Annotated in this window: 46 protein-coding genes, 1 tRNA gene and 2 pseudogenes (1 of these 49 running past the window's edge); 22 read left to right on the top strand and 27 right to left on the bottom strand. The window is 60.0% G+C overall.

Annotation, left to right across the window (positions count from 1 at the left end; all coding sequences use genetic code 11):
* The 3 genes from BLU85_RS25365 to BLU85_RS25355 all read right to left on the bottom strand — a co-directional run.
* Nucleotides 1-386: OprD family outer membrane porin (locus tag BLU85_RS25365; RefSeq protein WP_139212815.1), on the bottom strand; the 386-nt coding region annotated here is incomplete at its 3' end.
* Nucleotides 387-1,132: 746 nt separating this feature from the next.
* Nucleotides 1,133-1,384, bottom strand: coding sequence for a bacteriocin immunity protein (locus BLU85_RS25360; protein WP_092204373.1), 252 nt, complete (start codon nt 1,382-1,384; stop codon nt 1,133-1,135).
* Nucleotides 1,384-3,489 (bottom strand): S-type pyocin domain-containing protein, encoded by a 2,106-nt coding sequence (locus BLU85_RS25355; protein ID WP_170847646.1) that lies wholly within the window; start codon nt 3,487-3,489, stop codon nt 1,384-1,386. Before BLU85_RS25355 ends, BLU85_RS25360 begins: the two co-directional genes overlap by 1 nt.
* 375 nt (nt 3,490-3,864) lie before the next feature.
* On the opposite strand from BLU85_RS25355, the gene BLU85_RS25350 reads away from it, so the two are divergent.
* From BLU85_RS25350 to BLU85_RS25340, 3 genes are all read left to right on the top strand, one after another.
* Nucleotides 3,865-4,215 carry a DUF6124 family protein gene (locus BLU85_RS25350; protein WP_092204375.1) on the top strand — a complete coding sequence of 117 codons (351 nt, stop codon included), beginning with the start codon at nt 3,865-3,867 and terminating at the stop codon, nt 4,213-4,215.
* Nucleotides 4,216-4,425: 210 nt separating this feature from the next.
* Entirely contained in the window at nt 4,426-4,716 is a 291-nt protein-coding gene (locus BLU85_RS25345) for a Phd-YefM (RefSeq protein ID WP_092204376.1), read from the top strand.
* An 11-nt stretch (nt 4,717-4,727) separates the two neighbouring features.
* Nucleotides 4,728-5,015 (top strand): type II toxin-antitoxin system RelE family toxin, encoded by a 288-nt coding sequence (locus BLU85_RS25340; protein ID WP_063322588.1) that lies wholly within the window; start codon nt 4,728-4,730, stop codon nt 5,013-5,015.
* Between the two features lie 145 nt (nt 5,016-5,160).
* On the opposite strand, the gene adeC is transcribed toward BLU85_RS25340, so the two are convergent.
* From adeC to BLU85_RS25325, 3 genes are read right to left on the bottom strand one after another with little or no spacing between them, the layout of a single operon-like run.
* Nucleotides 5,161-6,618: an AdeC/AdeK/OprM family multidrug efflux complex outer membrane factor gene (gene adeC, locus BLU85_RS25335; RefSeq protein WP_092204377.1), complete on the bottom strand. Its 1,458-nt coding sequence runs from the start codon at nt 6,616-6,618 to the stop codon at nt 5,161-5,163.
* The gene (gene emhB / locus BLU85_RS25330; protein ID WP_092204378.1) at nt 6,615-9,779 is read right to left on the bottom strand and encodes an efflux RND transporter permease subunit EmhB; all 3,165 of its coding nucleotides are present in this window, start codon (nt 9,777-9,779) and stop codon (nt 6,615-6,617) included. The genes adeC and emhB overlap by 4 nt, the downstream gene beginning before the upstream one ends.
* Nucleotides 9,780-9,782: 3 nt before the next feature.
* Nucleotides 9,783-10,940 carry an efflux RND transporter periplasmic adaptor subunit gene (locus BLU85_RS25325; protein ID WP_092204379.1) on the bottom strand — a complete coding sequence of 386 codons (1,158 nt, stop codon included), beginning with the start codon at nt 10,938-10,940 and terminating at the stop codon, nt 9,783-9,785.
* A 265-nt stretch (nt 10,941-11,205) separates the two neighbouring features.
* Here BLU85_RS25325 and BLU85_RS25320 point away from each other — a divergent pair, with 265 nt between their 5' ends.
* Nucleotides 11,206-11,838: a TetR family transcriptional regulator gene (locus tag BLU85_RS25320; protein WP_060738814.1), complete on the top strand. Its 633-nt coding sequence runs from the start codon at nt 11,206-11,208 to the stop codon at nt 11,836-11,838.
* A gap of 214 nt (nt 11,839-12,052) precedes the next feature.
* On the opposite strand, the gene BLU85_RS25315 is transcribed toward BLU85_RS25320, so the two are convergent.
* The 4 genes from BLU85_RS25315 to BLU85_RS25300 all read right to left on the bottom strand — a co-directional run bounded on the left by BLU85_RS25315 (nt 12,053) and on the right by BLU85_RS25300 (nt 15,457).
* Nucleotides 12,053-12,568, bottom strand: coding sequence for a hypothetical protein (locus BLU85_RS25315; RefSeq protein ID WP_092204380.1), 516 nt, complete (start codon nt 12,566-12,568; stop codon nt 12,053-12,055).
* 321 nt (nt 12,569-12,889) lie between these two features.
* A complete protein-coding gene (locus tag BLU85_RS25310) occupies nt 12,890-13,939 on the bottom strand; it encodes an alkene reductase (protein ID WP_092204381.1) in 1,050 nt (349 codons plus the stop codon).
* Nucleotides 13,940-13,970: 31 nt separating this feature from the next.
* Nucleotides 13,971-15,137: an MFS transporter gene (locus BLU85_RS25305; RefSeq protein ID WP_092204382.1), complete on the bottom strand. Its 1,167-nt coding sequence runs from the start codon at nt 15,135-15,137 to the stop codon at nt 13,971-13,973.
* A gap of 17 nt (nt 15,138-15,154) precedes the next feature.
* Entirely contained in the window at nt 15,155-15,457 is a 303-nt protein-coding gene (locus BLU85_RS25300; RefSeq protein ID WP_092204383.1) for an ArsR/SmtB family transcription factor, read from the bottom strand.
* 156 nt (nt 15,458-15,613) lie between these two features.
* On the opposite strand from BLU85_RS25300, the gene BLU85_RS25295 reads away from it, so the two are divergent.
* Entirely contained in the window at nt 15,614-16,198 is a 585-nt protein-coding gene (locus tag BLU85_RS25295; protein WP_092204384.1) for an acyl carrier protein phosphodiesterase, read from the top strand.
* A 113-nt stretch (nt 16,199-16,311) separates the two neighbouring features.
* Here the strand turns inward: BLU85_RS25295 and BLU85_RS25290 are convergent, their stop codons facing one another.
* Both BLU85_RS25290 and olsB read right to left on the bottom strand, forming a co-directional pair.
* Nucleotides 16,312-17,103 (bottom strand): lysophospholipid acyltransferase family protein, encoded by a 792-nt coding sequence (locus BLU85_RS25290; RefSeq protein WP_092204385.1) that lies wholly within the window; start codon nt 17,101-17,103, stop codon nt 16,312-16,314.
* Nucleotides 17,103-17,858: an L-ornithine N(alpha)-acyltransferase gene (olsB, locus tag BLU85_RS25285; protein WP_092204386.1), complete on the bottom strand. Its 756-nt coding sequence runs from the start codon at nt 17,856-17,858 to the stop codon at nt 17,103-17,105. The genes BLU85_RS25290 and olsB overlap by 1 nt, the downstream gene beginning before the upstream one ends.
* Nucleotides 17,859-18,004: 146 nt before the next feature.
* On the opposite strand from olsB, the gene BLU85_RS25280 reads away from it, so the two are divergent.
* The 5 genes from BLU85_RS25280 to BLU85_RS25260 all read left to right on the top strand — a co-directional run bounded on the left by BLU85_RS25280 (nt 18,005) and on the right by BLU85_RS25260 (nt 22,328).
* Nucleotides 18,005-18,877, top strand: a complete 873-nt coding sequence (locus BLU85_RS25280) for an acyl-CoA dehydrogenase middle domain-containing protein (protein WP_092204387.1) — start codon at nt 18,005-18,007, stop codon at nt 18,875-18,877.
* Nucleotides 18,878-19,057: 180 nt separating this feature from the next.
* On the top strand, nt 19,058-20,152 hold the full coding sequence (locus tag BLU85_RS25275; RefSeq protein ID WP_092204388.1) for a serine hydrolase domain-containing protein: 1,095 nt from the start codon (nt 19,058-19,060) through the stop codon (nt 20,150-20,152).
* Nucleotides 20,149-20,460, top strand: coding sequence for an amidase (locus tag BLU85_RS25270; RefSeq protein WP_092204389.1), 312 nt, complete (start codon nt 20,149-20,151; stop codon nt 20,458-20,460). Before BLU85_RS25275 ends, BLU85_RS25270 begins: the two co-directional genes overlap by 4 nt.
* 118 nt (nt 20,461-20,578) lie before the next feature.
* Nucleotides 20,579-21,169, top strand: coding sequence for a YceI family protein (locus BLU85_RS25265; protein ID WP_092204390.1), 591 nt, complete (start codon nt 20,579-20,581; stop codon nt 21,167-21,169).
* Nucleotide 21,170: 1 nt separating this feature from the next.
* Nucleotides 21,171-22,328, top strand: coding sequence for a phospholipase D-like domain-containing protein (locus BLU85_RS25260; RefSeq protein ID WP_092204391.1), 1,158 nt, complete (start codon nt 21,171-21,173; stop codon nt 22,326-22,328).
* 132 nt (nt 22,329-22,460) lie between these two features.
* Here BLU85_RS25260 and bglX read toward each other — a convergent pair whose 3' ends face one another.
* Nucleotides 22,461-24,752, bottom strand: a complete 2,292-nt coding sequence (gene bglX / locus BLU85_RS25255) for a beta-glucosidase BglX (protein WP_092204392.1) — start codon at nt 24,750-24,752, stop codon at nt 22,461-22,463.
* A gap of 251 nt (nt 24,753-25,003) precedes the next feature.
* Here bglX and BLU85_RS25250 point away from each other — a divergent pair, with 251 nt between their 5' ends.
* The 5 genes from BLU85_RS25250 to BLU85_RS25230 all read left to right on the top strand — a co-directional run bounded on the left by BLU85_RS25250 (nt 25,004) and on the right by BLU85_RS25230 (nt 29,430).
* Nucleotides 25,004-25,612, top strand: a complete 609-nt coding sequence (locus BLU85_RS25250) for a LemA family protein (RefSeq protein WP_092204393.1) — start codon at nt 25,004-25,006, stop codon at nt 25,610-25,612.
* 123 nt (nt 25,613-25,735) lie between these two features.
* Nucleotides 25,736-26,491: a TPM domain-containing protein gene (locus BLU85_RS25245; protein WP_092204394.1), complete on the top strand. Its 756-nt coding sequence runs from the start codon at nt 25,736-25,738 to the stop codon at nt 26,489-26,491.
* Between the two features lie 28 nt (nt 26,492-26,519).
* Nucleotides 26,520-27,137, top strand: a complete 618-nt coding sequence (locus BLU85_RS25240; protein WP_092204395.1) for a TPM domain-containing protein — start codon at nt 26,520-26,522, stop codon at nt 27,135-27,137.
* A 253-nt stretch (nt 27,138-27,390) separates the two neighbouring features.
* Nucleotides 27,391-28,608: a class I SAM-dependent methyltransferase gene (locus BLU85_RS25235; protein WP_092204396.1), complete on the top strand. Its 1,218-nt coding sequence runs from the start codon at nt 27,391-27,393 to the stop codon at nt 28,606-28,608.
* A gap of 240 nt (nt 28,609-28,848) precedes the next feature.
* A complete protein-coding gene (locus BLU85_RS25230) occupies nt 28,849-29,430 on the top strand; it encodes a DJ-1/PfpI family protein (RefSeq protein WP_092204397.1) in 582 nt (193 codons plus the stop codon).
* Nucleotides 29,431-29,690: 260 nt separating this feature from the next.
* Here BLU85_RS25230 and BLU85_RS25225 read toward each other — a convergent pair whose 3' ends face one another.
* A complete protein-coding gene (locus BLU85_RS25225; protein ID WP_092204398.1) occupies nt 29,691-30,710 on the bottom strand; it encodes a DUF4917 family protein in 1,020 nt (339 codons plus the stop codon).
* Between the two features lie 140 nt (nt 30,711-30,850).
* Between BLU85_RS25225 and yiaY the strand changes: the two genes are divergently transcribed.
* The gene (gene yiaY / locus BLU85_RS25220; RefSeq protein WP_092204399.1) at nt 30,851-31,999 is read left to right on the top strand and encodes an L-threonine dehydrogenase; all 1,149 of its coding nucleotides are present in this window, start codon (nt 30,851-30,853) and stop codon (nt 31,997-31,999) included.
* Here the strand turns inward: yiaY and BLU85_RS25215 are convergent.
* Together BLU85_RS25215 and BLU85_RS25210 are read right to left on the bottom strand one after the other, a co-directional pair.
* Entirely contained in the window at nt 31,996-33,159 is a 1,164-nt protein-coding gene (locus BLU85_RS25215) for an MFS transporter (protein WP_092204400.1), read from the bottom strand. The genes yiaY and BLU85_RS25215 overlap by 4 nt on opposite strands.
* Before the next feature lie 13 nt (nt 33,160-33,172).
* Nucleotides 33,173-34,408 carry an aminotransferase class I/II-fold pyridoxal phosphate-dependent enzyme gene (locus BLU85_RS25210; RefSeq protein WP_092204401.1) on the bottom strand — a complete coding sequence of 412 codons (1,236 nt, stop codon included), beginning with the start codon at nt 34,406-34,408 and terminating at the stop codon, nt 33,173-33,175.
* A gap of 257 nt (nt 34,409-34,665) precedes the next feature.
* On the opposite strand from BLU85_RS25210, the pseudogene BLU85_RS31885 reads away from it, so the two are divergent.
* From BLU85_RS31885 to BLU85_RS25195, 4 genes and pseudogenes are all read left to right on the top strand, one after another.
* Nucleotides 34,666-34,758 (top strand): annotated as a pseudogene (locus BLU85_RS31885) (glutathione transferase); the annotation flags it as partial.
* Between the two features lie 199 nt (nt 34,759-34,957).
* Nucleotides 34,958-36,307, top strand: a complete 1,350-nt coding sequence (locus BLU85_RS25205) for a sensor domain-containing protein (RefSeq protein ID WP_092204402.1) — start codon at nt 34,958-34,960, stop codon at nt 36,305-36,307.
* Between the two features lie 296 nt (nt 36,308-36,603).
* Nucleotides 36,604-37,107, top strand: coding sequence for a DUF4142 domain-containing protein (locus tag BLU85_RS25200; protein WP_092204403.1), 504 nt, complete (start codon nt 36,604-36,606; stop codon nt 37,105-37,107).
* A 79-nt stretch (nt 37,108-37,186) separates the two neighbouring features.
* Nucleotides 37,187-38,095: an SDR family oxidoreductase gene (locus tag BLU85_RS25195; RefSeq protein WP_092204404.1), complete on the top strand. Its 909-nt coding sequence runs from the start codon at nt 37,187-37,189 to the stop codon at nt 38,093-38,095.
* A gap of 46 nt (nt 38,096-38,141) precedes the next feature.
* Here the strand turns inward: BLU85_RS25195 and BLU85_RS25190 are convergent, their stop codons facing one another.
* Nucleotides 38,142-38,546 carry a low affinity iron permease family protein gene (locus BLU85_RS25190; protein WP_092204405.1) on the bottom strand — a complete coding sequence of 135 codons (405 nt, stop codon included), beginning with the start codon at nt 38,544-38,546 and terminating at the stop codon, nt 38,142-38,144.
* 176 nt (nt 38,547-38,722) lie between these two features.
* Between BLU85_RS25190 and BLU85_RS31195 the strand changes: the two genes are divergently transcribed.
* Nucleotides 38,723-38,869: a hypothetical protein gene (locus BLU85_RS31195; protein ID WP_170847647.1), complete on the top strand. Its 147-nt coding sequence runs from the start codon at nt 38,723-38,725 to the stop codon at nt 38,867-38,869.
* 142 nt (nt 38,870-39,011) lie between these two features.
* Here the strand turns inward: BLU85_RS31195 and BLU85_RS25185 are convergent, their stop codons facing one another.
* The 5 genes and pseudogenes from BLU85_RS25185 to BLU85_RS25165 form a co-directional block, all read right to left on the bottom strand.
* Complete coding sequence (locus BLU85_RS25185; RefSeq protein ID WP_092204406.1) at nt 39,012-39,422, bottom strand: type II toxin-antitoxin system HicB family antitoxin; 411 nt, start codon at nt 39,420-39,422, stop codon at nt 39,012-39,014.
* Between the two features lie 40 nt (nt 39,423-39,462).
* Nucleotides 39,463-39,639 (bottom strand): annotated as a pseudogene (locus BLU85_RS25180) (type II toxin-antitoxin system HicA family toxin); the annotation flags it as partial.
* Nucleotides 39,640-39,906: 267 nt separating this feature from the next.
* Nucleotides 39,907-40,266, bottom strand: a complete 360-nt coding sequence (locus BLU85_RS25175) for a helix-turn-helix domain-containing protein (protein WP_092204408.1) — start codon at nt 40,264-40,266, stop codon at nt 39,907-39,909.
* A complete protein-coding gene (locus BLU85_RS25170) occupies nt 40,266-40,568 on the bottom strand; it encodes a type II toxin-antitoxin system HigB family toxin (protein WP_092204409.1) in 303 nt (100 codons plus the stop codon). The genes BLU85_RS25175 and BLU85_RS25170 overlap by 1 nt, the downstream gene beginning before the upstream one ends.
* Nucleotides 40,569-40,867: 299 nt before the next feature.
* Nucleotides 40,868-41,497, bottom strand: a complete 630-nt coding sequence (locus tag BLU85_RS25165) for a LysE family translocator (RefSeq protein WP_092204410.1) — start codon at nt 41,495-41,497, stop codon at nt 40,868-40,870.
* Between the two features lie 144 nt (nt 41,498-41,641).
* Here BLU85_RS25165 and BLU85_RS25160 point away from each other — a divergent pair, with 144 nt between their 5' ends.
* Nucleotides 41,642-42,118 carry an Lrp/AsnC family transcriptional regulator gene (locus tag BLU85_RS25160; protein WP_092148668.1) on the top strand — a complete coding sequence of 159 codons (477 nt, stop codon included), beginning with the start codon at nt 41,642-41,644 and terminating at the stop codon, nt 42,116-42,118.
* Nucleotides 42,119-42,232: 114 nt separating this feature from the next.
* On the opposite strand, the gene BLU85_RS25155 is transcribed toward BLU85_RS25160, so the two are convergent.
* From BLU85_RS25155 to BLU85_RS25135, 5 genes are all read right to left on the bottom strand, one after another.
* Nucleotides 42,233-42,532 (bottom strand): DUF3077 domain-containing protein, encoded by a 300-nt coding sequence (locus tag BLU85_RS25155; RefSeq protein ID WP_092204411.1) that lies wholly within the window; start codon nt 42,530-42,532, stop codon nt 42,233-42,235.
* A 553-nt stretch (nt 42,533-43,085) separates the two neighbouring features.
* Nucleotides 43,086-43,159: transfer RNA gene (locus BLU85_RS25150), tRNA-Gly, on the bottom strand.
* 162 nt (nt 43,160-43,321) lie between these two features.
* Nucleotides 43,322-44,206 (bottom strand): alpha/beta fold hydrolase, encoded by an 885-nt coding sequence (locus BLU85_RS25145; RefSeq protein ID WP_092204412.1) that lies wholly within the window; start codon nt 44,204-44,206, stop codon nt 43,322-43,324.
* Nucleotides 44,207-44,516: 310 nt separating this feature from the next.
* Nucleotides 44,517-45,209, bottom strand: coding sequence for a pseudouridine synthase (locus BLU85_RS25140; RefSeq protein ID WP_092204413.1), 693 nt, complete (start codon nt 45,207-45,209; stop codon nt 44,517-44,519).
* 35 nt (nt 45,210-45,244) lie between these two features.
* On the bottom strand, nt 45,245-45,277 hold the 3' end of the coding sequence (locus BLU85_RS25135) for a cysteine-rich CWC family protein (RefSeq protein WP_092204414.1). The gene runs 186 nt beyond the window's last position; 33 of the gene's 219 nt are visible here — the last part of the coding sequence; its start codon lies beyond the right edge, outside the window — the gene reads right to left on this strand; it ends in the stop codon at nt 45,245-45,247.

Below are 45,277 nucleotides of genomic sequence, written 5' to 3'. Positions count from 1 at the left end.
GACACCTTGGCCTTCAGGGCCACGCCCAGACGACCGAAATCATCGGCAGGACGACCGTCGTCATGCACCGGCAGCAACTGCGTACCCGCGGTGCCACGGCCGCCGTCGAGTTTCACCGAGTACATCCCCAATATGTCCACGCCGAAACCGACCACGCCCTGGGTGAAGCCGGATTTGGCGTCGAGGATGAAGCTCTGGGTCCATTCCTCGGCCTTGCCCTGGGCGTTGTTCGGGTTGGTGAAGTTGCGGTTGAAATAGAAGTTACGCAGGTTCAGCGTGGCCTTGGCGTCTTCGACAAAACCCGATTCCGCCGCCAGGACGGGCAGGGCGGTACTGGTCAGGGCGACGGCAATGAGGCTGGGGAACAAGTGCTGTGAGGGCTTCATGGGCGTGGTCTCTATTTTTTGTGGACGAAGCGGGTCGTTGCCGCACGTTTTGAAGTGCGGGCGGTAAGGGTGGAGCCAGGGGTGTCCAGGGCGATCGGGGATCAGCCGGGCGAGGCGGGGCGTAGGGGCATGGCGTCGAACCTGTTGTTATTGGTTTTGTGCGAGGGATGTTGAAGGGGCGCCCGGCCTCGGTTCAATTGCCGTTTGCGGGTTTTGGGCGATTATCGAACAGCAAAATAATCGATTGGATGGACGCAATTTCCTGTGGGAGCGAGCTTGCTCGCGATGGCGACCTTACGCCTGGCCTCTCTCTTGCGGATCGAGTACATATCCATTTCTGCGGTAACGGCTACTTAGGGTTCCGCCCTGACGGCGGCTCACTTTTGAGAAACCTGCGCGGCCCGGCGAAAAGTAAGCAAAACGCTTTTTGCCCCACCACTCGGTGCCTCGCTTAGGCTCGGCATGCGCCGCGAATGGCCATTCATGGCCCAGCGCGGCTATCCCGGCATCCATGCCGGGATGCCCACTGCGCAATACCTGCGTTCGGCCATTGTGGTTAACGGGGCGCCGAGATCAACGTCCACCGCGAGGCGGCCTTATAGCCGACCTGGCTCTGCCGGTCGTACTCCGATCCCATTGTGGGAGCGAGTCTGGTCGCGGAGGCGTCGATGCGTTCAGCGAGGGCACGTCAGAGAGCCCCTTCTACGGCTGACTTCAGCGGTAGAAGGAGTGATATGTTCCAAGGATCAAGGTTGCTTGAATCCTGGCTTTCCGTTGGCGGCACGCCAGGTTTTTACCTTGCTCACTATTTCTTCTGGGCTGTCTTTGCCATCTTCCGGGTAATAAATTAGATCTATGCCAGAAGGATGTTCTGTAATTCGCTCAAACTCTAGCGCAGCAGCTGTATGCGCTTCATCTGACGGGTAATCCACATTGCAGATTTTTACAACGAATGCTAAGAACTCTGACTCAGTCATTTCAGCTATTGATATGCTCATTATTTTTGCTCCTTATGAGTTTCAATGTGACGCTTAGGTGTCATTACGTAAATGTTGTCAATATGATAAACCTCACCTCCATGGGAGATGTACTGTTTGTGGTGCAGTTCATACCTAATACGACCTCCTACTCGTTCAGGTTTGTTAGGGAAGGCTGCTAACCCTCTTTTCATTCGCTTCAGGTTGTGTCGATTAAATTGTCGTGAAAGCGACGGATCATCAGCTACGGCTTTCCAGAAGCTTTCTCTAAACTTTTTGAAGCTTCTAAACTCTTTGCCTCTTAGCTTTCGCGCAATCTGTAATGGAATAGGTGCTCCTTCCCCTTGTGATGCCGCATCCAACCAAATCCCGAAAACGGGGGCTCCTATACCCCACGAAACCCCGGGGTCCTCTCTCCGATCTCTGAACATAACGTACAGAGGCGGCAAACCTGAGTCGATTGGAAAAACAAAAACATAGTCATCAAAACTGCTTTCGGCTATCTCTGGAAATGAGTCGATTCTTCCCTCAACGGGCGTTACGGAAGCTCCTGTATGAATAAGCGGCGAAGGTGGTTCAGTGGGAAGTGTCGTGGAGCCGTTTCCTGGTACTACAACAGGGGTCCAGGTCAAGGTTGTTGAGGGTGAGTTTCCAACCGTGGCGGTGTAAATATTTTGCTGAGCATCATAGGTAGCCGCCACTACCCTGACTTTGGGAAGATTGGGTATACCTTCGGCTTTGATCACGAGAAGTTCTGACTGACCATCTACTGTATCTCTGGAGCTGAGGCGTACAGGTAAGTCAATTGTTTGGTCAGTAGTAGGTATGATCTGCAGATCGCTGTCTTGCAATGGGGCCAGGTCTGAAAGTGGCGTACTAAAGTAAAACCGTTGCGGTAATTCGCCGTTCGCCAACTTAGGCGAATAGATCAGTGCTGCAACTCCTACAAAAAATCCAGACGCTGTGCCTGCTAAAACATCGGCCAGCGATGCAAGTGCAAGTTGAATGGCTCTGCCCAAATCTAAAGCTGCGCCTTCAACCGCCGCAATCGTTCCGGCTGATGTAACGATCATCGGTCGGGCAGTAGCCACAGCTCCAGCTATATGGAATTGATTGGCTTTGGCAAGATCAGATTCGCGATTGAGTCGCCCCGCATGCAACCAAGGCACACGAGCTTGATGGTTATTGATCTCCCTCGTCAAAACGTCGATATGCTGTCTGGTAGGCGATTCAGGGAGGTGAGTGCTGTGGGGGCTGGAGGGAAGATGGTCGAACCTAATTCGTTCTTCTATGTTGCTTTTATAAGGTTGAGGCGGATGTGCGTTGAATATCTCTTCAAGATCGTTCCGTGTTTCCATAGACAGAACTACGTCGTTATGTCGATTCGTAGTGATAGATGGATTGAGACTTTGCTGGCCTGAAGCGAAAGAATGCGTGAATCCCTGTTGGTTAGATAACGTATCGATGCGCTCCTGAAAATTTTTCTGTTTTGCGGCATCAATCGTTGCACGAGCAGAGGTCATTGCTTGTAACTTTTCATTCAGAATTCTGATTTCTTCGGTCAGGACCTTCGCCGTGTAAGCTGCGGTGATGGACCGTAACCATCTGTTGTAAATGTCCGTCGATGGCTCTCTGCTGCCTTGAAGTATGTTTACGAAATCAACTGCATTTTTCTTGATGCTTTTGTGGAGTGGGTCTCTTGCAAAGAAAGTGGCGGCGGCAGCCAAATTGCTCTGCAGCTCGCTTCGTTTATGTGCGATGAGTTGATCAATAGCCTCTTTTTCGAGAACGTGTATTCCCTTGCCTACTCCAATAGCCATGCCTATTTCATGGTCAAGTTTTGCTTTTAGAAGTCCTATATAGGAATTGTAGGATTTTTCTAAATTATCTTGTTGGGTAGCGATGGTGACGACCACCGCCATAGTCAAGGATTCAGATTTAATATTTTTTTTCTTGAAGAAATTCTGAATTTCAGAAATGTCGACGACTGTTCCGCTCCACGGTAAGGGTCTCGAAATATATCCGGGTGATTGCGTGGATAGTGGCGGATGCGGTGATGGCTGCTCGGGTTTTATGATCGTTGGAGGCAGTTCAATTTGTAGAGGTGGCCTTTTAGGGTTCTGCATAAGCCTTCCTGGCATTGAAGTAGAAGTAGGTAGGCCTTAATAAACTAGTTCTGCATGTTCCGAGGGACAACCTTAAAAGCTCGTCGGAAAATTCTTGATGGTTGTCAGAACGTCTTACGCCTCAGTCGTTTTTTCTTGTAACTCTTTTCGTCATCCCTATCTGAGCACTTATTTAAAGTGTGGGGAAAGTTTGCGGTGGTCTGACAGACGCGGCGAATTTTCCGACGAGGTTTTAAGGTTGCTGCTCGGAAGCGGTATCTCTAGCTTGTACGTGTCGCTGCCAATCCAGCGACCGGGACTGCAAGCCCGCCGAATTCGTTAGGCGCCAGCGCCCGGACCCACGTCTGGGGCTTCAATTGATGCAGGAGCGCCGTTATGAAAAAACATCATCCTTATTCGCCATCAGAGAGCACCTTCCCCTACAACGACCCCGATCCAGAAAAGCTCCAAGAGGCCGCAGACCGAGCACTCGATTACCATCTGGGCACCCACCCTGATCCCAAACCCAAAACCTCAACACAAGTCTTCACCGTCATCGATACCATCGACACCGAGTGTCTCCTGGCCAATCTCAGCGAAACCCTGGCCTCGGCCAATGCCATGGTCAGTGACCTGGCGTTCGAGTTGGAGGGCTCGCGGCGGCATGTCGCGCTCGGCGTGGCGCAGATGATCGAGCTGAGTGAGTTGTTGGCCAATCGAGCGCTGGATATCGTCGACCCGCGTTAGCAGGTTGAGTCTTATTGTGGCGAGGGGATTGTGCCTAGTCGAAAAACGGTGCCTGGCGGCAGCGGGTGCTTTTGTGTGGGGGAAGATCTGTAGAGTGCGCAACCGGTCGGGAGCTGTTTTTTTAACTTGATTTGTGCTTGTTTAAGCGCAACACTTTACGCATAAAGGTATGTATAAATATGTGTAATTTAATGTGCTGGGAGGTTGGTTATGGCCGCGCTATTGGAACGGGCTGATCAGGCGGTATCCGTTACCGCAATGGTCAGGAGCTTCAGCGCGAAGCTCAAGGAGGTCTCGAGTCGCGCAACCGAAAGACTGGTTATTTTCAAGGACAATGAGCCGGCAGCCGTGATTATTAATGTCGATGCCTATCAGGAAATGCTTGATGAACTGGAAAACCTTCGCGTCGAAGCGACAGCTCGCGAGCGGCTGATCAATTTTGATCAGGCCAAGGCCATCAGTCATGAGGCTATGCGAGCGCGGTACGCCAAAAACGACTGAAGGAGGGGTGAATGGTTTGGGGGGTTATCTACCATCCGGAGGTTCAGGACGATCTGGATCAGTTGGGGGCGGCAGCGGCGAACCGTATCCTTGATGTCATTGAAGAGCGGATTGTCAGGGGAGAGCCGGACAAAACCGGTCAGCCGCTCAGGGCCAGCCTGGCTGGATGTCGAAGAATTCGAACAGGTGATACGCGTATCGTTTATAGAGTCGATGGGAAGGCAATTCAGGTGTTGATCGTGGCCGTCGGTGCTCGGCGAGACAAGGAAGTTTACGACGCAGCGCAGCGTCGTCTCTAAGCAACCCTCTGGATTTTCCTGGGGGCACAAGCTATGCGAGTGCTTTGCACTTGAGCGGGGATGAATCCCTTTGCCACGGGTGGGGTCCTTAAAACAAAAAAGCCCACCTTTCGGTGGGCTTCGTGTTTCTGCAGTCAAGCGTCAATCAGAACAACTTCATCTTCGGCGCTTCTTCTTTCACCGGTTCGTTCTTGCCCGTCTCGGCGTTCCAACCACCACCCAGTGCCTTGTACAAATTGACCTCGCTGGTCAGTTGCGCAAGGCGGTCAGTGATCAGCGACTGTTGGGCGCTGAACAACTGGCGCTGGGCATCGAGGAAGGTCAGGTTGCTGTCGACGCCGATGCGGTAGCGACGCTCGGCCAGGCGGTAGTAGTCCTGGTTGGCGGCGACGAAGTCGGTCTGGGCCTGCAACTGTTCGTTGTAGGTCTGGCGCGCGGCCAGGCCGTCGGAGACTTCCTGGAACGCTGTCTGAATCGACTTCTCGTACTGCGCGACGTTGATGTCTTTCTGGATCTTGGCGTAGTCCAGGCTTGCCCGCAGGCTGCCGGCGTTGAAGATCGGCAGGTTGATTTGCGGTGCGAAGGACCAGGTGCCCGAACCACCCTTGAACAGGCCGGACAGGTCCGGGCTCAAGGTGCCGGCGTTGGCCGTCAGGCTGATGCTCGGGAAGAACGCGGCCCGCGCGGCGCCGATGCTGGCGTTGGCGGCCAGCAGGTTGCGTTCGGCCTGTAGGATGTCCGGACGACGTTGCAGCAGGTCCGACGGCAGCCCGGCCGGCACTTCGCTGAGCAGGTCATCGCTCAACGGTTGCGAGTTCAGGTTGGCCGGCAGGCCGGTGCCCAGCAGCAGGGTCAGGCTGTTTTCGTCCTGGGCGACCTGGCGGGTGTAGCGGGCCAGTTGCACACGGGCGTTTTCCACAGCGGTACGCGCCTGGCTCAGGTCCAGGGCCGAGGCCACGCCGACTTCGGCGCTGCGCGAGGTCAGCTTGAAGCTTTGCTCATAGGCCCCGAGGGTGTCCTGGGTCAGCTTGAGCAGTTCCTTGTCGGCCTGCCAGGTCAGGTAGGCATTGGCGACGTTGGCCACCAGGCTGATCTGGGTGCTGCGACGGGCTTCTTCGGTGGCGAAGTAGCTTTGCAACGCTTGCTCGCTCAGGCTACGGACCCGACCGAACAGGTCCAGTTCATAGGCGCTGATGCCCAGGGTGGCCGAGTAGGAACTGCTGATGGACGCTTCACCGGTTTGCGAAGCCCGTGCCGGTACCCGCTGGCGGCTGCCGGCACCGGTGGCCGAGACCGCCGGAAACAGGTCAGCGCGCTGGATGCGGTACTGCGCGGCGTAGGCATCGATGTTCAGCGCCGCGACGCGCAGGTCGCGGTTGTTTTCCAGGGCGACCTGGATCAGCTGTTGCAACGCCGGGTCATGGAAAAACTGCTTCCAGCCTTGCTCGGCGGCGGCCTGGCCGGGCGCCTTGGCTGCCTCGTAGGCCGGCCCTTGCGGGTACTGCGCCGCCACCGGTGCTTCGGGCCGCTGATAGTCGGGGATCAGCGAGCAACCGCTGAGCACGACGGCGGCGATGGTCAGGGAGAGGAGCGACTTGCTCATTGGCCAGCCTCTTTAGAAGTTTCAGGAGTATCGTCCTGGTCCGCATTTTTGCGGCGACCTATCGACGACACGGTCACGAAGAACAAGGGCACCCAGAAAATCGCCAGGATGGTAGCCGTCAACATGCCGCCGATCACACCGGTACCAATGGCGTGCTGGCTGCCCGAGCCGGCGCCGGTGGAAATCGCCAGCGGGACCACGCCGAGGACGAACGCCAGCGAGGTCATGATAATCGGCCGCAGACGCATCCTACAGGCTTCGACGGCGGCTTCCACCAGCGTTCGCCCTTGTTCGTGGAGTTCCTTGGCGAATTCCACGATCAGAATGGCGTTTTTCGCCGCCAGGCCGATGGTTGTCAACAGGCCCACCTGGAAGTACACATCGTTGGACAGGCCGCGCAAGCTGGTGGCCATCAAGGCACCGATGATCCCCAGTGGCACCACGAGCATGACCGCGATCGGAATCGACCAGCTTTCATACAGCGCCGCCAGGCACAGGAACACCATCAGCAGCGACAAGGCATACAACGCCGGCGCCTGGGAACCCGACAGGCGTTCCTCATAGGACAGGCCCGTCCAGGAAATACCCACGCCGGCCGGCAGCTTCTTGGCGATGGCTTCGACTTCGGCCATGGCTTCACCGGTGGAATAACCCGGTGCCGGGGTCCCGAGGATCTCCATCGCTTCCACGCCGTTGTAACGCGCCAGTTTCGGCGAGCCGTAGACCCACTCGCCCTTGGCGAACGCAGAGAACGGCACCATGGTCCCGGCGCTGTTGCGTACGTACCACTTCTTCAGGTCCTCGGGGCTCATGCGCGAGTTCGGCTGGCCCTGGACATACACCCGCTTCACCCGACCACGGTCGATGAAGTCGTTCACGTAGTTACTGCCCAGTGCAATCGACAGGGTGTTGTTGATCTCCGAGAGCGTGATGCCCAGCGCGCTGGCCTTCTCGTCATCGATTTCCAACTGGTATTGCGGTTCGTCGTTCAGACCGTTCGGACGTACCTGGGCCAGCACCTTGCTCTGGGACGCCATGCCGAGGAACTGGTTACGGGCTTCCATCAGCTTGTCGTGGCCGATGCCGGCACGGTCCTGCAGGAACACGTCGAAACCGGTGGCGTTACCCAGTTCCATCACCGCTGGCGGGGCGAAGGCGAACACCATGGCGTCGCGGAAGGTGAAGAAGTGTTGCTGGGCGCGGCCAGCGATCTTGAACACGGTGTTGTCAGCGTTACGCTCTTCCCACGGCTTGAGCATGATGAATGCCAGGCCCGAGCTTTGGCCACGACCGGCGAAGTTGAAGCCGGTCACGGTGAACACCGAGGCCACACCGTCGCCTTCGCCACCGTCCTTGCTGGGGCGCAGCAGGAATTCGCGCATGTTGTCCACCACCACTTGGGTGCGCTCGGCACTGGAGCCGGCCGGTGTCTGTACCTGGGCAAACAACACGCCCTGGTCTTCTTCCGGCAGGAACGCCGTCGGGATGCGGGTGAACAGCCAGACCATGCCGACCACGATGATCACGTAGGCCAACAGGTACGGGGCCTTGTGCTTGAGCATGTTGCCCACGCCACGTTCGTAGCTCCTGACGCCACGGTCGAAGCTGCGGTTGAACCAGCCGAAGAAGCCACGTTTTGGCGTGCCGTGCTCGCCTTTCGGAATGGCCTTGAGCATGGTGGCGCACAGGGCAGGGGTGAAGATCAGTGCCACCAGTACCGACAGGGCCATGGCCGAGACGATGGTGATGGAGAACTGCTTGTAGATCACACCGGTGGAACCGCCGAAGAACGCCATCGGCAGCAGTACCGCCGAGAGCACCAGGGCGATACCCACCAGGGCCCCCTGGATCTGCCCCATGGATTTCTTGGTGGCTTCCTTGGGCGACAGGCCTTCTTCGCTCATCACCCGTTCGACGTTTTCCACCACGACGATGGCGTCGTCCACCAGCAAGCCGATGGCCAGTACCATGCCGAACATGGTCAGGGTGTTGATGCTGAAGCCGAATGCCGCGAGGATCCCGAAGGTGCCCAGCAGTACCACCGGCACGGTCATCGTGGTGATGATGGTGGCGCGGAAGTTCTGCAGGAACAGGAACATCACCAGGAACACCAGCACGACCGCTTCGACCAGGGTCTCGACCACGCCCTTGATCGACTCGCTCACCACCGGGGTGGTGTCGTACGGGAACACCACTTCCAGGCCTTGCGGGAAGAATGGCTTGAGGTCGTCAACGGTCTTGCGCAGGGCCTTGGCCGTGTCGAGGGCGTTGGCGCCGGTGGCGAGCCTCACCGCCAGGCCGGAAGCCGGGGCACCGTTGAACTGGGCGTTGATGCTGTAGTTTTCACCGCCGAGGGCGACATCCGCCACATCGCCGACACGCACTTGCGAGCCGTCCGGATTGACCTTGAGCAAGATGGCCTTGAACTGCTCGGCGGTCTGCAGGCGGGTCTTGCCGATGATGGTGGCGTTCAGTTGCTGGCCGGGCATGGCAGGCAGGCCGCCGAGCTGGCCGGACGCGATCTGGACGTTCTGCGCGGAAATGGCCGTGCTCACATCCACCGGGGTCAGGTTGAAGTTGTTCAGCTTGGCCGGGTCGAGCCAGATCCGCATCGCGTACTGGGCGCCGAAGACCTGGAAGTCACCGACACCGGCAGTGCGCGAGATCGGGTCCTGCATGTTGGACACGATGTAGTTGGACAGGTCTTCCCGGGTCATGCTGCCGTCACGCGACACCACGCCGATCACCATCAGGAAGTTTCGCACTGACTTGGTGACGCGGATGCCCTGTTGCTGCACTTCTTGCGGCAGCAATGGGGTGGCCAGGTTCAGCTTGTTCTGGACCTGGACCTGGGCGGTATCGGAGTTGGTGCCCTGCTCGAAGGTCGCGGTGATGGTCATGCTGCCGTCGGAGTTACTTTCCGAGGACACATAACGCAGGTTGTCGATACCGTTGAGCTGCTGTTCGATCACCTGCACCACGGTGTCCTGCACGGTTTGCGCGGACGCACCCGGGTAGGTCACTTGAATCGCAATGGCCGGCGGCGCGATGCTCGGGTACTGGTTGATCGGCAACTTGAGGATCGAAAGGGCCCCGACCAGCATGATCACCAGGGCGATCACCCAGGCGAAAATCGGACGGTCGATAAAAAATTTCGACATGGTTTACTCCCCTTTGCCGCCGGCGGCTTTATCAGCTGCCTTTGCGGGGGCCGGGTTCTTGGTGCCAACGTTGGTGGCTTCGGTGGCGTTGACCACCACGCCAGGGCGGACGAACTGCAACCCTTCGGTGATCAGGCGATCGCCGGCCTTGAGCCCGTCTTCGATCAGCCACTGGCTGCCGACGGTGCGGCTGGCCTTGAGCTGGCGCAGCTCGACCTTGTTGTCCGCGCCCACCACCAGGGCGGTTGGAGTGCCCTTGAGGTCGCGGGTCACGCCTTGCTGCGGTGCCAGGATCGCCGCGCTGTTCACGCCGGCCTGCAATTGCGCGTGGACGAACATGCCCGGCAGCAGGGTGTGATCAGGATTGGGGAAAACGGCGCGCAAAGTCACGGAGCCGGTGGTCTGGTCAACCGACACTTCAGAGAATTCCAACTTGCCTTCGTGCGGATACTGGCTGCCGTCTTCCAGGGTCAGCTTGACCATGGCCGCGTTCTCGCCGGCCTTTTGCAAACGGCCGCTTTCCAGTTCGCGGCGCAGTTGCAGCAGCTCGACCGAGCTCTGCGTCACGTCGACATAGATCGGGTCCAGTTGCTGAATGGTTGCCAGGGCATCAGTCTGGCCGTTGCTCACCAGCGCACCCTCGGTGACCGAGGAGCGGCCGATGCGACCGGAAATCGGTGCGTAGACCTTGGTGTAGCGCACATTGATCTGGGCAGTCTGCAGGTTGGCTTCCGATTCCAGGCGATTGGCCACGGCGGTATCGTATTCCTGACGGCTCACCGCCTGTTCATCCACCAGCTGCTTATAGCGGTCGGCAATCGACTTGGTGGAGCGCAGGTTGGCCTCGGCGCTCTTGAGGGTCGCTTCGTAGACCGCAGGGTCGATCTGGTACAGCTGCTGGCCGGCCTTGACGTCGGCGCCTTCCTTGAACAGGCGCTTGAGAATGATGCCGTTGACCTGTGGCCGTACTTCGGCGACGCGGAACGCGCTGGTGCGGCCCGGCAGTTCCGAGGTCAAGGTGAAGGGCTGGGTCTTGAGGGTTACGACGCCGACCTGAGGAGGGGGCGCTGCAGGGGCAGCCTCTTCCTTTTTGCATCCGCTGAGCAGCGATGCCAGGGCGATGGCAGTAACCAGAGCAGTAACAGCTGGCTTGAATTGCATGGAAATCCTCGGGTCCAGGCGCGCAAGGGGCGCACTCGAAGGTGGAAGGTAAAAAGCAGCAGTAATTCAATTAGTAGGATGCTAAGAAATATACTTACGTACACGGTTGTTTGTAAACAGCCAAATTGCGTAATATCCGGATTTACAAAAGCCTGACAAAGGGCACGGGTAGATCGGGGGCGCGCTTCAAGCGACGTCGCCCCATATTCTGTTCTGCTGATTCTTACGCATTGCTGACGCAATCCTGATTGAGGTGTTTACTGCCATGGTCCGTCGTACCAAAGAGGAAGCCCAGGAGACTCGCAGCCAGATAGTCGAAGCGGCCGAAAAGGCGTTCTTCGAGCGAGGCGTGGCCCGCACCACTCTGGCGGATATCGCGACGCTGGCCGGCGTGACGCGCGGTGCCATCTATTGGCATTTCAGCAACAAGGCGGACCTGCTCCAGGCCATGCTCGATACCTTGCATGAGCCGCTCGATGACCTGGCCCGGGCCAGTGAGAATGAAGAGGAGCTTGACCCGCTGGGCTGTACGCGCAAGCTGCTGGTGCAATTGTTTCAACAAGTTGCCCTGGACCCGAAGACCCGACGCATTAATGAGATTCTGTTCCATAAGTGTGAATTCACCGATGAAATGTGCGATCTGCGCCAGCAGCGGCGCCAAGTCAGTCTCGACTGTAATGTGCGTATTGCCTTGTCGTTGCGCAATGCGATGAATCGCGGCCAGCTACCGGCGGACCTGGAACCGGAAAGGGCGGCGATTGCCCTGCATGCCTATGTCGACGGTATCCTTTATCAGTGGCTGCTGGCCCCCGATAGCTTCCCCCTGGCCGGTGAGGCTGAGCGCTGGGTGGATATCGGGCTGGATATGCTGCGCCTGAGCCCTAGCCTGCGCAAATGAAACAAAATGCGTAATTGCTTCGGCTTGTTTCATGACAAGTGTTCGAAATAGCTTTTATAAACTGAATGCTGTCGTGGTTGAAAGGCAATCATGAACAAATTTTGTAGGGGATTTGTTTCGTGACCGGCAGCGACTCCGTCGGCTCCCGATCCCCACGGAGTCAGCTTGCAGGAGAACCGTCGGCTCATGTCAACGTCTTGGCGTGGCCGCAGGCTCACCGCCCTGGTTCGATAATGAGGCGAACGGTGTAGTTGAAGGGTGGCTCAAGCATCTTCCGGGAAATTTCCGACCGGCATGTGTATTCGCCATTGCCAGTGTAAGTCGTGTTGCTCTTCCAGGTCGGCTTGTAGCTGGGTTCCAAAGCGCCAGGCACGATGGAGATTTGCAAGCGGGTGTGCATTTGACATTCAAAGTTGAAATGGCTCATTTCATAATTAAGGACCAGTTCGACAGGTTTGACTTTTTTTAATGTCGGGCGCCAGCCAGGTCCGGGGTAGGTGTAATCCCTGAAGTGCTCGATATGGAATCTGTAAGTTGATTTCGGATCGATGTCATGGGCGCTCAAGGAAAAATCCTCGGCCTGGGGTGGGTCGGTTAGCAGGTTGTTCATTTTCAGTGTGCCGCGGGTGTTGTTGGCGATCTCCACGGTCACTTCGGTATTGGCCTGGCTCTGGGCAACCATGGCGGGGCCCAGCAGGAGGGCGATAATGAAGTTTTTCAGGGTGTTCATGGTGAGGTATCTCTCATAAATACACGGCTCGCTGGCGTTCGCCTGCAAACTGATGGTGTCTGGTTAGTGGGTGTTGCTGGAGTGTCTAAGTTCTTAGTGTGGGGTTGGATGAGCTGTAAGTTTCAATCCTTGTATTCAGTGGATGGTGCGTTCGAGCGTTATTATTAGCGCCGTTGCATGATTGAATCCATGTCGGATGAAAGTTGCCTTGTTATTTAATGTTGCTGTTCGCGGTTGTTGCGCGCGGCTGAAGTTTTGCAAGTATAAAAAAGCCCCGGCTCTTTCGAGTCGGGGCTTTTTTATACAGCGGCTGGTGCGGGCTTACATCACGGGGTAATCAATGTACCCCACTGGGCCTTTCCCATAGAAAGTTTCAGGATGCGGCTCGTTCAACGGTGCATTGGCCTTCAGGCGTGCCGGCAAGTCCGGGTTGGCAATGAACGGAACCCCGAACGCGACCGCGTCAGCCTTGCCTGCCGCCAGCCAGGCGTTGGCGCTGTCTTTGGTGAAACGTTCGTTGATGATGTACGGGCCGCCGAAGGCTTGCTTGAGTTGCGGACCGATGCTGTCATCGCCTTCTTTCTCACGGGAGCAGATGAAGGCGATGCCGCGCTTGCCCAGTTCACGGGCCACGTAGCTGAACGTCTCCAGACGGTTTTCGTCGCCCATGTCATGGGAGTCCGCCCGAGGCGCCAGGTGCACGCCCACTCGGCCGGCACCCCAGACCTCAATGGCTGCGTCGGTCACTTCCAGCAGCAGGCGGGCACGGTTTTCCAGGGAGCCGCCGTACTGGTCGGTGCGCTGGTTGGTGCTGCTTTGCAGGAACTGGTCGAGCAGGTAGCCGTTGGCGCCATGGATTTCCACGCCGTCGAAACCCGCGGCCTTGGCATTCTCGGCACCGACGCGGTAGGCGTCGACAATGTCGGCGATTTCAGCGGTTTCCAGGGCGCGCGGCGTCGGGTAGTCGGCCAGCGGACGGACCAGGCTCACGTGGCCTTTGGGCTGGATCGCGCTAGGCGCCACCGGGGTTTCGCCATTGAGGTACGACGGATGGGAGATCCGGCCCACGTGCCACAGTTGCAGGAAGATCTTGCCGCCGGCGCCGTGGATCGCCTTGGTGATATTGGCCCAGCCGCGCACCTGGTCGTTGGACCAGATGCCCGGGGTGTCCGGGTAGCCTACGCCCATCGGCGTGACGGAAGTGGCTTCGCTGAGGATCAGGCCGGCGGAGGCGCGTTGCACGTAGTACTCGGCCATCAACGCATTGGGGACGCGGCCTGCGTCGGCGCGGCAGCGGGTGAGTGGAGCCATGATGATGCGGTTCTTCAGCTCGATGTCGCCGAGTTTGATAGGGTCGAAAATAGTCGCCATGAAAATACAACCTCGAAAGTGGAAGGGTTAATCAATGAGTGGCCGGGGCCAGGTCGGCATTCCCGCCCTGGCGGAAAGTGATCAGGGTGACCAGCAGCGCCAGCACGGCCAGCGCGCCGGCGGCCAGGGGCACGGAGGTCAGGCCCAGGCCATGGTCGATGACGCTGCCGCCGACCCAGGCGCCCAGGGCGTTGCCGATGTTGAAGGCGCCGATGTTCAGGGTGGACACCAGGTTGGGTGCATCTTTGCCAAAGGTCACCACGTTGACTTGCAGGGCCGGCACGGCAGCGAAGCAGGCGGTGGCCCAGAGGAACAGGGTGATTTCACTGGGGATCAGCGCCACGCTGGTCCAGCTCAGTACGGTGGACACCACGGCCATGGTGAGGAAGACGCCCATCAGGGTGTTCGCCAGGCTCTTGTCCGCCAGCTTGCCGCCGATGATGTTGCCCAGGGTCAGGCCCAGGCCGATCAGCACCAGGGTCCAGGTCACGCCACGGGGCGACACGCCGGTCACTTCGCCCAGCAACGGGGCGACGTAGGTGAACAGGGTGAACACCGACGCGGAGAACAGCGCGGTCATGCTCAGGGACAGCCACAGGCCGGCGCCTTTGAGCGCTACCAGTTCCGAGCGCATGTCGAGTCTTTCTTCATCGCGCTTGGCCGGCAGGAAGCGGATCAGGCCGATCAGTGCCACCACGCCGATGACAGTCACGGCCCAGAAGGTCGAGCGCCAGCCGGCTTCCTGGCCCAGTGCGGTGCCCAGCGGTACGCCGAGCACGTTGGCCAGGGTCAGGCCGGTGAACATCAGGGCCACGGCCGAGGCGCGCTTGTTGGGCGCCACCAGGCCGGCGGCCACCACCGAACCGATACCGAAGAACGCGCCGTGGCACAGGGCCGTGACCACCCGGGCGAACATCAGCACGTTGTAGTCGCTGGCGATGGCGCAGAGCAGGTTGCCGACGATGAAAATCCCCATCAACGCCACCAGGGCGGCCTTGCGGGGCAGCCGGGCGGTGGCCAGGGCCATGAACGGTGCACCGATGGCCACGCCCAGGGCGTAGCCGGTCACCAGCCAGCCGGCGCCGGGAATCGACACGCCCAGGTCGGCCGCCACGTCTGGCAACAGGCCCATGATGACGAACTCGGTGGTGCCGATGGCGAAGGCGCTCAGGGCCAGGATCAGGAGTGAGAGGGGCATGATGGGTCCTTGTCGGGTCAGAGCTCTTGGCTCATTTGCTTGAGGAACTGCTGGATCGTTTCCTCGTTGCGTTTGAAGAAGTGCCATTGACCGACCTTCTGGCTGGTGATCAGCCCCGCCCGTTGCAACACCGCCAAGTGCGCAGACACCGTGGATTGCGACAGGCCGCAACGCTGGTCGATCTGCCCGGCGCAAATGCCGAACTCGTGGTTGTGCAACTGCTCGGGGAACTGGACCTTGGGGTCTTTGAGCCAGTTGAGGATGTCTCGCCGTACTGGGTGCGCCAGGGCTTTTATTATTTCGTCGAGGTCGAGGGTCATGGGTGGCAAGCTCAAGTGAGTAAAACGCTATATCGCGATAGAGCGAACCTTAAATCGTTATTTCGCGATACACCAATATGGATTTGATCTGAATGCCGAACAAATCGCTATATCGGGTTATAACGATATGGGCGCGGGAGTGCTAAGCTGCGGGCCATGAATTATCTCGCGCACCTGCACCTCGGCGGCCCTGGCCGGGAACAACTGCTCGGCAGCCTCTACGGCGACTTCGTCAAAGGGCCGTTGCAAGGGCAGTACGATCCGCAGATCGAAGCGGCGATTGCCCTGCATCGGCGCATCGACATGTACACCGACCGCCATCCCTTGGTGGACATTGCCCTGTCGCGTTTTTCCACGGTGCGACGGCGCTATGCCGGGATCGTGCTCGACGTGTTTTTCGACCACTGCCTGGCCCGGGACTGGGCGTTGTACGGCGAAGGACCGCTGGTGGATTTCACGTCCCGTGTCTACCAGATACTGCGCACCGAACCGCAGTTGCCAGGGCGCCTGGCACAGATCGCGCCGTATATGGCGGCGGATGACTGGCTGGGGTCTTATCGGGAATTCGACGTGCTGGGGCAGGTACTGCGCGGCATTTCCCGCCGCCTGTCCCGGCCCGAGGAACTGGCCGGGGCGATGGCGGAGTTGATCGAGCTTTATGAGCCGCTGAGCGAAGACTTCGGCTTGTTCTACCCTCAGCTTCAGGATTTTGCCCAAAACCAAGTCACGCCGCAGATCTAGTTGTGGGAGCGAGCTTGCTCGCGATAGCGGTCTATCAGCCAGCTCATCTGCTGAATGTTAAGCCGCTATCGCGAGCAAGCTCGCTCCCACAAGGGATCTCCACAAGATCCGGTTCAAGCCGCGATGGCAGGCCGCATTGGCGCTTGCTGTTTCTCGGGTATCGTTCCGAACAACGCCTTGTGCACCGCCTGTTGCGCCTGGAACGCCAGGGCCGCGCGTTCCTGGCCGTGGCAGGCAATCGGTTCCAGCAGGTGAATGTGCACGTCGCCCCGATCATGGGCGAACAGGCGCATCAGGTGCGACAGCAAATCATCATCGCCAATGAACGGTGCCAGCGAATCCGGCTCACCGTCGCGCAGGTAACGGATCGCCACCGGCTGCAACGCCACATCGGCATCAATGGCGGCAGACAACAAGCGCCCATGGAACGTGCGCAGGGATCGGCCATCGGTGGTGGTGCCTTCCGGGAACATCAGCAGCGGATGGGCCTGTTCCAGGTGGCGGCTCATTTGTTTGCGGATCAGTTGGCTGTCACCCGACCCGCGCCGGATAAACAGGCTGCCGGCCTTGGCGGCCAGCCATCCGGCCACCGGCCAGGTGCGCACTTCGGCCTTGGACAGGAATGACATCGGTGTGAGCATGCCCAGCAACGGGATGTCGGTCCAGGACACATGGTTACTGACCCACAGCATCGGCCGTTGCGGCAGTTGACCGTGGACAGTGACTGAAAAGGGCAGGGCATGGCTCAGCCGCGCCATGAAGAACCGCGACCAGCGCTGGCGACGGACCATCGAGTTGGCGACCCCAAGGCGTTCGAACAGGCCGAACACGCTGGCCATGCTCAGGCCCAGGGTCACCACCAGCAAGACTCGCGCGATACGCGCGTACACCCGCAGCCGGCTCATCACACGGCTGCCTTGAAGTGGCGGGCGTAGCGCGGGCAGAGTTCGTCGCGCTTGAGCAGGATGAACACGTCGGCCACCTGGAAGTCCTCGTCCCAGCACGGCTCACCGCAAATTTTCGCGCCCAGGCGCATGTAGGCCTTGAGCAGCGGTGGCATTTCGGCGATCACGTTGGACGGCACGTCCAAGGTCGGCAACGGTTTTTTCGGCACGGCTTGCAGGTGTTCGGTGCACAGGTAGCGTTCGCGCAGGCGCTGCATGATTGCCTGGGCCTGAATGCCGCCATCCTGCATCGGAATGCTTGCGCAGCCCATCAGGTAGCTGTAGCCGCCTTCGTTCAGGACTTCGGCCAGTTCGCCCCAGAGCACCGCGATGGTGCCGCCGTTGCGGTAGGCCGGGTCGACGCAGGTACGGCCGATTTCCAGGATCGGGCCCTTGAGATGGACCAAGCCGTGGAGGCTGAATTCTTCTTCGCTGTAGAACCGGCCCAGGCTGCTGGCGGCCTGGTGGTCGAGCAGACGCGTGGTCGCCACGAGGCGGCCGGTGTTCAGGTCGCGTACGCCGATGTGGGCGCAGTGAACATCATAGTCATCCATGTCCAGACCCACTTCCGCGCCTTTGAGCTTGGCGTTGAATTCGCCGCTGAAGACGTTGAAGCGCAGGGCCTGGGCTTCTTGCAAGGCGTGGGCGCCGATCAGGCGTTCGGCTTGCAGGCGGCGTTCATTGCCGGTGTCGCTGATGCGGGCGATCTGGGTCATAGCGAATCTCCGTGCGGGCTGTTCAGTTGCAGCCTGTCGACTTTCTTTATGCAGCCATGTTGTGCAAAGTCAGGCTATGTAGCCCCGGTGTCATCGCCATGAAGCTTTGGTGATGCTTATATGACAGCCTTCAAGGAGCCCCTCTCATGCCCTGGCACACCCTGATCGAACGTGGCGAGCGCCTGCCCACTTATCCGGATCTGGCTGAAGGTTATGCCGCGTTGTTGCAACGCCTGGGGCCGGTGACGCCGTTCGAGTTGGCCGTGGTCGGGGCTCGCTCGATGGCCACGCCGGGGCTGGCGTTCCTGGTGGGGTACCAGGCGGCGCTGCGGGTGCTTTGGCCGAGCGCGCCCCAGAGCCTTGGCGCCCTGTGTGCCACCGAACAACGCAGCCTGCGCCCGGCGGACATGCAAACCCGCCTCGACGACTTGCGCCTGAGCGGACGCAAGGATTTCGTCACCGCTGGCGACGCCGCCGAGTGGCTGCTGATTGCCGCTCGCAGCGAAGCGCCCGGCGAAACGCCACGGCTGAACCTGGCAGTGGCCTATGCGGGCGAGCCCGGCGTGACCCTGGAAAAACTCCCCGCCATGGGCCTGATGCCGGACATCAGCCATGGCCGCGTGCGGCTCGAAGGCGCGCTGTGCGAGTTGCTGGCCGGTGATGGCTGGGACGCCTACGTCAAGCCGTTCCGCACCCTGGAAGACCTTTATGTACTCAGTGCGATGGCGGCCTGGTTGTATGGCGTCGGGCAGGAATGTGCCTGGCCCCAGGTGTTGCAACTGCGCCTGCTGGCGTTGCTTGCCGGCTGCGCGGAGGTGAGTCGCCACAACCCTTCCAGCCCTGTCGGGCATGTGCTGCTGGGCGGGTTGTTCGCCCAGTTCCAAGGGCTCGACGGCGAACTCGACGCTGCCCTGGCCGCCGGGCCTGCGGCCTGGCGCGAGATGTGGACGCGGGATAAAGGGGTGATGGACCTTGCGGCGGGGGCCCGGGCCAAGCGGTTGGCCAAGGCGTTGGGATAACCCTCCAAACGACCATCCCTTGTGGGAGCGAGCTTGCTCGCGATAGCGCTGGATCAGCGACAATGATGTTGGCTGACACTCCGCTATCGCGAGCAAGCTCGCTCCCACAGGGGGCACACAAACTCAAATTGTCATCAAGTCTGCATAGGCTCTGAAGGTTAAACCCTGTGAGCCCCAAGCATGTCCAAAGGCTGGTTCCTGATCCCGCTGCTGATACTCAACCTGAGCGTCCAGGCCGAAGACTGGCCCGGCGAGCAATGGCCAAGCGGCCCGACCCCGAGCGGGCCGGCCATCGAAGCCCTGGAACAATACGCCTTCCCACTCCGGGACGATGCCAGCCGTGAGGGCATCCGCACCGATGCGCTGCTGGTGATCCAGGACGGTCGACTGGTCTATGAACGCTACGCCGGGCCGACCACCGTCCAGACGCCGCACCTGACCTGGTCCATCAGCAAAAGCCTGCTGGCGACGGTGTTCGGCGTGGCCTACGGTGAACAGCGCTTTGCCCTGGACGATCCGGCAGTCAAGTACTACCCACCCCTGAACCGGCATCCTGGCCTGACCCTGGCCGATCTTTTCCACTGGGCGTCCGGCCTGGACTGGCAGGAGGACTACGAATACGCGCCGCTCAAGTCCTCGGTGGTGGCGATGCTCTATACCCGCGGGCGTCATGACATGGCGGCGTTTACCGCACGGCATGAAAGCTTCAGCCCCCCGGGGCAGGCGTTTCGTTATTCCAGCGGTGACAGCAACCTGTTGGCGGCGGCCCTGAAAAACATCGTCGGTGCGGCACGTTATCCCGATTATCCCTGGACGGCCCTGTTCGAGCCCCTGGGCATCCGCCACGCTACTTGGGAAACCGACGCCAGCGGCACGTTCGTGGGATCGTCCTATGCCTACCTCACGGCGCGGGATCTGGCGCGTGTCGGGTTGTTGATGCAACGGGACGGCCGCTGGGGCGAACGGCAACTGATCCCCGAGAATTGGGTCGCGTTCAGCCGCGAACCGTTCGTGCACTTCCAGGCCGACCAGGACGAAGCCGTGCCGGGCGGGCACTGGTGGCTCAACCGCGGCGCCGATCCGGGGCTCCACCCCTGGCCCGATGCGCCGCCGGATACCTTCGCCGCGCTGGGCCATTGGGGCCAGGCGCTGTACGTCATCCCCAGCGCCAGACTGGTGATCGTGCGCTACGGCGACGACCGCGACGGGAGCTATCGCCATAACGAACTGCTCAAGCGCGCCATGGCGGCGTTCGCCGGGAAGGTGCAGCCATGAGGCGCAAAATCTTGCTTACCTTGCTGTCGGTGCTGCTTATTGCCCTGTTCAGTTGGGTCTGGCTGGAGCGGGTGGCATTGCGGGCCTTCCCCGACATCATCAGCGCCTACACCGCCAAGGAATACTGCTCATGCCGCTATGTGATGCAGCAACCGGCCGAGTATTGTCGGGGTTATGTGAAGCAGTCAGTGCCCACCCGCGCTTTTCTCGAAACCCCTGAAGCCAAGCGCGTCACCGTCAGTGGATTGGGGCGCAGCAACAGTGCGCAATGGCTGGGGGAGCGGCAGGGGTGTCGGTTGGAGCCTTGAGATTGTCCTGCAACGACCGCTGTTGTGGCGAGCAGGTACAGTTGTTGAAACAGACTGTTTGCAAGCGCCCTCGGCCCGGTTAAGGTTCGCCACAGGTTTATCTGCCCCCCGAGTGTGTATGTTCAAGCGGTTTTCCCCTCGCGCCGTCGCCAGCTTGCTGCTGGCCTGCGCAGCGTTGCCGGCCCAGGCCGACTGGTACCTGGACGGCGAATCGTCGCGGCTGTCGTTTATCAGCAGCAAAAACGGCAACGTTTCCGAGGTCCAGCGGTTCCTGGTGCTGCACGGCCAAGTCCAGCCCGACGGCTTGGCGCGCCTGGAAGTGGAGCTGGAATCCATCAACAGCGGCATCCCCCTGCGGGACGAGCGCATGCGCGCCGAGTTGTTCCAGATCAAGCAATTCGCCGAAGCCACCGTTACCGCCAGGATCGACCTGGCGCCGATCCAGGACCTGGCCAATGGCGCACAGTTGGAGTTGCGCCTGCCGCTGACGGTGAACCTGCACGGCAAGCAGCATGAGTACCCCGTCGAACTGCTGGCGACTCGCCTGGATGAACGTCGCTTCCAAGTGGTGACTTTGGAGCCGGTGGTGCTCAACGCGGCGGATTTCGATCTGGCGCCGGGTCTGGAAAAGCTGCGCCACCTGGCCGGGTTGTCGGCCATCAGCCTGTCGGTGCCGGTGAGTGCGGTGCTGATCTTCACGGCGCGCTGACATGAGCGGCCCGGTCTTTCCCTGGCGTGAAGGCAATCGCTTCGAGCTGTTGATCGACGGCCCACAGTTCTTCCCACGCATGCTGGTGGAAATCGCCCGTGCCCAGGAGCAGGTCGAGCTGGAGCTGTACCTGGTGGAGGCGGGGGCCTGCGCCGAGGCGATGGTCCAGGCACTGGTGCAGGCCGCCGAGCGGGGCGTTCGCGTGCGCTGCCTGTTCGATGACTATGGCAGCCTGGCGTTTACCCTGGCCCTGCGCAAGCGCCTGACCGAGGCCGGGGTGGAGTTGCGCTTCTACAATCGCCTTAGCTGGCGCCGCTGGGTGCGCAACCTTTATCGGGATCACCGCAAGCTGCTCTTGGTGGACCAACGCCTGGCCGTGGTCGGTGGCACCGGGGTGACCGATGAATTCTGGAATCCTCTCGACGACCACAGCGACTGGCATGAGGTGATGGTGGAAATCGTCGGCCCGCTGGTGCTCGACTGGCAATTGCTGTTCGACCGCCAGTGGCTCGCCAACCGCCATCGTCGAGCCTGGAAACCGGCGTCCAACTTCGGCCTGCCGCGCCTGCCCCGCGTCCCGCCGGCGGGGGAGGGCATGGGCCGGGTGGCGTATGCCGACGCCCGCCAGCACCGCGACATCCTGCAATCGCTGTCCCGGGCGTTGAACAGCGGCCAGAAGCGCATCTGGATGGCGACGCCGTATTTCCTGCCGACCTGGAACGTGCGCCGCTCCTTGCGCAAGGCCGCCGCCCGGGGCATCGACGTACGCCTGCTGCTGACCGGTCCGCGCACCGACCACCCGTCCGTGCGCTACGCCGGGCACCGTTACTACCCGCGATTGCTCAGGGCCGGCGTGCAGATTTTCGAATACCAGCCGTGTTTCCTGCACCTGAAAATGGTGTTGGTGGATGATTGGGTCAGCATCGGCTCCTGCAATTTCGATCACTGGAACCTGCGCTTCAACCTGGAGGCCAATCTGGAAGCCCTGGATTCCAGGCTCAGCAGCGCCGTGGCGGCCAGTTTCGAACGGGATTTCGCCCAGAGCCTGCAAGTCAACCTCGACGCCTGGCAGCGCCGACCGCTGTGGAAGCGGTTCAAGCAGCGGGTGTGGGGGTTGGTGGATCGGGTGGTGGTGAATCTGTTGGATCGACGCGGTTAGCTCAAGCACCCAGATACAACTGTGGGAGCGAGCTTGCTCGCGATGGCGGTCCGACAGTCAACATCTCAGTTGAATGTTAAGCCGATATCGCGAGCAAGCTCGCTCCCACATGGGTTTTGCGTGGCCTGAAGGTCAGAGCAACTCAAAACTCTGCTGCTTCACGTCCTGGGAATCCAGGCCGATCTGCACGTTGAACTTGCCCGGTTCTGCCCCGTACTTGAGTTGGGCGTTGTAGAACTTCAGGTCGTCTTCGGTGATGGTGAAGTGGATGACTTTCTTCTCGCCGGCCTTGAGCATTACCTTGCGGAAGTTCTTCAGCTCTTTCACCGGGCGAATGATCGAGCCGGTCACGTCCTGGATGTACAACTGCACCACGGTTTCGCCGTCACGCTTGCCGGTGTTTTCCAGGGTCACGCTGGCATCGAGCTTACCGGTCTTATTCAGCGTGGTCGATGACAAGGCCATGTCCGACAAGCTGAACTCGGTGTAGCTCAGGCCGTAGCCGAACGGGTAGAGGGGACCGGTGGTGTCATCGAAGTATTGCGAGGTGTAGTTGCCCGGCTTGCCCGGCGTGAACGGCCGGCCAATGCTCAGGTGGTTGTAGTAGGTCGGAATCTGCCCCACCGAGCGTGGGAAGGTGATCGGCAGCTTGCCCGACGGGTTGTAGTCGCCGAACAGCACGTCCGCGATGGCGTTGCCACCTTCGGTGCCGCTGAACCAGGTTTCCAGGATCGCATCGGCCTGCTGCTTTTCTTCCAGCAACGACAGCGGACGGCCATTCATCAGCACCAGCACCAGCGGCTTGCCGGTGGCCTTCATGGCCTTGATCAGCTCGCGTTGGCTGGCCGGGATGTTCAGTTCGGTACGGCTCGACGACTCATGGGACATGCCACGGGACTCACCCACGGCGGCCACCACCACATCGGCATCCTTGGCGGCTTGCACCGCTTCGTCGATCAGCACCTGGGCCGGACGTGGGTCATCCACCACTTCCGGGGCATCGAAGTTGAGGAAATTCAGGTAGTCGAGCACCTTCTTGTCGGCGGTGATGTTGGCCCCTCGGGCGTAGATCAGCTTCGACTCAGCCCCCAGGGCGCGGGTCATGCCATCGAACAGGGTGACCGATTGCGCAGGGCGCCCGGCCGCGGCCCAACTGCCCATCATGTCGATCGGTGCCTTGGCCAGCGGGCCGACCAGGGCGATCCTGGCGGTCTTCTTCAGGGGCAGGGTCTGGTTGCGGTTTTCCAGCAGGACCAGGCTGCGGCGTGCCACGTCACGGGCATCGGCGCGGTGCAGGCGGCTTTCGGCGTAGGTGTCGGCCGGGTCGTCCTCGGCCTTGCCGATGCGCAGGTACGGATCCTTGAACAGGCCCATGTCGTATTTGGCCGCGAGCACTTCGCGCACGGCGTTGTCGATGTCGCTCTGTTCGATCTCGCCGGCCTTGAGCAGCCCGGGCAGTTCCTTGCCGTAGAGCGAGTCGTTCATGCTCATGTCGATGCCGGCCTTGATCGCCAGTTTCGCCGCTTCGCGACCGTCCTTGGCGACGCCGTGCTTGATCAGTTCGAAGATGGCGCCGTGGTCGCTGACCGCCAGGCCCTTGAAGCCCCATTCCTTGCGCAGCAGGTCGTTCATCAGCCAGGTGTTGGCGGTGGCCGGCACGCCGTTGATGGAGTTCAGCGCGACCATCACCCCGCCGGCTCCGGCGTCGATGGCGGCGCGGTAGGGCGGCAGGTAGTCCTGGTACATTTTCAGCGGACTCATGTCCACGGTGTTGTAGTCCCGGCCGCCTTCCACTGCGCCGTAGAGGGCGAAGTGCTTGACGCTGGCCATGATGCTGTCGGCCGCGTTGGCGCCGTTGCCCTGGAAGGCCTTGACCATCACCCCGGCGATGCGCGACACCAGGTAGGTGTCCTCGCCGAAACCTTCGGAGGTCCGGCCCCAACGTGGGTCGCGGGAAATGTCGACCATGGGCGCGAAGGTAATGTCCAGGCTGTCGGCCGCGGCTTCCTGGGCGGCGATGCGCCCGGAGTGGTAGATGGCGTCCATGTCCCAGCTCGAGGCCAGGGCCAGGGGGATCGGGAAAATCGTGCGGTGGCCGTGGATCACGTCATAGGCGAAGAACATCGGGATCTTCAACCGACTGCGCATGGCCGCGTCCTGCATCGGACGGTTCTCATCGCGAGTGATGGAGTTGAACGTGCCGCCGATGTTGCCGGCGGCGATTTCCTTGCGAATCATCTCCCGGGGCATTTCCGGGCCGATACTGATCAGGCGCAATTGGCCGATCTTCTCTTCGAGAGTCATTTGCTTCATCAGGTTGCTGATGAACGCGTCCTTGTTCTCTATGGGGGCGGGCAGGTTGTCGGCTAATACGGATTGACTGGCCAGACTGACAAACAGGCCCAGCAAACACAGCTTCTTCATGAATAGTTTTCTCGCAAGCCTAAAGGGCGGTGATCAGGACACGCCGGTCAGCCAAAATGTGAGGAGCGGCTATTGTTGTTCGGCTAAATACAGCACACTTTCGAACCCATTGGGCTGAACTTAGTTTCGCACTGCGCATCTTTTAGCCCATCGACCCGATTCAATCCAGTGCGGCGGCAGATTATGCCCCAGACGCCGGTGAGATAGGTGGCAGTGTTTTACCCAATGCATGCAACGGAGAGCGTCACCCGATGAATCTACGACTGAACCACCGCACCGGCCTGCGAATGCTGGCCCTGATGCTGTTCGCTACGCTGCTGGCCGGTTGTGGCATCAACAACATTCCGACCCTGGACGAACAGGCCAAGGCCGCCTGGGGCCAGGTGCAGAACCAGTACCAGCGCCGTGCCGACCTGATTCCCAACCTGGTGGAAACCGTCAAGGGCTACGCCCAGCACGAGCAGGAAACCCTCACCGCGGTGATCGAGGCGCGGGCCAAGGCCACGTCGATCCAGGTGGACGCCAGTACCTTGGACAACCCGGAAAAACTCAAGCAGTTCCAACAGGCCCAGGACCAGTTGACCGGCGCCTTGAGCCGGCTGATGGTGGTGTCCGAGCGTTATCCGGACCTCAAGGCCAACCAGAATTTCCTGGCGCTGCAATCGCAGCTCGAAGGCACCGAGAACCGCATCGCCGTGGCACGCCGCGACTTCATCCTGGCGGTGCAGAAGTACAACACCGAGATCCGTACGTTCCCGGGCCGCCTGTGGCACAGCGTGATGTACAGCGACCTGCCGCTGCGCGAAACGTTCGAGGCCACCAGCCCCGATGCCGAAAAAGCCCCTGAAGTGAAGTTTTGATCAATCCGGCAGTTTGAAGCGTTGTGGGAGCGAGCTTGCTCGCGATGGCGGCGGCACATTCAGCATTGCTGCAAGCTGACCCACCGCTATCGCGAGCAAGCTCGCTCCCACACAGGAGTTCCAATGCGCGTGTTGAAAATTGGCCTGGTGCTGTTGCTCTGGGTGTTTGCAGTCACGGCACAGGCCGAATTGAAGTTTCCAGCGTTGACCGGGCGTGTGGTGGACACCGCCCAGATGCTCGACCCTTCGGTGCGCGCACAACTGGAGACGCAGCTCAAGGCCCATGAACAGGCGACCGGCGAACAGGTGGTGGTCGTGACCCTGACGGACCTGCAGGGCAGCAGCATCGAAGATTTCGGCTATCAGCTGGGGCGCCACTGGGGCATCGGGCAGAAGGATAAAAACAACGGCGCGCTGCTGATCGTCGCCCGGGATGACCGTAAACTGCGCATCGAGGTGGGCTACGGCCTGGAGGATCGCCTGACCGATGCCCAGAGTTCGGTGATCATCAACCAGGTGATCACGCCGGCCTTCAAGACTGGCAACTTCAACAAAGGCATCAGCGACGGCGTCGCGGCGATGCTGGTGGTGCTGGGCGGCAGCCCGCTGGACGAGCCGGCGCCGGCCTACAGTACGGACGGACAGCAGGAGCAGGGCGATTTTGTCGAGCGCCATGCCGGGCTGTTCATCTTCCTGGTGATCCTGTTTATTTTGACGATATCGGTCTGCCAGATGCTCGGTATCCTGCCGGCCGGGCGCGGTGGCTCCAGCGGTTCGGGCAGCGCCGGTGGGGGCGGCTTCAGCGGTGGAGGCGGCGGTGGCGGCTTCAGCGGTGGCGGTGGCAGTTTCGGGGGCGGCGGTTCGTCGGGCGGCTGGTGACAATAATAATGAGCAGGCACTTTTAACCATGGCATTACTGACTGAACACGAACAACGCAAGGTCGCCGAGGCCATCGCCCGGGTCGAGCAGCATACCGACGCCGAACTGGTCACAGTGCTGGCCGCCCGCGCCGACGACTACGCTTACATCCCACTGCTATGGGCGAGCCTGCTGGCGCTGGTGGTGCCCGGCGCGGTCCATTACCTCACCGGTTGGTTGGCCCTGCACAGCCTGTTGCTGGTGCAGTGGGTCAGTTTCATCGTGTTGTGCCTGGTGTTTCGCATCCCAAGGATCACCACCCACCTGATTCCCCGTTCCGTGCGTCACTGGCGGGCCTCCAACCTGGCACGCCGGCAATTTCTCGAGCAAAACCTGCACCACACCGTGGGCAGCACGGGCGTGCTGATCTTTGTCTGCGAGGCCGAGCGGTATGTGGAAATCCTCGTCGATGAGGGTATTTCCAAACACCTGGACAACACATGCTGGGACGCCATCGTCGCGACGTTCACCCAGCAGGTTCGCCAGGGGCAGACGCTGGAAGGCTTCGTGACTTGCATCGCGGCCTGTGGCGAATTGCTCAAGGCACATGTGCCGGTGACTCATGAGCGTAATGAGCTGCCGAATCGGTTGGTGGTGCTGGGCTGAGATAAATTTCTGCCGGACACCGTTGTAGCGAGGGAAATTTATCTGTGGCGAGGGGATTTATCCCCGTTGGGCCGTAGGCCCCCTAAAAAGCCGACAATCGGTTATGCAGGGATACCTTATTGCCTGGTTGGGTCTGCTGCGCAGACCAGCGGGGATAAATCCCCTCGCCACATGAAATTCCCCGTGCCGTCATCCCCCATCCCCCCTAAAATACCCGCCATTCCCGATCCGCCCGCCCCGAGGCCGCTTGTCCATGTCCGCCACCGCAACTCCAGCCCGTCCCGCGCCGGATCACCACGCCCAGTTCATCGAACTGCTGCACACCAGCCTTGAACAAAACGCTTTCATCAAACTGGTGCTGGCCAAGTACGTCGGGGATGAGGCGGACCTCCAGCGACTGATCATCAAGCAGCTGACGGTCAAGGATCAGCCGTGCCTGTCCTTCGTCTACCGCTACAAGACTCGCGACATCACCAAGAATTTCCCGCTGGCCGAAGGCGTGGACACCATCGCCGCATTGTTGCCAGCGTCGTTCAAGAACGCGCATTTGCTGGCGGTCACTGACGAGGCGCAACTGGAGTACAGCAAAAAGGGCAAAAGCTCGTTGTTCAAGAGCAAGCCCCAGCAACTGCGGGAAGTGCCGTCTGCCGAGCACAACCGCGAGAAGAACCGCTTCCTCGACCTGAGCCGGCCATTTTTGGCCGACCTGGGCGTGACCAACCACAAGCACGAGCTGATTCCGGCGATGTCGCGCAAGTGGAAGCAGATCAACAAGTTCATCGAGGTCTTCAGCCACGCGCTGACGTCTTCGCCACTGGCCCTGGACAAGCCGGTGCGGGTCTCGGATTTCGGTTCGGGCAAGGGCTACCTGACCTTCGCTATCCACGATTACCTGCGCAACACCTTGCAGGCTGAAGGCGTGGTGACCGGTGTCGAGCTGCGCGAGGACATGGTCAAGCTGTGCAACGAAGCCGCCGCGCGGCTGGAGCACCCGGGCCTGAGCTTCCAGCACGGCGACGTGCGCAGCGTAGCGCCGAGCGCGGTGGATGTGATGATTGCCTTGCATGCCTGCGACATCGCCACCGACTACGCGATCCACATGGGCATTCGCTCGGGTGCCTCGATCATCATGTGCTCGCCGTGCTGCCACAAGCAGATCCGCCTGCAGATCCAGAGCCCGGCCTTGCTCAAGCCGATGCTGCAATACGGCCTGCACCTGGGCCAGCAGGCGGAAATGGTCACCGACAGTTTGCGGGCGCTGTTCCTGGAAGCCTGCGGCTACGAGACCAAGGTCTTCGAGTTCATCTCCCTGGACCACACCAACAAGAACAAAATGATCCTGGCCGTCAAGCGCGCCGAACCTGTGGATCCCTGCGAGCTGCTGGCAAAAATCGAAGCACTCAAGGCCTTCTACCACATCACCGAGCACTGCCTGGAAACGCTACTGCGGGCGGATGGTTATCTCGCCTGAGTTCTACTGTTAGCACCCAACCCCCCTGTGGGAGCGAGCTTGCTCGCGATGGAACGATGACGCGGTGTGCCTGAAAGAACCCCATCGCCTGAATCGCGAGCAAGCTCGCTCCCACAGACTGTCCTGTCACTTCATTTTTGTGCAGCCCGTCAGGTAATGACGGGTTATCGCTCATCCGCCGACTTACCGGACTACCTTTAATGCGTTCACCCCTCACGCATTTCCAAAGGAGCCCAACCCATGGCCGCCAAGAAAATCCTGATGCTGGTCGGCGATTACGTCGAAGATTATGAAGTCATGGTGCCATTCCAGGCCTTGCAGATGATCGGTCACACCGTACATGCCGTGTGCCCGGGCAAAAAGGCCGGGCAGACGGTGCGTACGGCGATCCACGATTTCGAAGGCGACCAGACCTACAGCGAAAAGCCGGGGCACTTGTTTGCCCTCAATCATGATTTTGCCAGTGTCCAGGCCGTTGACTATGACGCCCTGCTGGTGCCGGGTGGGCGTGCGCCGGAATACCTGCGCCTGGACGAAGCGGTCCTGCAACTGGTGCGTGATTTCGACTTGGTGGGCAAGCCGATTGCCGCGGTGTGCCACGGTGCGCAATTGCTGGCCGCTGCAGGCATTCTTGAAGGACGCGAATGCAGCGCCTACCCGGCGTGTGCTCCGGAAGTACGCCTGGCGGGCGGGACCTATATAGACATTCCGGTGACCGAGGGCCATGTCCAGGGCAACCTGGCGACCGCACCGGCCTGGCCTGCGCACCCGAACTGGCTGGCGGGGTTCCTGACCTTGCTGGGCACGGCCATCACCCTGTAGCGCTGCGACATCGTTGGTGCCAGGGATAAGGCCTTGGCGCGCTTTGACGGCAAACCAACCGACGCAATGCTGCGATCCTGTGGCGAGGGGATTTATCCCCGCTGGGCGCGCAGCTCCCTAAAAAGCGAAAAACTCGGTCTGTCCGGCACACCGAGTAGTCATGTTCGAGGGCTGCTGCGCACCCCAGCGGGGATAAATCCCCTCGCCACAAGTCCAGCCTGTCTCTAATCCATAGGGTCGTGACCCATACAGGCTTTACGCTAAATCTCCACCGGCACCGACAGCTTCGGATCGCCCAGCGGATGGCTCTTGGCATCGAAGAAGCGCAATTGCACCTCCAGCCCATGGAAGACCTTGGCGTAATGCCGTTTCTGGTGCTGGATGAACGCCTGGCTGCGCGGGTAGATCGAAATCGCCAAGGTTTTCGGTGCGGCCAGGCGCAGGGCATGGACAATGTGCCGGTCCTGCTCGCCCAGGGCATGGCCGAACAGGCACAGGTTGTCGCCATGGCGCAGCAACTGGTCGTAGCAGAACGACAGGTAATCGCTGCTGCGGATGGTCTTGAGCTTGTCGGCGCTGGGGCCTTCATTGACGAACAGCGGCACGTCGTCGAGGGTCTTGATCGTGTTGTTGATGGCGAAACTGCCCAGCAAAGTGCCCTCGGTGGACGTGAGCTTGCGCGCCGTGCCGTCCTGGTTGCGCACCAGGTGCAGGCCACCGTGCAGGTACAGCAAGCGCGGTTTGTCCGTGGTCACCTGGCTCAGGTCGAAACTGTGATCGTCGCCGAAGAACAGGTCGCTGATGGTCTCGGCCCCATGCTGGATCGCCCAGTAGTTGAGCAGGTCGTAGTTGGTGGTGAACACAGTGCGGTAGCGGCTCAGCTCCTGGTTGAGCGTCGCCAGGGTCGACGGTTGCACCAGCCGCCATGGGATGTGCACCGCGTGCACGGTGTTGATCAGCGCTTCCTTGATCGCGTAATAGCGGTTACGCGGGGCGGCGGAGCTGACGGCCAGGGCCTTGTTGACCCGACTGGTGGTTTTCAGTGCCCCGAGCACCTGTTCGAAACTGCGGGTCTGCATCGCGTCGAACACGCTCAGTTCCGACGGGCTCAAGGGTTTCTCCTCGACGGTGCGGGCGTTTTCGAACAGCGAGTCATAGCCGAAATCGTCCCACACCGCGCGGCTGGCCCCATTGCCCACCAGCAGGCCGCTGAAGGCGGTATCGGCGCGCACGGCCTCCCAGTCTTCGAGCCGGGTGTCGTATTCCTGGAAATCGGTCATCGCAAGGATCATCTCAAAACGTGGCAAAGGCAGGTCGCGACTTTATCACGCCCCAGTCTTGAGCCAGATCAAGATGCGTCGTGACTACTGGGTCATGCTGTAGGTCCTGCCGATCCGGCCTCTACCAGGAGTGTGACCCCATGAGCAGTACTTTTTTCATTCCCGCCGTGAACATCATGGGGCTGGGTTGCCTGGATGAAGCGATGACCGCCATCCGCAACTACGGCTTTCGCAAGGCGCTGATTGTCACCGACGTGGGGCTGGCCAAGGCCGGTGTCGCCAGCAAGGTGGCCGAACTGCTGGCGCTGCAGGACATCGATTCGGTGATTTTCGACGGTGCCAAGCCCAACCCGAGCATTGCCAATGTCGAGCTCGGCCTGGGTTTGTTGATGGAAAGCCGGTGCGATTTCGTGGTGTCCCTGGGCGGCGGCTCCCCTCACGATTGCGCCAAGGGCATCGCCCTGTGCGCCACCAACGGCGGGCAGATCAGTGACTATGAAGGCGTCGACCGTTCGAGCAAGCCGCAATTGCCGCTGATCGCCATCAACACCACGGCCGGCACCGCCAGCGAAATGACCCGCTTTTGCATCATCACCGACGAGACACGCCACGTGAAAATGGCGATTGTCGATCGCAATGTGACCCCGCTGATGTCGGTGAACGACCCGGCGCTGATGGTGGCGATGCCCAAGGGCCTGACGGCTGCCACCGGCATGGATGCGCTGACCCATGCGATCGAGGCTTATGTGTCCACTGCCGCCAATCCGATTACCGATGCCTGCGCCCTGAAGGCCATGACCCTGATCAGCGACAACCTGCGCCTGGCCGTGCACGACGGCAACGATCTGGTGGCGCGGGAAAACATGGCCTACGCGCAGTTTCTCGCGGGGATGGCGTTCAACAATGCGTCGTTGGGTTTCGTGCACGCCATGGCCCATCAACTGGGTGGTTTTTACGACTTGCCTCACGGCGTGTGCAACGCGGTGTTGTTGCCCCATGTACAAAGCTTCAACGCCTCGGTGTGCGCCGCTCGTCTGAGCGACGTGGCCCATGCCATGGGCGTCGATACACGTGGTTTCAGCCCGGAAGAGGGGGCACGGAGCGCTATTGCGAGGATCCGCGGCCTGGCCCATGACGTGGATATTCCGGCCGGTTTGCGTGACTTGGGCGTGCGCCTCAACGACGTACCGTTGCTGGCCGCCAACGCCTTGAAAGACGCGTGCGGCCTGACCAACCCACGGGCGGCGGACCAGCGGCAGATCGAAGAGATTTTCCGCAGCGCGTTCTAAGGGGCCCGGGGCGGCACGAACCTCACACAGAGCATCGCCGCCCCCCCCAGCAGCGCGCACAACGCCGCCAACGGCCAGGCCTGTTGGCTCAACAACAGGCTGGCCGTGGCGCCGATCACCGAGGCCATCAGTTGATGCAGGAACCCGCTCAACGCCATGGCATAAGCGCCGGCCACCGGTGAGCCTTCGTTGGCCAGGGACAGGCTGATGGGATAGATCAACGATTGGCCAAACACCGCGAAGCAATACGGCAGCCAGAAGAGCAGCGCGATGCCGCTCGGGGTGAGGCTGCCTGCCAGCATGGTCATGCTGCCGCCCAGCACCAGCGCGATGCCCCAGCCCATCATTCGCCGTTGACCGGTGCGCAGCACAAACGCGTTCACCGCCAGCGCCCCGAGCAGGTACGCCGCACTGATCGGCCAGCCCAGCAGGCCGTACTCGATGGCCGACCAGTGGAAGCTTTCCTGCAGGATCAGCGGCGCGGCGGTATTGAAGGCGACGATCACGCCGTAGCCCAGCCCACCGGCCATGGCCGGCAGCAGGAACGCGCGTTGTCGGAATATCTGCCCATAGATCCCCCATGCCGATTGTCCATTGCTGGCGTGCACCAACATCGGGAACCTGGCCCGGGACACCGCCGCTGCCATGGCCAGGCTGACGGCGCCCAAACCATGGAAAATCGCCTCCCAGCCGAAAGCGGCCTGGATCAGCGAGCCCAGGTACTGGCCGATACCGAGGGCAATCACAAAGGCGATCGATATCCAGGACAAGGCCTTGGCCAGCAGGTCGCCGCTGAAACTGTCGCGAATCAAGACCCGCGCCATCACCGAAATACCGCTGGCACCGATGCCCTGAATCAACCTGAACGTCAGGAACGCCTCCACGCTTGTACCCAGCGGCAGGGCCAGGTTGCCCAGGCCATACAACCCCAGTGCCGCCAGCAAGACCGGTTTGCGCCCCAAGCGCTGGCTCAGGCTGCCCCACAGCAACATGGGCAGCGCCATGCCGATCAGGTACACCGACAGGCCCCAGGAAACCGGGGACGCATCGGTACCCAGATCCCGGGCGATAGCGGGCAGGGCCGGCAAGTAGATGCTCATGCCCAGTTGTGCCAGGAAAACGGTGGTGCAGGTGAGGATCAGGGTTGTACGGTTCTTCATCGAGCGTCCTGTCTCAAGGGCGGAGGTCACGCCCGTGGGTCAGCAGCAGTTCGGTGATCGTTTCACAAAACGAGCGAATCACGTCCGGCTCCATGTCGGCGCGCAGGGTAATGCGAATGGCAGCCTTGCCTTGCGGCACCACGGGAAAAAATACCGCCGAGGTGAAATACCCCCGTTCGGCCAGTTCGACCGCCAGGCTGTTGGCCAGGGCCGCTTCACCGCAAGGCACCATACGGATCGCCATGGGGGTGTCGCGCTGTCCGGTCCGCACGAGGCTGTCGAAGAGGCGGATATTAGCCTGCAAACGCTCCTGCAAGGCACTGAATTCGCGGCTGCGGTGCAGGCGGATCGACGCCATGCCGGCACCGATGGCCGCCGCGTTCAGGCTCTGGGACCAATTGCTCGGCCCACCGTAGCGCTGCACCAGCGCCTTGTACCGTTCACAGCCAAACATGACCAGCCCGCCGCTGGCACCGAAAGACTTGGCCAGCGAGGCAACGATCAGGGTGCGCTCGTCCACCGCGGGGATGCGCGAACGGACCAGGCCGGCGCCGGATTCCCCGACGGCAGACAGGGCGTGAGAGTCGTCCAGGTAAAGAAACAAGCCATAGCGCTGCTTGAGATACATCAGGCTGTCCAGGTCCGCCATCCCGCCCATGCTGTAGGCGCCGTCGGCCACATACGCCACGTCGCGCTGGCGTTTGCACACGTCTTCGATGAAATCCATGTCGTTGTGCGGGCAGGTGATGACCTGGGTTTCGTCGGCGCAGGCGGCCTTGCTGTGGTTCATCGAGTAATGGGCCTGTTTGTCGAATACCATGACGGGCGCGCGATGATCGGTGAATGCGCCGCTGGCCAGCAACGGCAGGATCCCGGCGCTTGCCGCACTGCAGGACAGGGCACTGAGGCAACTGGCGCCGAACAGCTCCGACAGTTGGCTTTCGTACTGGTCCAGGATCGCCAGCTTGCAGCGATTCCTTGAGTTGGCGACCCGCAGGGTCCCGGCTTCCCACAGGGCGGTCATGGCGCCGTCCAGCAGCGCGGGGTGATAGTCCAGGCCCAGGTAGGACGTGGTACAGAAGTGATGAAAGGTCCGACCGTATTGGTCGACCAGCACATTGGGTGTCTTGACCTCGACATTCAGCCCTGAGATTTTTCCGGCCTCGGTGCCCTGCCAATCCTGGTCAGCGAGGGAAATGAGCTTGCGGTAGTTGGTGAAGTAATGAGGTGGTTGAGCGGTCTGGTCCATGGCGCGATTACATTCCTTGGTTGATGGTACTGTCCGTGGGGTGTTGCGAGCGTGGTGTGTTTCCAGACTTTACAGATTGTTGTGCAGGGCTTTGAATCGGCTGTTTCCGGCATGTTTGAGTGTCACTGGGGATTTCCACGTAGGACTTTGCCTAGGACCCTGGCCGGGGAATCCATCGGCACTGTCGGAGCTTGGGAACACCACGGATTTGCCCCAAGCCCGCTGGGTTATCACGCTTTTCTGAAGGTTGCTTGCCGATGCTCTCAGGCCTCAATCATCTGACCCTTTCGGTCACCGATCTGGATCGCAGTGTGGTTTTTTATGGCGACTTGGCGTCACGGCTGAAGGCCTGTCGATAGGCACCGTATGCGGGCATGCTGTTCTTTACGCGAGTGGCAGCGCTTGCCAAGCGTTTCATCCCCTTGAGTCTGATTGCCTGCGCTATCCTCATCGGTATTGGGCGCGTCGGTCTCGCTCGTTGTACAACGTCACGAACTGACCATTGCCCGCTTCGCTCACCGTTGCATTATCCGGATGACCTCCAGCCCCATGGACACTTCAAGTTCCGCGCCGCTGGCCAGCTACATCGACCTTCTGCTGGATGCCGTGTGCGCCGTCGACGGTCAAGGGCGTTTCGTGTTTGTCAGTGCCGCCTGCGAGCGCATTTTCGGCTACACCCCCCAAGAGCTGATCGGCCAGGCGATGATCGATCTGGTGCACCCTGCCGACCGCCAGCGGACCCTCGAGGCGGCGCGGGAGATCATGGAGGGCGAGCCCAAGCTCAATTTCGAGAATCGCTACCTGCGCAAGGACGGGCGGGTGGTACATATCCTGTGGTCGGCGCGCTGGTCGCCGGTGGACCAACTGCGCATCGCCGTGGCCCGGGACATCACTGAACGCAAGCAGGCCGAGTCCCGGCAGGCGGCGTTGTATGCGATTTCCGAGGCGGCCCATGCCGCGGCTGACTTGCTGGCGCTGTTCAAGCGCGTCCACCTGATTATTGGCGAGTGGCTGCCGGCGCTGAATTTCTCGGTGGCGCTGTATGACGAACAATGTTCGCAGCTGAACTTCCCCTATCACGTCGATGATCGGGAAGGGCAGCCTGAGTTGCCGGGCACGGTCACCGGCCGTTTGTGCGCCGAGGTGATTCGCAGCGGTCAGCCGATCCTGCTGACACCCGGCGGCACCTCGCTGCCAGCGGGGTTCAACGACCTTGTGGCGCAGCCGGACGCGCCGTGTTGGTTGGGCGTGCCGCTGAATTCGCAGAGTGGCACGATTGGCGCATTGATCGTCAAGAGTGCGCCGGACAACGAGCGCTACACCGAACAGGACAAGGAACTGCTGCAATACGTCTGCGCACAGATCACCATTGCCATCGAACGCAAGCAGTTGCATGCCCGATTGCAGCATATGGCTCAGTACGATCAGTTGACCCAGGTGCCCAACCGCGAATTGCTTCGTGAACGTTTCAAGTGCGCACTGGCGACCGCCCGCGCCGCATCCGGGCGCATGGCTTTGCTGTATATCGACCTGGACCGTTTCAAACAGGTCAACGACACCTATGGCCACGGAGTGGGTGACATGCTGTTACAGGCGGTGGCCAATCGTATCAAGGGCTGTATCCGCGACACCGACACCGTGGCGCGCATCGGCGGAGACGAGTTCGTGGTGCTGCTGCACAGCATCCAGGCCTTGGAGGATGCCCACAGCGTGCTGGAAAAAATCCACCATGCACTGGCCCAGCCGCTGCGTCTGGACGGGCACTGCCTGAGCATCGAGCCGAGCATCGGCGTGGCCTGTTTCCCCGACCATGGCACTGAAGATGTCGCGCTGTTCCGCCACGCCGACGAGGCGATGTACGCCGCCAAACGTCAAAATCACCGGACGTCCGGCATTTGATAGCGCGTCACCGTTCGTCGTGGCGCCAGCACCTTTCTCAAACCTTCAGCTCGTATCCCATTCGAATACAAGGAGGGCTGAACCATGCCTGGTTCAAGCAATGTTTATCCGACAAACATTGCTCATGATCGAACGAAGGTGTCCGAAGCAGGTCGCAAAGGTGGGAGAACCACCATCACGACCGTCGATAGAAGCCCGTCGAAAGCCGGGTCGGACGTCTCGCTGAATATTCATGGCTGGTTCTGATTCAACGGTGGATAACCCACCAGAACTTTATATCAGAGGAGGGCGCGACCATGAGCCGTATGGCCAGCTTTTTTCGCACCACCAGTCTCATCGTGCTGATGGGCCTGGGTGCCAACAGTGCCTGGGCCCAATCGCCTGCCGAATTCATCGACGATGCTTCCGCCAAGGGCATGGCCGACATCGAGACAAGTCGCATGGCCCACGCAAAAGCCGAATCCAGGGAGGTCAAGGACTACACCATTATGGTGATCAACGACCGCACCACCGCCAATCAGCATCTGGCGAAGATCGCCAAGAAGCTCGACTTGCCCGTCGCTCCCCGGGAGGAAGTGGCCGACAAGGCCAAGGCCTTGATGCCGCAGGTCACGGAAGGCGAGTCGTTCGAAGCGGCGTATGCCGCCAGCCAGGTCAAGGCTACCGAGGAGGCCATCGCGCAGATTCAGCAGCAGGCCCAGACCACCGAAGTGCCAGAGATCAAGGCCTTCGCTGACGAAACCCTGCCCAAGTTGCAGACCCATCTCGAAATGGCCAAGGCACTGCAGGCCAGCCGTTGATCTGCTGTATCTGCTTTGACATTCAGGACCGGGGCGTCAGCGTCCCGGCTGATTTTGCCCGCCGAAAAGGAGAACCTCGATGTCCACACGCCGAGAACCCAACCAATACGCGATGCAGAACCCACTGACCCAATATCCGCGCCCGCAATTTCCCGACCAGCCACAATCACCACCGGGCATCGACCAGGACATGCTGCCGCAACCCGATCATGGCGAAAAAAGTTACCGAGGTTTCGGGCGCCTGGAGGGACGCAAGGCCCTGGTCACCGGTGGTGATTCGGGGATTGGCCGAGCCGCGGCCATCGCCTACGCCCGGGAAGGCGCTGATGTCGCGATCAACTATTTACCCAGCGAAGAACGCGACGCCCGGCAAGTCATCGAGCTGATCGAAGCCGAGGGCCGCAAGGCCATTGCGATTCCTGGCGACCTCAAGGACGAGGCGTTCTGTGTACAAATGGTCAAGATGGCGCAACAGCAACTCGACGGGCTGGATATCCTGGTGAACGTTGCCGGCAAGCAGGAGGCGCAAAAAGACATCGCCGACATCACCACCGCGCAGTTTGACGACACCATGAAGACCAACATCTATGCGATGTTCTGGATCTGCAAGACCGCGGTGCCGCTGATGCCGGCGGGGGCGACCATCATCAATACCGCATCGATCCAATCCTACGACCCGTCCGCGACGCTGTTGGATTACGCCACTACCAAGGCGGCCATCGTCGCGTTCACCAAGGCGCTGGCCGGGCAGGTCATCGGCAAAGGTATCCGGGTCAATGCCGTGGCGCCGGGGCCGATCTGGACCGTGCTGCAACCGAGCGGCGGTCAGCCTCGGGAAAAGATTCCTACCTTTGGCTCCCAGGTACCCATGAAGCGCCCAGGCCAACCGGCTGAGTGCGCGCCACTGTATGTTCTATTGGCATCGCAGGAGTCGAGTTACATCACTGGGGAAGTATTTGGCGTGACGGGAGGCAACCCGTTGCCTTGATGCCGGCAACGTGCGCGAGTGGCGCAACACCACTCGCGCCTTTGCATCAGCACTGGTTCAGGTCGATCTTGTTTTTCTGTTCCAGGCCGTCAAGGCTCTTGGCTTCGTCTTTGCCCATGGCCTGGTAGTGCTTTCTCAGCGCTTCCAGTTGCTTGAGGTCCAGCGACTCGAGGCCGAGCATTGCGTTCTGTGCATCCTTGGTCGCCCGCAATAACTCGTCGATCTTGAGATGCAGGATGTCCGTATCGCGGTTCTGCGTATTCTGGATCAGGAACACCATGAGGAAGGTGATGATGGTGGTCGAGGTGTTGATGATCAATTGCCAAGTGTCGTTGAAGCCGAAGAAAGGTCCGCTGACTGCCCACAATGCCAACAACACGATGGCCCCCAGGAATGTCTTGGGGCTCCCCGCCCAGAGGGCCAGTTTTTGAGCGATTTTTGCGAACGTCATTGCCGTGTTTCCTTATTGGATGCACCTGTCTGGTGTGACAGCAACGAGGCGGTGAAAATTCTACTTACATTTCAGTCGCCAACATCCGTCGACGTTCATCGTCCGGCACGATGACAGTCGCAACCATTGCCGCTCTCGCAGGTCACTGCTCAAAGCCCTCGGCATTGGAGTACATCATGAATATCGCCCGCACTTTTTGCCTCGCCTGCTGCTTGTTCGTCCTGCAAGGCTGTTTCGACAACTCGGATAACGAGACCAAGGACAACACCGACGGCACCAAGTCTTCGGTGCAAATGCAAGAGTCCGGGGCGGAGAAAAAATAGACGGCTCGCCGCCATCGGTGGAGCGATTGCAAACCCCCTGTGGGAGCGAGCTTGCTCGCGATAGTGTCAGATCAGCAGCATCCCTGTTGGCTGACACGGCGCTATCGCGAGCAAGCTCGCTCCCACAGGGGGTGGCGGCTTCTCACCGGCCTTGTTGCAACACCTTCAGCGCTGCCGACGCCAGGAAGCCGGAGCGGCTCTTCTCTTCAGGATGGTGCAGCACGTATTCATCGATACGATTGAGCAGATAACCGGGCAACGTGATGTTGAGCTTCTGCGCCTTGCCCAGGTACTTGGTGACATCAATGTCCACCAGTGCCCAGGTGCAGCCGGCATATTTCGGATTGGCGGCGTGCAAGGTGACGGTGTTGGCCGGCGGAATCGGCGAGCCGTCTTCAGCCAGAATTTCAAAATGTCCCTCAATGGCCTCACGTGCCATCGCCATGGCCTCGTCCAGGTCGTCGCCTGCGGAAAAACACCCTGGGATATCCGGCACTTCAACACCCCAGGCGTGTTTGTCATCGCCGATGGAAATCGCAATCGGGTAAAGCATATTCATCGTCCTCCGGGAACGCAGGGCAACGGGCCGGCTGGAGCAGCGCCTGTTGCAAGATACTGATGGCCGTTTTCTTGAGCAGGTCCTTCTTCGGATGAGGAACCGTGACCAACCCCGGTTTGGTCGGGTGCTTGAAGTGATGATGACTGCCCCGAACCCGCACCCGATACCAACCGTCTGCAATGATCTGGCTTATCAAGAATCGGCTATTCACAACACCTCCGTGTGGTGTGCTTGGTGGGTACTATACCTACTGAAATTTAATGATCAACACTATAACCACCAGGGGCGACACTGGCGGGTGGGTGAGTGGGTTGTTCCGAAGTGTAGAAGCCGCGCCTGGTAAGGACTGCGGGAGGCGTAGTGAGTTATTTCAGGATGTGATGAGGGTGGTGATGACTAAAACGAGGACATGAAAAACCGGTCACGATGGACCGGCTCTATTTGAGATGTTGATAGGATTGGTCGATGCCGTCACGTATTAGGCAACGTCCGCCAAAAGGCTCTCGTAAGGGATTCGCAATCCATCGTGAAGGCGTTTAATCATCGCCAGACTCAGTTTGCGTTTGCGGTTCAGCACTTCAGATACACGCCCGCTCGAACCGAGGAACGGTTCCAAGTCGCGCGCGGTCAAGCCTTGCTGGTCCATCCGGAATTTGATGGCCTCAATTGGGTCGGAAGGCGGCATTGGGTAGTGCTCGTCCTCATATTTTTCGATTAGCAAGGCAAGGATTTCCAGCTCATCACCTTCAGCCGAACCGACGTCAGCACCCCAGAGTTGCTCGATGCGCGCAAAGGCTGCATTCAAGTCGTCTTGGCTGCGAATGGGTTTGATGTTCATCATACGGTCTCCGCATTAATTTGGTCGTACTGGGCATGGGTTCCGACGAACCGGACAAAACCGAGCTTGCGCTGATAGTCGATCGCCAGAATGATTCGGTATTTGTTACCGCCAATGTTGAATACAACCCTGCTGCTTTTGAGAATGCTGGCTGTTCCGAGTTCTGCCTTAATCTCTTGAGGCGTGTGATAGGTTGCTTTCTCCATGTGTCGATACCATTCAACCAGTGGAATCTGAGAGTCGGCATAAGCCGGATTACTTTCCCAAAATTCCCGCAAGGTACCTCTCGCAATAATCCGCACCCATTACCTCCCGTTTTGGGAGGAGTCTAATCTGAGCATCCCACCATTGCAAATGGTGCTTAATGGGAACGGAGTTGAGGGGGCTGAAAGGTCCGCTCGACCCCTAGCACCCCATGCTAGTGCGCTATTCCCGATGGTGAAGAAGTACATCAGAAGACGCCTGGTTCGATTTACTGACATTTGGAATGTGATGGCGACAGATGATGCCACTTGGCGAGGGAGCTTGCTCCCGCTGGGCTGCGTAGCAGCCCCCGGTTTGCTTCGCTCCAGATCCCGTCCGACCAGCTTATCCACAGGCACTAGGCCTGCTGCACAAACGTCAGTCGCACCGCAAACCCAATCAAAAGACTCCCAAACAACCACTGCTGCACGCGCTGGGCCGAAGGAGAGCGTTGAAGCCAGCGTCCAAGCGCGACACCTACCAGCGCGTAGGCGCTATCAAACAACAAGCCCACGCTGACCAACACCACACCCAGGGTCGCAAACTGCCCCAACACCGGTCCGCCCTGTGGATCGATGAACTGCGGCAACAACACCGAGCAAAACAGCAATGCCTTCGGGTTGAGCAGATTGGTTAGCAGCCCACGCCGAATCGCCTGATACCAACGCCGCTTTCCGACCTCGATACCGGCTCCTTCAAAACTCGGCAACAATGTGGTCCTCAGGCATTGAAAGCCGATCCATAACAGGTAGGCAGCCCCGGCCAGGCGCACCGCATCAAAGGTCCAGGGCGCGGTCTTGAACAATGCCGAGAGCCCCAATGCGGCCAGCGCGACATGACATCCTCGGGCGACGCCCAGGCCCACCGCCGTCGCCAGCGCCGCGCCCCTGCCCTGGCGGGCACCGGTTTGCAGCAGCAGAATCATGTCCGGCCCAGGCAGCACATACACCACCATCAAGGCCATCAGGAACAACCAGAGCTCTGCCATGCCACATCCCCTTCATCGACGATTCGGTCGTATCAGTCTAGGGCCGAGGGGCAGGGCAGGTGCTTGCGAAGTCAGCTTATAAAGCTTTGGAAATTGGCATAACCTGCCATGTAATCACGTCATTCCATCGGGAAATTCCAATTTATGAAACTGGATGCCTTCGACCGCAAAATCCTCGCCGCGCTGCAACGTGACGGTCGGCTGAGCAATGTGCAGCTGGCCGAAGAAATTGGCCTGTCCCCGTCACCCTGCCTGCGCCGCGTGCGAATGCTCGAAGACGCTGGTGTCATTCGCGGTTACCAAGCCATCCTGGACCGCGACGAAGTGGGCCTCGGGCTGACGATATTTGTCGGCGTGAAGGTCGAACGACACAACGACGAACAAGCCGAAGCGTTTCGCCAGGCAGTCACGGCGTTGCCGGAGGTGATCTCGGCGTTCCTGGTCTCAGGCGAATCGGATTTCCTGTTGCAAGTGGTGGTGCCGGATCTGCGGGCCTACGACCGATTCCTCACCGGGCGGCTGCTGAAGTTGCCGGGGGTGAGTGACATCCGCAGCAACTTCGCGATTCATACGGTGAAGACGCCGGGGGCGTTGCCGTTGGGGCATTTGCCTGGGGGCTGAGCAACGCAAGTAGGCAGCCAGGATACAAAAAGCCCCGCTGCGAAAAACGCCGGGACTTTTTGGTTTGTCGTTAGGTGGGAATCTTGCGGTTCCCATTCTCCACGTACGGTCTGTCTATTGTTTCTCGGCTTTTTTTCTAACTTCAACTTCCGATCTAGGCGTAATGACTTTCACAACGTCATCAATCACCGCCTTGCTCATCTCCAACAAAAGGTGCGCAGCCCAGGCATAGCGGTCGGTGCTCTTCTCAAACGCCGCGTCTTCGGCAAGCCGGTGAGCGAGATGCAAAAGATCCGACGCCCGTTCCAATGCCTCTTGGATGGGGACGCCGCCGTTGACACGGAACAGAGCTCGATCAGCGGAATAGTTGAAGGGGGTGTAGCCGATGGTTTTGAGCTCAGTGTTTTCGTTCATGGCCTGCCTCCGTTGATCGAGAAGCAGTAAATTCGAGGCCTGAGATTTGGCTGGTTTAAAAATGATCTGTTTTGCTGCGAGGTACGCATTGTCTAGCTCCCGTGAAGCGCGGTTGCATGACTCACGGGTTCCCAAGCCCGATCGCTGATTTGCAGCGACGTCTGGGGAGTAGCCATCGAAGGACAAGGGCGACAAGGCGAAAACTCGCCGAAAAGTAAGGTAAGCGCACCCCCTACACAGTTTTCGGATTTTGCCTACAAATCTCCCGGGGCCATGCGATATGTGGCGAGGGACTCATTTTTCTCATTACTATGTCCGAGGTTCGAAACCCGAAAATTGTTGGCTGAGATGCGTAAGCTTACGGCCGAAGAAACGAAGCTGGGGAAATGTGGGGGAATGGGAACGTATTTATTTTGGACGTAGACGGGAGCCATCTATCTACCCTCGGAGATCAGCTCACACTTCCAAAATATCAGCCATAAAAAAACCGGCCACCAAGAGCCGGTTTTTTATGCCCCGTCAAAAAACATACGACAGGGGACCAGAATTCGATTGGAGCGGGTGAAGGGAATCGAACCCTCGTTATCAGCTTGGGAAGCTGGAGTAATGCCATTATACGACACCCGCTCAGAGCGGCTGACTTTGTACCAGATGTGGCCGCGGATTTGAAGTTTTTCTTTACGTACGGCGAGGTCACTCGTCTACGCAAGGCTCAAACCAGAGCGGTCGTTCGCGGGCAAGCCCCGTCGCCAAAAGCGTAGGGCGGGGCTTGCTCGCGAGGACTCGGTTTCAGATAGCCAGTGCATGGTAGTCCTGCACGTAGTTGTAGCGCGGTCGGCTTTCGTGGTGTTCCGGTGTGAGGAAACCCAGCAAGGCGTTGCGGCTGTCACGGCAGGCGGCTTTGTGTTCCATGTCCAGGAAGTGCCCGGTGGCTTGCAGCGTGCTGAAGGTGCTGTGCTCGACGTGGTTGGCGAACAGCCTGGCGTCGACGGCCGAGGTGTATTCGTCCCATTCGCCGTTCAGGAACAGCACCGGTACGTTGATTTTCCTGGCCACGTTGACGTAGCACTGCTGGTCGCTGTGGAGCACGTCGGTGATGTGGAAGTGCATCTGCCCGTACTCATGTTCAGCCAGGCTGCTGACGTGGCGATGGTTGAAGCGCTTGAACAACGGCGGCAAGTGTTTGCCGATGGTGTTGTTGACCAAGTGCCCGACACGGTCGCCGTCCAGGCTGCTCAGGTAATCCACGCCGCGTTCCAGGTAGTCGCGCATCGGCGCGTTGAGCACCGGTGAGAACGAGCTGATCACCGCTTTTTCGATGCGCCTTGGTCGATGGGCCAGGGCGCTCAGCGTGGCGGCGCCGCCCCAGGAAAACGACAGCACGTGCTCGGCGGCGAAGTGGTCGATCAGCTCCAGGAGGATCTGCCCTTCGATCTCCTTCGTCAGCATTTTCTCGTGGCGATTGTGAGCCTTGGACTTGCCCGCGTAGGGCTGGTCGTACAGCACGACATTGAATTGCGGGTAGAGGTTTTTGGCGGTCTGTGCAAACGACGCAGTGGTGGCCATCGAGCCGTTGACCAGGATGATGGTCTTTTGTGCGGCGTCTGCGCGATAGAACTCCGTGTAAACCCGATACTGACCCTGTATATCCAGCACAGCGATTTCTGGCCTCATGTCATAAGACTCCTGGCAAGCGGGTATGCGCGCAATGAGATTGCACGGGCAATGTGACAGGTAGGCATACGCCTGGAAGATAAGGCCCATGTCGATCCAAGGAAGACGGTCGACGGGTGTTGTTATGGCGGGCAGTTTGCCGGACGGACAAGGCGGAACCTGAGGGTTCCCGCCGGCAAAAAGTTTCTTGGAAGTATGTGGTGACTCATCGGTCACATTTCGGCCGACGGTTTGATTCAAGCAGGGGCACGACCGTTGCGCAAGTACCTCTCGGAAAATTGTTCGACACTTCTGCCCGACGGTCATCGACTCAGATCAGGCTGACTTCCTCAGGCGTCAAGGCGCGGTACTGACCGGGCTCAAGGTTGGCGTCCAGCAGCAGTGGCCCCATGCATTCACGGTGCAGGCGCAGCACCTTGTTGTCGAAGTGGCCGAACATGCGTTTGACCTGGTGGTAGCGTCCTTCAACGATGCTCAAGCGCGCCGATTTTTCCCCCAGCAGCGTCAGTTCCGCCGGCTGGGTGGTGAGGTCTTCGAAGGCGAAATAAAGGCCTCTGGCGAAGGTGTCGGCGTATTCGGCGGTGATGGTTCGCTCGGTTTCGACGTAGTAGACCTTGGGCAGCTTGGTCTGCGGTTGGGTCAGGCGCCGCGACCAGCTGCCGTCATTGGTGATCAGCATCAGCCCGGTGGTGTTGAAATCCAGGCGCCCGGCGATGTGCAGGTCGTCCTTGTCCGGTTCGTCCAGCCAGTCGAGCACGGTGGGGTGATGCGGGTCGCGAGTGGCACTGACGCAGCCGGGCGGCTTGTGCAGCATGAAGTAGCGCGCCGGTCGGCCGGCTTGCAGCACTTCGTCGTCGACTTCGACGCGGCTGAACTCACGTACCGGTGCATGGGGATCGTTGACGGTCTGGCCGTCGATTCGCACCCGGCGCTCCACCAGCAACAGGCGCACTTGTTGGCGATTGAATCGCGGCAGATTGCTGAGGAAACGGTCGACGCGCATGGGCAGTTCAGGCAGGGCAGCGGAGGGTGGGCATCTTACGCGATCGTCTGGGGTTTGGCGCGCAACTG

The sequence above is a fragment of the Pseudomonas sp. NFACC14 genome (genome assembly GCF_900106885.1).
In the GTDB taxonomy this organism is placed as follows: Bacteria; Pseudomonadota; Gammaproteobacteria; order Pseudomonadales; family Pseudomonadaceae; genus Aquipseudomonas; species Aquipseudomonas fluorescens_AA.
The sequence above is the reverse complement of the archived record's forward strand: the minus strand, read 5'-3'. Positions and strand labels throughout refer to the sequence as shown.

Coding starts and splice junctions, on each gene's coding strand:
- BLU85_RS25360 (WP_092204373.1), bottom strand. CDS start 1,384: ATGAGCATATCAATAGCTGAAATGACTGAGTCAGAGTTCTTAGCATTC.
- BLU85_RS25355 (WP_170847646.1), bottom strand. CDS start 3,489: ATGCAGAACCCTAAAAGGCCACCTCTACAAATTGAACTGCCTCCAACG.
- BLU85_RS25350 (WP_092204375.1), top strand. CDS start 3,865: ATGAAAAAACATCATCCTTATTCGCCATCAGAGAGCACCTTCCCCTAC.
- BLU85_RS25345 (WP_092204376.1), top strand. CDS start 4,426: ATGGCCGCGCTATTGGAACGGGCTGATCAGGCGGTATCCGTTACCGCA.
- BLU85_RS25340 (WP_063322588.1), top strand. CDS start 4,728: ATGGTTTGGGGGGTTATCTACCATCCGGAGGTTCAGGACGATCTGGAT.
- adeC (WP_092204377.1), bottom strand. CDS start 6,618: ATGAGCAAGTCGCTCCTCTCCCTGACCATCGCCGCCGTCGTGCTCAGC.
- emhB (WP_092204378.1), bottom strand. CDS start 9,779: ATGTCGAAATTTTTTATCGACCGTCCGATTTTCGCCTGGGTGATCGCC.
- BLU85_RS25325 (WP_092204379.1), bottom strand. CDS start 10,940: ATGCAATTCAAGCCAGCTGTTACTGCTCTGGTTACTGCCATCGCCCTG.
- BLU85_RS25320 (WP_060738814.1), top strand. CDS start 11,206: ATGGTCCGTCGTACCAAAGAGGAAGCCCAGGAGACTCGCAGCCAGATA.
- BLU85_RS25315 (WP_092204380.1), bottom strand. CDS start 12,568: ATGAACACCCTGAAAAACTTCATTATCGCCCTCCTGCTGGGCCCCGCC.
- BLU85_RS25310 (WP_092204381.1), bottom strand. CDS start 13,939: ATGGCGACTATTTTCGACCCTATCAAACTCGGCGACATCGAGCTGAAG.
- BLU85_RS25305 (WP_092204382.1), bottom strand. CDS start 15,137: ATGCCCCTCTCACTCCTGATCCTGGCCCTGAGCGCCTTCGCCATCGGC.
- BLU85_RS25300 (WP_092204383.1), bottom strand. CDS start 15,457: ATGACCCTCGACCTCGACGAAATAATAAAAGCCCTGGCGCACCCAGTA.
- BLU85_RS25295 (WP_092204384.1), top strand. CDS start 15,614: ATGAATTATCTCGCGCACCTGCACCTCGGCGGCCCTGGCCGGGAACAA.
- BLU85_RS25290 (WP_092204385.1), bottom strand. CDS start 17,103: ATGAGCCGGCTGCGGGTGTACGCGCGTATCGCGCGAGTCTTGCTGGTG.
- olsB (WP_092204386.1), bottom strand. CDS start 17,858: ATGACCCAGATCGCCCGCATCAGCGACACCGGCAATGAACGCCGCCTG.
- BLU85_RS25280 (WP_092204387.1), top strand. CDS start 18,005: ATGCCCTGGCACACCCTGATCGAACGTGGCGAGCGCCTGCCCACTTAT.
- BLU85_RS25275 (WP_092204388.1), top strand. CDS start 19,058: ATGTCCAAAGGCTGGTTCCTGATCCCGCTGCTGATACTCAACCTGAGC.
- BLU85_RS25270 (WP_092204389.1), top strand. CDS start 20,149: ATGAGGCGCAAAATCTTGCTTACCTTGCTGTCGGTGCTGCTTATTGCC.
- BLU85_RS25265 (WP_092204390.1), top strand. CDS start 20,579: ATGTTCAAGCGGTTTTCCCCTCGCGCCGTCGCCAGCTTGCTGCTGGCC.
- BLU85_RS25260 (WP_092204391.1), top strand. CDS start 21,171: ATGAGCGGCCCGGTCTTTCCCTGGCGTGAAGGCAATCGCTTCGAGCTG.
- bglX (WP_092204392.1), bottom strand. CDS start 24,752: ATGAAGAAGCTGTGTTTGCTGGGCCTGTTTGTCAGTCTGGCCAGTCAA.
- BLU85_RS25250 (WP_092204393.1), top strand. CDS start 25,004: ATGAATCTACGACTGAACCACCGCACCGGCCTGCGAATGCTGGCCCTG.
- BLU85_RS25245 (WP_092204394.1), top strand. CDS start 25,736: ATGCGCGTGTTGAAAATTGGCCTGGTGCTGTTGCTCTGGGTGTTTGCA.
- BLU85_RS25240 (WP_092204395.1), top strand. CDS start 26,520: ATGGCATTACTGACTGAACACGAACAACGCAAGGTCGCCGAGGCCATC.
- BLU85_RS25235 (WP_092204396.1), top strand. CDS start 27,391: ATGTCCGCCACCGCAACTCCAGCCCGTCCCGCGCCGGATCACCACGCC.
- BLU85_RS25230 (WP_092204397.1), top strand. CDS start 28,849: ATGGCCGCCAAGAAAATCCTGATGCTGGTCGGCGATTACGTCGAAGAT.
- BLU85_RS25225 (WP_092204398.1), bottom strand. CDS start 30,710: ATGACCGATTTCCAGGAATACGACACCCGGCTCGAAGACTGGGAGGCC.
- yiaY (WP_092204399.1), top strand. CDS start 30,851: ATGAGCAGTACTTTTTTCATTCCCGCCGTGAACATCATGGGGCTGGGT.
- BLU85_RS25215 (WP_092204400.1), bottom strand. CDS start 33,159: ATGAAGAACCGTACAACCCTGATCCTCACCTGCACCACCGTTTTCCTG.
- BLU85_RS25210 (WP_092204401.1), bottom strand. CDS start 34,408: ATGGACCAGACCGCTCAACCACCTCATTACTTCACCAACTACCGCAAG.
- BLU85_RS25205 (WP_092204402.1), top strand. CDS start 34,958: ATGGACACTTCAAGTTCCGCGCCGCTGGCCAGCTACATCGACCTTCTG.
- BLU85_RS25200 (WP_092204403.1), top strand. CDS start 36,604: ATGAGCCGTATGGCCAGCTTTTTTCGCACCACCAGTCTCATCGTGCTG.
- BLU85_RS25195 (WP_092204404.1), top strand. CDS start 37,187: ATGTCCACACGCCGAGAACCCAACCAATACGCGATGCAGAACCCACTG.
- BLU85_RS25190 (WP_092204405.1), bottom strand. CDS start 38,546: ATGACGTTCGCAAAAATCGCTCAAAAACTGGCCCTCTGGGCGGGGAGC.
- BLU85_RS31195 (WP_170847647.1), top strand. CDS start 38,723: ATGAATATCGCCCGCACTTTTTGCCTCGCCTGCTGCTTGTTCGTCCTG.
- BLU85_RS25185 (WP_092204406.1), bottom strand. CDS start 39,422: ATGCTTTACCCGATTGCGATTTCCATCGGCGATGACAAACACGCCTGG.
- BLU85_RS25175 (WP_092204408.1), bottom strand. CDS start 40,266: ATGAACATCAAACCCATTCGCAGCCAAGACGACTTGAATGCAGCCTTT.
- BLU85_RS25165 (WP_092204410.1), bottom strand. CDS start 41,497: ATGGCAGAGCTCTGGTTGTTCCTGATGGCCTTGATGGTGGTGTATGTG.
- BLU85_RS25160 (WP_092148668.1), top strand. CDS start 41,642: ATGAAACTGGATGCCTTCGACCGCAAAATCCTCGCCGCGCTGCAACGT.
- BLU85_RS25155 (WP_092204411.1), bottom strand. CDS start 42,532: ATGAACGAAAACACTGAGCTCAAAACCATCGGCTACACCCCCTTCAAC.
- BLU85_RS25145 (WP_092204412.1), bottom strand. CDS start 44,206: ATGAGGCCAGAAATCGCTGTGCTGGATATACAGGGTCAGTATCGGGTT.
- BLU85_RS25140 (WP_092204413.1), bottom strand. CDS start 45,209: ATGCGCGTCGACCGTTTCCTCAGCAATCTGCCGCGATTCAATCGCCAA.